Genomic DNA, 57,671 nt, shown 5'->3' with positions numbered 1-57,671 from the left:
AGCAAGTATAGTAAAACATGATAAAGCTAAAATGGTTTTAGTAGCCAAGTAAAACCATACAATATTCTCAAAAGACCCAATTAAACTAATCATAAACAAAGAAAACTAAACACATGAAGTATTTTTACTTAGTAATTATTGCATTATTTACCTTACAAGGAGGAGTTGCACAGAATTATAAATTTGGAAAAGTTTCTAAAGAAGATTTTAACAAATATAAAACACCAGCATCTCCCGATGATAATGCGACTGTAATTTATAGAAGTCAAACAATTAATTTCGAATATGCAGATTCTAAAGGATTTTTTCAACAAAACGAAATTCATGAACGTATACTTATCCATAATAAAGAAGGATTTGATTGGGCAACAAAAAAAGTAAGAATTTATAATAAATCTGCCGCAAATAGTGAGTTGTTACGTAATCTTAAAGGGTATACGTTTACATATTCAAATGGTAAGGTTGAAAAAACAAAACTAAAAAGCGAAGGAATGTTTGAGGAAATCGCTAATCAATATTGGAAGATTAACACCTTTACAATGCCTAACATTTCTGAAGGTTGTATTATAGAATATACCTATGTTGTAGAGTCACCTTATCTTTCAATAAATGATATTGATGTGCAATACACAATACCTATAGCTAAATTTGAATTAGAAATAAGAACTCCAGAATATTTTAAATACAGTAGAGTATTAAATCCAAGAGCCACTTTTATACCAAAAATTGAAGAATCTGAAAGAGAAAGAACGGTAAGTTATACAGCACGAATAGAAGAGTCTACTCTTAACGCATCCCGTAGTTTAAAAAGTGAGGTATTACAAGCAGAATTTACGTTTGCTGAAAATATTATTACTGCAGATCTAGATAATGTTCCCGCATTAAAAATTGAACCTTTAGTTAATAATTTAGATAATTATAGAGCTAAACTTGTGATGGAGCATACGTCTACCAAATACCCAAATAGCATAGCTAAGTATTATTCAACAACATGGGATGACGTTACAAAAACAATTTACGATGACAATGATTTTGGAGTTCAATTAAACCGTAAAGGTTTTTATACTGAAGATTTAGAAACCTTAGTAGGCACCCAAAAAGGAGGAGATACATTTAAAAAAGCACAAGCTATTTTAAATTTTGTAAAACGTAAAGTGAAATGGAATGGTTTTGTAGGTTATACTGCCGAAAATGGAGTAAGAAAAGCTTATATAGATGGTTCTGGTAATGTTGCAGATATTAATTTATTGCTAGTTTCTATGTTAAGAGAAGCGGGTATTAAAGCAAATCCGGTTTTAGTAAGTACTAAATCTAATGGGATTCCGTTATTCCCAACACGACAAGGTTTTAATTATGTAATCTGTTTAATTGAAGACACAGGATTTACAGCACTTTTAGATGCCACTTCTCCATATTCAACATTTAATATTTTACCAGATCATGTTATAAACTGGCAAGGACGAGTTATTAGAGAGCAAGGAAGTTCTACATGGATAAATCTTTCAGGAATGCCATCATCTAAAAAAACGGTATCATTAAATGTGAAAATGAATAACGACTTATCTGTTGAAGGAAAAGTAAGAACACATCAAACTAACTATTTTGCTTATAGTTACCGTAGTGTTTACGCTAAAGTTACAGCCGAAAGTCATGCTAAAAACTTAGAGAAAAATAAAGGAGATATCAGCATCACTAATTTAACTGTAGAAAATGATACCGATCCTTTGCAACCTCTTAAGGTTAATTACGACTATAAGTTAAACGGAGCAGTTGAAGACCTTGGCGGAAAGTTGTATTTTTCACCTTTATTATTTTTTGGAGATAATGAAAACCCTTTAAAACAAGAGGAAAGAATTTATCCTATTGATTTAGGTTTTCCAAAAACGTCAAAGTATATTGTAAATATTATGCTACCAGAAGGCTATAAAGTGGAGTCGTTACCAAAAAGTGAAGCGTCAAAATTTAATACCAACGAAGGGCTTTTTTCATATATAATAAAAGAAAACGGTAAGTATTTACAACTTACAGTTAATATAGATTTTAATACATCATTAGTACAACCAGCAGATTACGATGCTTTTAAAGCATTTTACACTTTAATAACCACTAAAGAATCTGAAAAAGTAGTACTAACAAAAATATAAAGATGAATATACAAGATGCACAAGCTGCAGTAGATAGTTGGATAAAAGAACACGGCGTTAGATATTTTAACGAATTAACTAATATGGCACAACTTACCGAAGAGGTAGGAGAGGTGGCGCGTATTATTGCACGTCGTTACGGTGAGCAAAGTGAAAAAGAAAGTGATAAAAACAAAGATTTAGGTGAAGAGTTAGCCGATGTTGTGTTTGTAGTTTTATGTTTAGCAAACCAAACGGGTATTGATCTTCAAGCAGCTTTTGATAAAAAATTAGATATCAAAACTAAAAGAGATCACGACAGACATCATAATAATGAGAAATTAAAATAATGTAATGAGTCTATTTAATTTAAAGCTTTCAGAAGTTAAAAACAATTCGGCAATTACAATCACGGGTTCTAAAAGTGAATCTAACAGATTGTTATTACTACAGGCTTTGTATCCGCAAATTAATATTAAAAATATTTCAAATTCAGACGATTCTAAAGTGATGCAAAAAGCTTTAATTTCCGAAGAAAAAATAATTGATATTCATCATGCTGGTACCGCTATGCGTTTTCTAACCGCTTTCTTTGCAACACAAGAAGGACGAACAGTTACCTTAACCGGATCGCAGCGTATGAAAGAGCGTCCTATTAAAATATTAGTAGATGCTTTAAATCAATTAGGCGCACAAATTACATTCACTGAAACTCAAGATTGCCCGCCATTACAAATTACAGGACAAAAAATCACCAAACACGAAGTGGCTTTAAAAGCCAATGTAAGTAGCCAATATATTTCGGCATTATTACTTATGGCTTCAAAATTAGATAAAGGTTTAGTACTTACATTAGAGGGGAAGATTACTTCGGTGCCCTACATTAATATGACTTTAGATTTGCTCAACCAAATAGGTGTTAAGACAGCATTTGTAGGGCAAACAATAACCGTATTTCCTGTAAAAGAAATCCTAGAAGCACATACGTTAACCGTGGAGTCAGATTGGTCATCGGCATCTTACTTTTATAGTATTATTGCTTTGAGTACTGTAGGAACAACTATTCAATTATCGGCATATAAACAACAATCACTTCAGGGAGATTCTGTTTTAGCAACAATTTATAAAGAATTTGGAGTAGAAACCACTTTTGGAGATAATACGATAACACTTACAAAAACAAGCGAAAACCTAGCGCATAAAGTTTTTAATTTAGCTGATGCGCCAGATATTGCACAAACTATTGCAGTAACTTGTTTAGGATTGGGAATTTCATGTGAACTTTCCGGACTTCATACTCTAAAAATTAAAGAAACCGATCGTTTAGTAGCTTTAAAAACCGAACTAGAAAAATTTGGTGCAACAGTAAATCTTACTGATCAATCTTTAGAGCTTATTAATATCTCAATAAATCATTCAAACCCATTGGTGTCAACGTATAACGACCATCGTATGGCTATGGCTTTTGCGCCTTTAGCTTTAAAAACACCGTTGCAAATAGAAGATGCCATGGTGGTTAGTAAGTCGTATCCAACATTTTGGGACGATTTAAAAAGTATAGGATTTCAAATAAATCAATAATAAACTGTTATTTACTTGACAACCCCTACTTTGAGATTGTATATTTGTAGCAGTAAAAAAGTACAATGGCATTTGTAATACGTCAATAATATGTAAGTCTGTAATAATTAAGATTTATAGATGGCGAATTCCATCTGGCAACTAAAAAAATAATAAAAACTCACAGATGAAATTATCACATTTTAATTTTGACCTTCCAGACGAGTTACTCGCTGAACATCCTTCAGATAACAGAGATGAGGCACGTTTGATGGTTCTTGATAGAAAAAATCAAACTATCGAACATAAATTGTTTAAAGATTTAATAGATTACTTTGATGAAGGTGATGTGATGATTTTAAACAATACCAAAGTTTTTCCTGCTCGTTTATACGGGAACAAAGAAAAAACTGGCGCAAGAATTGAAGTATTCTTATTAAGAGAATTAAATGAAGAACAACGCCTTTGGGATGTATTAGTTGATCCAGCACGTAAAATTCGTATTGGAAACAAATTATATTTTGGAGACGACGAAACTTTAGTCGCTGAGGTAATTGATAACACAACATCAAGAGGACGTACTTTACGTTTCTTATACGATGGATCTTATACAGAATTCCGTAAAAAACTTACCGAGTTAGGAGAAACACCATTGCCAAAATACATTAAACGTGATGTAGAACCAGAAGACGAAGAACGTTACCAAACCATTTTTGCAAAAAATGAAGGTGCCGTAGCTGCTCCAACTGCAGGATTACACTTCTCAAAACACTTATTAAAACGTTTAGAAATTAAAGGTGTTGAATTACCAGAAATTACACTACACGTTGGTTTAGGAACTTTTAACCCAGTTGAGGTTGAAGACTTGTCTAAACACAAAATGGATAGTGAAGAAATTATTGTAGGCCCAGAAGCGGTTGATGTAATTAATAAAGGAATAAAAGATAAGCGTCGTGTTTGTGCCATTGGTACAACAGCAATGCGAGCAATAGAAAGCTCAGTATCATCAAACGGAACACTAAACGAATTTTCAGGATGGACTAACAAATTTATCTTTCCTCCTTATGATTTTAGTATCGCTAACTGTATGGTAACAAACTTTCATACGCCAAAATCTACGCTATTAATGATGGTTTCTGCATTTGCAGGACACGATTTTATGAAACGCGCTTACGAAGAAGCTGTGAAAGAAAAATACAACTTTTACACGTACGGAGACGCTATGTTAATCATATAAGTTTTCCAACAATTATAACTAAGAGCCTTGTTTTATACAAGGCTTTTTTTATGGTATTCCCTTATGTTTAAAAAGCAACATAAGGTCGCGTTTTCCGCTATATCTTTTTTGCCATTTATTTCAATTTCATACATCTATGCAAATACTAAAGCAAAAAAGGATGCTGCTACAACCGCTAATACAACAATTTGTTACGCAACTACCAATAACTAATAGCTTTTATTTACTTTTGCATCATCTATGAAAAGCACTAAAAAAGACATACGCGCACTAACCAAAGAACAATTAAGAACTTTTTTTGAAAGTGAAGGCGATAAAGCCTTCCGAGGAAATCAAGTTTACGCATGGCTTTGGAGCAAAGGCGCACACAGTTTTGAAGATATGACAAATATCTCCAAAGACACCCGTAGCATGCTCGAAGCAAACTTTGTAATCAATCATATTAAGGTTGATCAAATGCAACGTAGTTCAGACGGAACCATAAAAAATGCCGTACAATTACATGATGGTTTAATTGTAGAGTCGGTTTTAATACCTGCAAAATCAAGAACTACAGCTTGTGTGTCATCACAAGTAGGTTGTAGTTTAGATTGTAGATTTTGTGCAACATCACGTTTAAAACGTATGCGTAATCTTAATCCAGATGAGATTTACGATCAAGTTGTAGCGATAGATAACGAAAGTAGATTATACCATAACCGTCCCTTAAGTAATATTGTATTTATGGGAATGGGAGAACCGTTAATGAATTACAATAACGTACTAAAAGCGATTGATAAAATTACTTCACCAGAAGGTTTAGCTATGTCACCGCGCCGTATTGTAGTATCTACCTCTGGAGTACCAAAGATGATTAAAAAAATGGCCGATGATGACGTAAAGTTTAAACTAGCCGTATCATTACACTCTGCTATTGATGAGGTGCGTACATCAATTATGCCCTTCAATGAAAATTTTCCTTTAAAAGATTTAAGAGAAGCTTTGGTATACTGGTATGCAAAAACTAAAAACCGCATTACTTACGAGTACGTAATTTGGGATGGTATTAATGACCGTAAAAAAGATGTAGATGCGCTAGTAGAGTTTTGTAAGTTTGCGCCAAGTAAGGTGAATCTTATTGAGTACAACCCTATTGATGATGGTGAATTTCAACAAGCAGATTCAGCTGCAATTGATATGTATGTAAATACCCTCGAAAAAAATAACATAACGGTTACTGTAAGACGTTCAAGAGGTAAAGATATTGATGCCGCTTGTGGACAATTAGCTAATAAAAAAGTATAATTAAATAAAGAATACTATTTTTTTATTTAAAATTAAGCATAAAAAAAAGCGTTGCAATTTGCAACGCTTTTTTAGTATAGTATATGTAATACTTATTGTTTTAACAATTTAACTGTTTGAGTTTTACCTCCAATAGTTACTTGTAAAATATAAATACCATCTTCTAAGTTAGACATGTTAACAGTTTCTCTAGTTTGAGAAGCAGTTTTGTTAATAACTTGTTTTCCTAAGATGTCATACATTGTAATGTTATCAAATGCAGCGTTAGCAGAAGTAACAGTTAATACATTAGTATTTTGGTTTAAGAAGTGAGTAAATACATTTTCTTGTGTAAAGTTTCCTGTAGATAACTCAGCATCTGTAGTGAAAGACCATTGAGTACCTTCAGTAATACCAATACAGTTAACAACATCTATTCTCCAGAAGTATTGTGTGCTAACAGCTAAACCAGTAAGATTAGTTCCATTTTGAAAATCTGAAAATGCTTGCATATTTAAAGGAGATGTTCCAATATTTAAAGTGTAAGTTTCATCAGCATTAATATCACCTGTCCAGTTAAGAGTAATAGAACTGTCAGGACCTGCAAGAGATACTGTAGCAACATTAGCAGGAATAGGAGCTGTAGCAATAGCTATAGGAACAGCAGTTGCGGTACAAGCTGCAGTGGTGAAAGAATAAATAGCTGAAGCAGTACTTCCTCCACAATTATTTGAAGTGATATACCAGTAATAAGTTGTGTTAGGTAATAATTGCGCAGCAGAAACTGTACCACCAGAAGAAAAACCTCCTAAAGTACCAATATCATCTCCAGTAGCAGTTAGCCCTAAGCTAATAGAGTAGCTGTCAGTAGCAGATCCCGTTGTAGCTCCAGTCCATTCAAAAGGCCCTACAGAATTATTAGTAGTTGCAGTTCCGTAGGCTATAGCCACATCTGTAGCTGCATTTGCAGGACTAACTAATGTTACAGCATCTGGTGCATCAATAGTACATTGAAAAACAGATATGTTATCAACAGCCCAGAAAAAACCCCAATTTCCAACCCATCTAAAACGAACTTGTGCATTAGATACACCAGCTAATTCAGTAGATACGTCTATTAATACAACTCCATCAGCAAGATAATTACCATTAGTGTTAGGTGCAATTGTAGCTTCTGAATATACAGCAACCTCAATCCAAGTAGTACCGTTGTATACTTCTACGTGGCCTTCCCCTCCATAGTCACCTAGAATAAGGTGATCAAATTTAAGTTCTAGGGATGTAAAAGCAGTGGCATCAAAAACAGGGCTAGTTAAAGCAGCATTTTCAGCAGTACCATTATTTCCATATACATCACTATTAAGTATAGCGTAGTTTGCAGTAAATCCAATATCTCCTAACATTGTGTTTCCTGCAGTAAAATTAGGAGCTTCTGATCCAGTGGCAAAAGTCCAAACTTCACCATTTCCGGCAATATCATCATTTGTCCATCCTGTAGGAAGCGTTAAGCCAGCATTAAAATCTTCAGACAATACAACTTGTCCAAGCATCATTGAAGAGGTTAATAAAAGTGTAAATAAAAAAGTAATTTTTTTCATATTAAAATGTATTTATTTGGTTTAATGAAGTATAAAATTATTAATAAAGTTAACATTAACCTAATATTGAAGTGTTAATTATTGAGATTAAAGACTAAAATAGTATTTCACGTGGTTTTTTAGTACGTTTGTTCTCTTAATAGATAATCATTTTCTATGAAAATAGTAGAGCAAATAAAACAACCTATCGCTTATGAGATGGAACTTTTTGAGCAAAAGTTTCAACTCTCAATGGCTTCAAAAGTCGCTTTACTAAATAGGATTACGCATTATATAGTAAACCGTAAAGGAAAACAGATGCGTCCAATGTTTGTGTTTCTAGTCGCAAAAATGGTAAATCACGGTGAAGTTAGTGAGCGTACTTATAGGGGTGCTTCGGTAATTGAGTTAATTCATACAGCTACTTTGGTGCATGATGATGTGGTGGATGATAGTAATAGACGTCGCGGTTTTTTCTCGGTAAATGCCCTTTGGAAAAATAAAATTGCAGTACTTATTGGTGATTTTTTACTTTCAAAAGGATTACTGTTATCTATTGATAATAATGATTTTGATTTATTAAAGATTATTTCGGTCGCTGTTCGTGAAATGAGTGAAGGTGAATTACTTCAAATAGAAAAAGCACGCCAACTAGATATTACAGAAGATATTTATTACGAAATTATCCGTCAGAAAACCGCTACATTAATTGCCGCTTGTTGTAGTTTGGGAGCTGCATCTGTACAGCCAAATACACCGCAAGTTGAAGAAATGCGTAAGTTTGGAGAACTTATAGGAATGGCATTTCAAATTAAAGATGATTTGTTTGATTATGGTAATGAAGCTATTGGGAAACCTACAGGAATTGATATTAAGGAACAAAAAATGACGCTTCCTTTAATTCATGTTCTTAATAAGAGTGATAAGAAGCAGAAAAAATGGTTAATCAATTCTATAAAAAACCATAATAAAGATAAGCAACGCGTTAAAGAGGTAATCACTTACGTAAAAACAAACGGAGGTTTGGAATATGCGATTGATAAGATGAAAACCTTTCAAACGGAAGCTTTACAAATTTTACAAAAATACCCAGATTCAGAATTTAAAGCATCATTAGAGTTAATGGTGAACTACGTTATAGATAGAAAAAAATAATTTTTTTATCACCTCAGGCAACCTTTTTGCCAAAAGATGCGTCTTTATAAATAGAAGACCACAATACGGCTATTTTGAAAGTAATTCAATTACATAATAATACTGCTAAACTTATTAGTAAGGCGACGAAAAACAATCGTAAGGCGCAACATGTGCTTTATGAATTGCACGCGCCTAAAATGTTAAGTGTTTGTAGATATTATATAAAAGATATTGAACATGCCGAATCTGTAATGCTAATTGGCTTTTTTAAAGCGTTTAAAAATCTTAAACAATTTGAAAACAACGGAAGTTTTGAAGGTTGGTTGCGTCGTATTATGGTACGCGAAGCTATTTCCTTTTTAAGACAAGAAAAACATGTTGAGTTTTTAATGGAACCCGAACATTTTCCGGAAACACACAGTAATAATGTAAATACCGAAATTGAGTTGGCCGAAATTCAGCAAGTTATTGATGAGCTTCCCGAAGGTTATAAAATGGTATTTGTGATGTACGCAATTGAAGGTTATAAACATGCCGAAATTGCTAGTATGTTACAGATTTCTGTAGGAACTTCTAAATCGCAATTGTTTAAAGCAAGACAGCTGCTTCAAGAAAAAATAAAGACACTAAATAATAGTAGTTATGGCGCCAATTAAATTTGAAAATACAATAAAAGAAACCCTTGAGAAGCGTGAAATTTCACCTTCGGAAGCGTCATGGGATAAATTAAACGCACAATTAGATGCCGATGAAAAACGGAGTAAACGTAAATTATTTTTATGGTTTGGTGTCGCAGCAAGTGTGGTGGGCGTAATTTTAGTAAGTTCTATATTTTTTAAGACTTCAACATTTAAAAACGAATCACCTGTAATTGTTAATTCTGAAGTAAAAATAATAAAAGAAAAGCAAACTCCAGTTGTTGTAAATGACATTGTAACTCAAGAAAAAACAGCTATAGTTACTAAAGAGTCAACTAAAAAAGCGACTGAAGATATTAATAAGATATTAATAAAAACACCATCTAAAGTTAACGCTGTGGCGGAAGTTGATGCTGTAAAAATAATTAAGTCAGCTATTACAACTTCTGAAAATATTACAGAAAAGACTGTAAATAATACAATTGCTACAGTTAAAAGACCAACAAAAATAGCACCAGTTTTAAATACTGATGATTTTGAAACTTTAAAAGTAAAAACGGTAATAGCTCAAATTGAAAGCTTACAAGGTAATAAAGGATCTGTATCTGACGCAGAGTTAGATGCACTTTTAAAATCTGCCGAAAATGAAATCTTTAAAAACCGATTATATAACGAAACCACAAAAATGGTTGATGCTAATTCATTGCTACAAGACGTTGAGGCAGAATTGCAAGACTCGTTTAGAACTCGTGTTTTTGAGAGTTTAAAATCTACTTTTAAAACAGTAAAAACAGCTGTTGCAGAACGCAATCAATAAATAATAATCAAAAAACAATCACTTATGAACACCATTACAAAACATGTAGTGCTACTAGGCCTATGCTTAATTTTAGGGCAAGTACATGCACAAGAACAAGTAAAAGATTCTATTAAAACAGAAACTAACTCTTATAAGGTAGAGAAACTTATAGGGTTAAAAAAAACGATTGAAACCGAAGAGCGCGAGTATTTAAAGTTAGAAGTTGAAGCGATTAATGAACGTTTAGAGTTAGGTAGTATTACAACAAATGATGCTGAGCAATTAAAAAGTGAAGCAGCTAAAAATCGTGCTTTAAATATTGAAAGCAGAATCGCTATTATTGATCGTAAAATAGATTTATTAAAACGTAATGAAGATTATGTATTTAGTGACGGTAGTAGCGTGTCTGTTATTGGTATTGGTAAAGACGAAAATAAAACGTTTGCTGGTGTAATGATTAATAATAAAAACACAAACAAACCTAAAAAATATGATGTGCGTACCACTAGTGATCTAGTTTTTGCACTAGGGTTTAATAATACATTATCTGAAGGTAAAGATTTAGGTGACGATTATAGTGTTATGGGATCTGGTTTTGTAGAGTTAGGTTGGGCATGGAAAACACGATTATTAAAAAACTCTAATGCTGTAAGATTAAAATATGGTCTGTCATTTCAATGGAATAAATTAAACGCTAAAAATGATAAATATTTTGAGCAAAATGGAGATGTTACCACTTTAGAAGAATTTCCGGTAGGATTAAAAGAGTCACAATTTAGAGTTACAAATTTGGTGGTGCCAGTGCATTTTGAATTTGGACCTTCAAAAAAAATAGAGAAGGATAATTATTTCCGTTATTCAACACAAAATAAATTTAAAGTAGGACTTGGTGGATATGCAGGTCTAAGATTAGCGTCACAACAAAAATTAAACTATAAAGAAGATGGTGATCGTGTAAAACAGAAAATTAAAAAGAATTATAATGCTTCAGATTTTGTATACGGTTTAAGTGCTTACGTGGGGTATGGTAGTATTGGAATTTATGCAAAATATGATTTAAACCCGTTATTTAAAGATCAATCTGTAGATCAAAATAATATATCATTAGGTTTTCGTTTTGATTTAGATTAATCATTTCAAAAAAACAATAATAAAAACGCTTTCAATTATTGGAAGCGTTTTTTTGTGCTTCAAAAAGTTTAATACTATGCGCTTCGGCAATTAAATAAAACGTATTAGTTTTCTGTTTTTCAATAGTGTTAATAACAGATTTGGGCGTTAAATAATTGGTGTAATAATTAAAAGCGTTGTTTTGTAGTATTTTAATTTCTTCGGTATTTAAAGCGTAACAGTTTTTTATTTTTTCGGTTAAATCAGGTAAATCATCAAAAAGAATAGCGTTGTTGTTATGTTCTAAAGGCGGAAAAAACAATGTAGCATAATTGGTTTGTATAATAGGAATTGTCGCTACAGATAAAGCTTCAACAATATTATGAGCATAAGGCATAATGTAACCAGGACAGGCCAAAAAGAAATTAAATTTAGTAAGCGTTGGACGTAAATGTTCCATTTTAATTGAAAAATCATCACGTTTTATCACCACACATTTTTTATCAATATCACTGTTTAAAAATGAATTAAAATCACTTTCACTCACTATTTGTGTAAGTAAATTTGAAGTTTCTAAATGTTTGTAAATTTTTGGTCTGCTTATAATATTTAAAGAGGTGTTTTCTATGTTTTTGTAACTATTCTCATCAAAATTCCCAATCATAAATATTGAATTTTTTCTAAGACTATCAGCTATTTTTGTATTCCATAATTTATGATCATACATTAACGGATGTTGTGCAATGGGAATAAATGTTGCCCTTTTTTTAGTTTCAATAAGAAAAGAAAAATAATTAGCATTTAAGTTTTCATCATTAAAAACTAAATCTGATGTTTGCGGTGTTTTATTAGAAAAATAAACATTCTCTGTTTTAGATAGTAACCCTAAATACGTACTGTCGTTTTGGTGCATCAATCTATAATGCTTAAACGTTTTTGAGAATACTACGTCATAACCTTCTATCGTGAAAAATTTAGCTAACGTATAGATGTATCTGTTGTAAATACTAGGATTTTCGATATTAAAATAGACTTGCTTTTCATTAATAAATGCTTTTTCTGAATAGCTTAAATATTTTATAAGAATAGTTAAGCGGCGTATTATTTTTGAATAAATTTGTTTCAAGATTGTTGTAGACTAAGTTTTAAATGAGCTGCTAAATTCTATTTTTCTGAAAGATAGTTAAAAATAATCTTACTACATTTACAGTCTTCTAAAACCTGAAAAATTGATATCTAGATCTACGATTGAACATGTATTTGAAACCGCCCGAGTAGAGGAGGTTATTGGTGATTTTGTGCAATTAAAAAAAGCAGGAATTAACTATAAAGGCTTGAGTCCTTTTAGTGATGAGCGTTCTCCAAGTTTTGTAGTATCACCTGTAAAGCAAATTTGGAAGGATTTTAGTAGTGGAAAAGGAGGGAATGCTGTGACATTTTTAATGGAGCACGAGCATTTTACTTATCCTGAAGCTATAAAATATTTAGCTAAAAAATACAATATTGAAATTGAAGAAACCGAGCAAACTAACGAGCAAAAGCAAGAAGCTGATGAGCGTGAAAGTTTGTACTTGGTAAATGATTTTGCGAATGAGTATTTTCAGAAAATCATACATAAAACAGATCAAGGTCAGGCAATTGGTTTAAGTTACTTTAAAGAACGTGGGTTTACCAACGAAACTATAAAAAGTTTTAATCTAGGGTATTCTCTTAATGAGTGGCAAGCATTTACCGATGCAGCTCTTAAAAAAGGATACAAGCTAGAATTTCTTGAGAAAACCGGACTTACCATTGTGAAAACGGATAAACGTTTTGATCGTTTTAAAGGTCGTGTAATGTTTCCTATTCACAGTATGAGTGGTAGGATTTTAGGTTTTGGTGGTCGTATTTTAGTGGCCGATAAAAAAGCTGCTAAATATCTTAACTCGCCAGAGAGTGAAGTATATCATAAAAGTAAAATTTTATACGGTTTATATCACGCCAAACAAACCATTGCAAAAGAAGATAATTGTTACTTGGTAGAAGGTTATACCGATGTGATTCAGTTTCATCAAACCGGAATAAAAAATGTAGTGTCATCTTCTGGAACCGCATTATCTCCAGAACAAATTAGATTAATAAACCGACTTACAAAAAATATCACCGTACTTTTTGATGGTGATGCAGCCGGAATACGAGCTTCTATTAGGGGTATCGATTTAATTTTGGAGCAAGGAATGAACGTAAAAGTATGTTCGTTTCCTGAAGGAGAAGATCCAGATAGTTTTGCAAAACAAAATACTGCTGAAGAATTAAAAGTGTTTTTAAACGAAAATGCTAAAGATTTTATTCAGTTTAAAGCCTCTTTATTAATAAAGGAAGCTAATAACGATCCTATTAAAAAAGCAGAAACTATTAGAGAAATCGTAAATAGTATTGCTAAAATTCCGGATCAAATTAAAAAAGAAATTTATATCCAAGAATGTTCTCGCATTATGGATATAAGTGAAGAAGTGTTATTTAGTACACTCGCGCAAATTAATAAAAAGGAAGTGCAAGAAGCTAGTAAATCTAGTAATATGCCGCCTCCAGAAATGCCACCTCCATTTGAGGTTATAAGAGAGCAACAACAATCTAAACAGCGTGTTGACTTACAATATGAATTAGAACGAAAAATTATTGAAATCTTATTACTTTATGGAAATGAAGTAGAATCTTTTGATGATTTAACGCTTAAGGAAAATGAAAAAACTGGTGAGCTAGAGTTAGAACCTGTTGTGCAACAAGCAAAAGTATTTGATAAAATTTTCTTGGATTTACAACAAGATGAAATGCAGTTTACTAATAACGATTTTAAAAATTTATACACTATAATTATGAATGGCTTTCACGAAAGTGAAAACTTCTCAACAAGTGATTTTATAAATAATTTAGAACCTCGTATTGCTACAGAAGTTACCAGTATTTTAATGGATGATGAGCGTTACAATTTGCATGATTGGGAACGTAATAATATCATCACAAAAGATAAAAATGAAACAGTTTCTCAATTAGTCTCACAAACCATTTTAAGTCTGCGTTGTTATTTAATTGATAAGAAAGTTAAAGAGTATCAAAACTCATTAACATCAAAAGACGTTAATCCTAGAACAGTACTAGAAGACGTAAAAGACTATTTAGGTTTAAAAATGTTACTTTCAAGAAAATTAGGTAAAGTTGTAGGAGGTTAATTTTATCAGATATTAATGTGTTTTGCTTGGTGAATTAAATCTACTAAATTAGAGACATTAAGTTTTTTATACAATCGAGATTTGTAAGTACTCACTGTTTTCTCATTAATATTTAGCTCATTAGCAATTTCTTTATTCTTTTTACCAGATGATAACAGTTTTAAAACTTCAACCTCTCTAGTTGATAAACGTTTATAAAGTTTACTCGTTTTTTCTTTCGTATCATCATGTGTAAAATGTTTAGACATGATGTCACTCAAGTAAATTTCACCACTGTTTACTTTTACAATAGCTTCTTTAAGGGTTTCTAAAGATTGTTTTTTTGAAACATAACCAGAGGCTCCAGCTTTAAGTACACTAATAGCATAAATTTCTTCTGGGTGATGACTATACATAATAACCTTTAGGTTTGCGTGTTCCTTTTTTATGGCACGCAAAGCTGTTATACCATTAAGTTCGGGGAGGTCAATTTCAGAAATAATGAGGTCAACAGTGTGTCTCCTTATAAATTCAAAAATTTCTATTCCGGTAGATACTGTTCCAACAACTTCCATATTGGGTTCAGATTGAAAGTACAATCTTAATCCTGTTGTTACTACAGGATGATTGTCAACTACTAATATTTTAATCATAATAATATTAAATTAATTAATAAAAATGTTTTTTAATAATTAAGAGGGGCGTTTAATATTAAGGTAAGTGAGGGGTTTCTTAAAGGTACTAAAAAAAAGAAAGATAAGGTAAAAATATATGCTTTATTTTATGTTATTCGGAATATTACATACCGGAATCGCATTCATTTTATGTTGATTCATAGCGTTTAAGCGTGTAAAGATTTTAAAAACATCTTGTTGTCTACCTTCAAAATGAGTTTCATTTTTACCTAAATCTTTCATTTGCATTGCCCATTCTAATTCAGGATATGAAGCGCCAATTTGGTCTTCGTCACTTCTAGTATCACCAAATAAACCGTCGCTTGGTGCGGCATTCATTATAGAATTAGAGACCTTTAAAAAGGTGCCTATTTGGTAAACTTCAGATTTCATTAAATCGGCAATCGGACTTAAATCTACACCACCATCACCGTATTTAGTATAAAAACCTACACCAAAATCCTCTACTTTATTTCCTGTTCCAGCAACTAATAAGCCTTTTAATCCAGCATAATAATATAAAGTAGTCATACGTAATCTAGCACGTGTATTAGCAAGTGCCATATCTACCGTAGCCTTTGTTCCGTCTAGAGAAACTTCAGTTTTAAACTCTTCAAAAACAGGCGTTAAATTTACTTTGGTATCGCTTACATTTGGAAACTGTTCTTTTAATTTAGCGATATGTTCTTGCGCTCTATTTACATGACTTTCTGCTTGGTGTATTGGCATTTCAATACATAATACATCTAATCCTGTTTTTGCACACAATGTTGAAGTTACAGCTGAGTCAATTCCCCCTGAAATTCCTACAACAAAACCTTTTACTTTTGCGTTAGTAGCATAATCTTTTAACCAATTTACTATGTGGTCAACAACTTTTTCAGTTTGCATTTTTATATCGCGTTTTAATTCTAAGAATAGTACCTTTGCAAACAAAAATAAACTAAACCCATTAGTTATAAAAATAAACAAGGCTTAAGTTTTTATGAAAAAAGTAATTTTATACTGTACGTTTTTAATTCTCGTTTTTTCATGTGATGAGACGTCTAAAACAGAAGAGGCAATTTCTAAAATTGATGTCAATTTTAATGTTGAGCGTTTTGATATCGCTTTCGCGGAAGCAAATTCAGGCACTTTACCACAATTAAAAGACGCATTTCCATTTCTGTTTTCAAAACAAGTTCCAGATTCTATTTGGATCAACAGAATTAATGATACCCTTCAAAAAGAATTGCATAACGAAGTTGCCATGACTTTTAAAGATTTTACAGCTGTAGAATCTGATGTTGAAGGCTTATTTCAGCATTTAAAATATTACGATAATACTTTTACAGCACCACGAGTTGTAACACTAACTTCAGATGTAGATTATCGTAACAAAGTAATCGTTACAGATACTATAATGTTAATTGCTTTAGATACTTATTTAGGTGAAAACCATAAATATTATCAAGATATTCCAAGATATATTACTCAAAATATGACTACCAAACATATTGTATCTGATTTAGCTACCGAATATTCTAAAAAATACATTTACCAGTCCAAAAAGAAAACTTTATTGGATGAGATGGTTTATTTTGGAAAACAACTTTACTTTAAAGATGCGGTAATTCCTTTTAAAACGGATGCCGAAAAAATAGGATATACACAAGAACAATTAGATTGGTCTTTAACTAACGAGCAGTATATTTGGGAATATTTTGTAGAAAATAAATTACTTTATAGTACCGATCCAGATTTACCAAATCGTTTTATTGCTGGTGCACCTTTTTCTAAATTTTACTTAGAACTAGATCGCGATTCTCCAGGACGATTAGGGCAATATATTGGATGGCAAATTGTACGTGCTTATATGGAAAATAATAACACAACTTTACAAAATATGATGCAGATGGATGCATTAGAAATTTTTAATAATTCAAGATTTAAACCAAAAAAATAATGGCAAATACATTCGAGTCAAAAATAGAACTTAGCGTACAACTGGACGAAAATAGAGTTCCAGAAAAATTAAATTGGACGGCTCCAGACGGTGGTATTAATAACGAAGAAGCAAAAGCGATGTTACTTTCTGTTTGGGATAGTAAAGCGCAAGAAACTTTACGTATTGATTTATGGACAAAAGACATGCCTGTTGATGAAATGAAATTGTTTTTTCACCAAACATTAGTTGCTATGAGTGATACATTTCAACGTGCAACTCAAGATGAAAAAATGACAGCAACCATGAAAGATTTTTGTGAGTATTTTGCTGAAAAATTAGAACTTAAAAAACAGTAAAACTTCATTTATACGTTTTAAGCTATGCGAAATATTCTCTTTGGTGTTGTTGTTACATTAGTTATTCTTTTCACGTTTAAATATTGTGATGATAAGAATGCAAACACTGTTGTACTCAAAGAGCATTCTGCACTCATACAAGAGCAACTTAAAAATGTAGGAAAATTAATAGTTACCGAAGGGCATTTTAGTGAAGTGTTTAATTATAAAGACTCCAAAGCCGTTTTTAATGATTATTTCACTTCAGAAAAAAAAGCGCTTGTTGTGGTAAATGCAGATGTATCTATTGCGTACGATTTAAGTAAAATTACTTATAAAATTGACGAAGAAAATAAGATACTTCTCATTTTAACAATCCCGGAAGAAGAATTAAAAATTTACCCAGATTTTGAATATTACGATGTGCAATCTGGGTATTTTAATACCTTTGAAGCTGAAGATTATAATAAAGTTAAAGGTTTAGTAACAGCTTCTTTATTGAAAAAAATTAATGCTTCAGAATTTAAGAAAAATGCTAAAAACAGATTGATTAGCGAATTGTCTAAATTCTATATTTTAACAAATTCATTAGGTTGGACTTTACAGTATAACGAATCTACAATTACAGCACCTAAAGATTTAGAAGGTTTAAAATTATAGCTGACTTTCAAGACTTTTCCATCCGCCACCATTAATGGCATCTATATTATTTTTATTTAAAATAGCAGTGGCTTTTGCACTTCTAACTCCACTTCTGCAACATACAATTAAAGGTGTGTTTAAAGCTTTTACAGTATCAATTTGGTTGTGTAAATCTCCAAGAGGAATATGTTTTGAGTTTTTTATGGCTCCTGCATTATATTCATCATCTGTACGAACATCTAATATAATAGCTCCTTTTTCGATATAACTTTTAATCTCATTGTTTTTGTTTCCGAATAAAAAATCTAAAAATCCCATAGCTATCTTCTTGTTTATATTGTGATAAAATTCTGTATCTTCGAATCCAAATTTACTACATTTTATCATGACAACAGCTTACGTTACTACAACAGTTAAAAATAATATTGGATATATTGAGTTTTTTAATCCATCGCATAATGCTTTACCAAGTGATTTGTTACAAAAATTGCAACAGTCAATTACTGATGCCAGTGAAAATGATGCTATAAAAGTTGTGGTATTACAAAGTGGAGGAGAACGTACATTTTGTGCAGGCGCAAGTTTTGATGAGTTAAAATCTATTACAGATGCTGTTACCGGAAAAGCTTTTTTCTCTGGTTTTGCAAACGTTATTAATGCAATGCGAAAATGTAATAAATTAATTATAGCACGAGTTCAAGGGAAAGCCGTTGGAGGAGGAGTTGGTTTAATTGCTGCTGCTGATTATTGTTTAGCTACAAAATATGCAGCTATTAAACTAAGTGAGTTAAGTATTGGTATTGGCCCTTTTGTAATTGCACCAGCTATTGAGCGTAAAATAGGAGTTGCCGCTTTATCTCAATTAACTATAGATTGTAAAACGTTTTACACACCAGATTGGAGTAAAACAAAAGGTTTGTATGCTAATGTGTTTGAAGATGTAAAAACTCTTGATACTGAAGTTGAAACGCTTGCTACGGAATTATCTACTTACAATCCTGAAGGATTAACAGCAATGAAACAAGCGCTTTGGAATGGTACCGAGCATTGGGACGAGTTACTTATTGAACGCGCCCAAATGAGTGGAAAATTAGTGTTAAGTGATTTTACAAAATCGTTTTTACAAAAATTTTAAAACGTTATTTTAAAACTTCGGTTTCATTTATAATCTCTAAACCATTATCTATAAGTAAACCAACTTCTGGTCGTATACGTTTTACGTTTTCTAAATAATTTAAAATACGTTCGCATAAAACCGTTTGGTGTTCTTTGTGTGCTAATTCGTACAATTCAATAGCTAATAACCAATCTGTATTGTGGTTAGCTTCTAATTGTTCTAATACTTTTGTGCGCGATACTGTTTGGTTTTTGCCCGATCTGTAATCGCTTATTTGCTGGTATAAAAGCTCTAATTCTTCAGCCTTTTTATTGGTCTTAATTTTTATAGTTTGTGAGGATGGCACATGGGTAATTAAATCGAAACTATTGTAATCTGCAGGTCCTGAAAATGCCGAAACAATTTTCTTTCCTACAGCTAAATCATAATTTCCCCATTCTGGTTGAAATAAAATAGTATCATTATGACTTACGGTACAATTTTTAAAGCTAATTAAAATAATTTTTCCTTTTAGGTTACGCTTTCCTGTAATAATTTCTCCAGTAACAATTACATCACCTTCAAACTCTAAAGTTACCGTTTTACCTTCATGAATATTATAAGCGGCAAGATCTCTTGGGCTCATATCTTCAATAGCTAAATTAATACCTTTTAGTTTTCCAATGGCAGATCCGTAACCTTCAGGATGCGTTTTTGTGCCATGACCAACAAGTTGTCTTCCTCTGTAAGATAATGCTGTAGGTCCGGTAGATTGCATATAAATAGGTTTATTTTTCTTTGAAATAACACTTGTAAATTGTCCAGAAATTTGAATTCCAGTGCTCAACTCAACAGTTCCTAAAGCTTTAGATGCTATTAGTTTTTCAATACCTGATAAACCTCCAGTACGTAATGCCATAGTATTTGCAAATTCTTCTAAAATAAGATTTAAATGTGCAAAACTTGGCGTAACATATAATTGAGGTTGTGGTTTGGTGATATCAAAACTTTGAAAAGTCGCTTCAATAGTATACGGACGCTTTTTAACGGCGTCTGTCATACACCAAGCGCTTTCTCCAATTGAAGATAATAATCCGGCGCCGTAAATTTTAGGGTCTTCTAGAGTACCAATTAAACCGTACTCAACTGTCCACCAATGTAGGTTTCTAATGAGTGCCATTTCACTTGGTTCTCCCATGTTATTTTGTAGGAAATCTACTTTTGCTTCAACATCTAAAATTTCTTTTTCTGTTGAATTTGGTGCTTCCTTTATAATTGATAAATGTCTTACTGCTTCGTATAATTCGTAATCTTTTGCAGACGAAATAGCTTTACAACCAATCTCTCCAAAACGTCTTAAATATTCGGCATATTCAGGGTTTGCAATAATTGGAGCATGTCCTGCGCCTTCATGAATAATATCTGGAGCAGGTGTGTATTCAATATGATCTAACTGGCGAATATCGCTAGCAATTACCAATACATTATATGCTTGAAATTCCATAAAAGCATTAGGAGGAATAAAACCATCAACCGCAACTGCAGCCCAACCAATTTCTTTTAAAATACGGTTCATCCCATACATATTTGGGATGTTATCAATAGAAATTCCGGTTTGTTTTAATCCGTCTACATACGATTTGTGCGCTACATTACTCAGGTAATCTACATTTTTTCGCATCACATAACGCCACACCGCTTGATTGATAGCTGTGTAATCCTCATAATTTTGAGGTTTAATAAACTGTTGTAAATGCTTAGGTAGCCTGTTTAATATCTCGTTAGATTCAATCGATGTAAATGCCATACTTTTAATTTCAATTTAGGTAAAATTACAAATTAAAGCAGTAACATTTATCACAAGAATGCTAAAAAATACTTAAACAGACTCAAATGCCTAAACAGTAGGGAGAGTATTACATTTGATATTCTGAAAGTGGCTTAGTGAATTTTTCAGGATTTTCGGCTAAATGATAACGTGGGTCATCAATGGCTTCAACTACAACTTCTTTAAATTTAGGATTTGCTTTGTACAGTAAAATTTTACAATCTTCACTTAAATGTTTCAATTTAATAGTTTTTCCTTCAGCTTGATATTTTTCAACTAAAATAAAAATCGCTTCAATGGCAGAATGATCTGAGATACGTGCTTCAATAAAATCGATTTCTATGTGATCTGGATCATTTTTAATGTCGAATTTCTCATTAAACGCCGTAATACTTCCAAAGAATAAAGGGCCCCAAATTTCGTAAGTTTTAGTTCCATCTTCTTTAATACGTTTTCTAGCTCTAATTTTCTTAGCATTTTCCCATGCAAATGATAATGCCGAAATAATAACACCTACAAAAACAGCTATGGCTAAATCAAAAAATACAGTCACTACCGAAACGATAACTAATACTACAGCATCAGACATTGGAATTTTTTTCATGATACGGAAACTAGACCATGCAAAGGTTTCAATAACCATCATAAACATAACACCTACTAAAGCGGCGATTGGCACTTGCTCAATATACTTATCAGCAAAAAGAATAAATGTAAGCAGCGTTACCGCCATCATTACACCCGATAAACGTCCTCTACCACCAGCATTAATATTAATTACAGTTTGTCCTATCATTCCGCAACCTCCAGTTCCTCCAAAAACACCACTAATCATGTTTCCGGCTCCTTGAGCAACACATTCTCTGTTTCCATCACCTCTTGAGTCTGTTAATTCATCAACAAGATTCATAGTCATTAAGGTTTCAATTAAACCTACTGAAGCTGCTAAAAAGGCATAAGGTGCAATAAATTTTAAAGTATCTAAGTTAAATGGTAGATTGCTCCAAAGTTCAACTAGATTAAGTTTGCTTGATAATTCGTCAAAACCATTTAATCCGGCTCCACCACCATCTCTAATAAAATCACCAACATTAATAGATTGTAATCCTCCAAAAATTGAAATTAAAGTGACTATTAAAATAGCTGTTAAAGCAGCAGGCATTTTCTTAGTTAATTTAGGTAATCCCCAAATGATGAACATTGTAAGAAGTACCAATGCAATCATAATATATAGTTTGTTACCTTCCATTAAAGATTTTACAACACCGCTATCTTTTACAGAATAGAAGCCGTTATCTTGTATGTTGAAGACTACTTTTTTAGTATTTATATCGAAAACTTGATGTTCAGACATTGTGAAAACTGCTTCACCTGTTTTAATGTTAGATACCGAATTCCCTTCTATTGAAAATATCTCGGTACCAGAAATTAAATCATTTACAGAATTATCGGTGATATTATAAACCAGTTCTTTAGATTCTGTTTTACGCATATTTTGACCGTAAATGTCCTTGGTGTTTTCTTTAAACATACCAAGTTGTGCCATAAAAATCACAATAGCTAAACCATTTACAAACCCCATCATTACTGGGTGTGGAATTAGTCTTACAAATTTCCCAAGTTTAAAAAGACCTGCAAATACTTGAATAATTCCCATTAAAACTACGGCAGCTAACAAGTAGAAATACCCCATGTTTTCAACAGGAGTATCAAAAAGTAAACCTTTAGCGTGTCCTTCTTGTATCATATGAACAAAAATAACAGCTACAGCTCCTGCTGCTCCAGATATTAATCCTGGTCTTCCTCCAAAAAGAGCAGAAATAATTCCGATTATAAACGCACCAAAAAGTGCTACAATAGGACTTATTTGTGCCACAAATGCAAATGCAACAACTTCAGGAATCATTGCTAATGATACTGTAATTCCCGAAAGGGTATCATTTTTAGGGTTATTTGTGAAGTTTTTGAAGAATGTACTACCTAGTTTCATATTTATATCTTGTAAAAGCTTGCAAAGATAAGATATTACTCGTTAAGTAGATTAAAGAATTAAAATAGCTGAAATAAAAAAAGCACTAACTAAAATTAGAAAGTGCTTTTTGGCTTGTAGTAAAATGTATTATTGTTTGATTTCTGGTGGATATGTCGCTATAATCTTGGACACAAACTCCTTTATGCGTTCTTCTTTTTTATCCATACGTTGAGATAAATACCCGGTTCCTTGACCTTGCCAAATTAATTCTTTCTTTTTAGCATCAATTAAATCAATATAAAGTACACCTTCTGTATTTGTTGATACTGTGTTGTATCCAGTTCCCCAGTAATATGGGCTCCATCCCCAACCATAACCGTAAGCGTTGTAATTGTTGTTGTAAACGTTTACTTTTTCTCTTGATTTTGTAAAAATACTAACTAAAAGATCAGGGTTTTCAGATTTTGTAAACCCTTTAGCTAGAAGTTCAGCTTCTATGGCTCTTAAGATTCTTCGTTTATCTAAATCGCTAATTTCAGCCTTGTCAACACCTGTTTTAAAAAAGGCAAAGGTTTTGTAATTATCAAAATTGGCTTGTTTATCATAATCAGAAGCGACACGTACAGATGTACAAGACGATACTGCTAAAAGTAGCGCTATCGCTGGTAAAAGTTTAAAAATTGTTTTCATACATTTTCTTTTTTAAGTGAATTATAACAAGTTTAATAAGTCCTCATCCACGATATTAGGTAGTGTCACCTTTAAGTTTGGTTCAGCTTCCATAGCGCGTTTTATGGCAAAAATAGCTTCGTCATTTCTTGCCCAACTACGACGTGATATTCCATTGTTTACGTCCCAGAAAAGCATTGATTTTAGGCGTCTTTCTGCATCATTACTACCATCAAGAACCATACCAAATCCACCATTTATAACTTCTCCCCAACCAACGCCACCACCGTTGTGAATACTCACCCAAGTTGCACCTCTAAAACTGTCTCCAATTACATTTTGTATTGCCATATCTGCTGTAAAACGAGAACCATCATATATGTTACTCGTTTCTCTGTACGGAGAATCTGTTCCAGAAACATCGTGGTGATCACGACCTAAAACAACATCTCCAATTTCTCCATTTGCAATGGCATCATTAAAAGCTTTGGCAATTTTCATGCGGCCTTCTGCATCAGCATATAAAATTCTAGCTTGTGAGCCTACTACCAATTTATTGTCTTGTGCACCTTTAATCCATTGAATATTATCGGCCATTTGTTGCTGAATTTCTTCAGGAGAATGTAATTTAATTTCTTCAAGAACACGACAGGCAATTGCATCTGTTTTTGCTAAATCTTCTGGTTTCCCTGAAGCACAAACCCAACGGAATGGTCCAAAACCATAATCAAAACACATTGGTCCCATAATATCTTGCACGTAACTTGGGTATTTAAATTCTCTACCTAAAGTTGGCGTGTCCGACATTACGTTTGCTCCTGCACGAGAAGCTTCTAGTAAGAACGCATTTCCGTAGTCAAAGAAATAAGTGCCTTTTGCAGTATGTGCATTTATAGCATCGGCATGACGACATAACGTACTTTGTACTTTTTCTTTAAATAATTGAGGATTATTGGCCATCATTTCATTCGCATCTTCAAAAGAAACATCAACAGGATAATAACCTCCAGCCCAAGGATTGTGAAGTGACGTTTGATCACTTCCTAAATCGATATGTACATTTTCTTTGTCAAATTTTTCCCAAACGTCAACAATATTTCCAAGGTAAGCGATTGAGATGGTTTCTTTATCAGCTTTCGCTTTATTTACTCTTTCAACCAACGCATCCAAATCGATGATTTTTTCATCAATCCAACCTTGATCTAATCGTACTTGTGTGATTTTAGGATTTACTTCGGCACAAACCGTAATACAACCGGCAATATTACCTGCTTTTGGTTGCGCACCAGACATTCCTCCTAATCCAGAGGTTACAAATAAATTCCCTTTTGGTGATTTTTTTATTTTTCTGAAGCCATTTAGTACCGTAATTGTTGTACCGTGCACAATACCTTGTGGGCCAATATACATGTAGCTTCCAGCAGTCATTTGTCCGTATTGTGTAACGCCAATAGCATTAAATTTCTCCCAATCATCAGGTTTTGAATAGTTAGGAATCATCATACCATTTGTGACTACAACTCTTGGGGCTTCTTTATGTGAAGGAAATAATCCCATTGGGTGACCAGAATACATGGTTAATGTTTGTTCATCGGTCATTTCAGCAAGATATTTCATGGTTAATCTGTACTGCGCCCAGTTTGAAAACACAGCACCGTTTCCACCATAAGTGATTAATTCGTGAGGATGTTGTGCCACGGCATAATCTAAATTATTTTGTATCATCAACATAATCGCAGCAGCTTGCTTTGATTGTGCTGGGTATTCATTTATTGGACGTGCATACATTTTGTAATCCGGACGAAAACGATGCATGTAAATACGACCATAAGTTTCTAGTTCATTTTTAAATTCAGGTAAAAGTGTGGCATGATGTTTAGCATCAAAATAACGTAAGGCATTCTTTAAGGCTAATTTTTTTTCTTCAGCAGTTAAAATATCCTTTCGTTTTGGTGCATGATTTATAGACGTTTCATAAGTTTTTACTTGTGGTAAACTGTCCGGAATACCTTCTAATATTTGGTCTTTAAATGTCATCTGTATTATTGTTTTTTTACTGAATTAGTGTTTTTATTATATCCGTAAGGGCAATGTCTGCAACCACTTTCGCAACAATAACCGCGTTTAAGGTGAAATTGTTCAGTAAAGCATCGGTAGCCTTCAGGAGTTAGGTAATAATCGCCGTCTTCTATAGGAATTCTCTTCTTCATCTTACAAAGATAATGTAAATTGGTATGATTTTTAAACGATAAGACTATGATTGTATGTTCTAAATATTTAGTGCCAAAAGGCTATGTTGGAATTACTGTTTTTCCGTTTATTATTCTGAAAAATAAAACACTTGAGAGTGATAAAGTTTTAATTAATCATGAACGTATCCATTTGAAACAGCAAATTGAATTATTGATTTTTCCTTTTTATATTTGGTATGTGCTAGAGTTTATAGTTCGATTTTTTCAATATAAAAATTGGAGTTTCGCTTACAGAAATATTTCTTTTGAACGGGAAGCCTATGCGCAGGAAAATAATTCTGAATATTTAAAAACGAGATCATTTTGGAACTTTTTTAAGTATCTTTAGCCACATGGATTTTAAGTTACACCTTAGCGTTAATCAACCCATACGGTTGAAAAATAACATGCAACTTTTTGTAAAACGAGAAGATGATATTCATCCCTTTATTTCTGGGAATAAATACCGAAAACTAAAATATAATTTATTAGAAGCTAAAGCTAAAAAGCATACCGTGTTACTCACTTTTGGTGGTGCGTTTTCTAATCATATTGCAGCTGTTGCAGCAGCAGGACAACGCGAAGGCTTACAAACTATAGGAATTATTAGAGGTGAAGAACTTGAAGATAAAATTGCAGATAATGCTACTTTAAGCTTTGCGAAAAGTTGTGGCATGCAATTTAAATTTGTGTCGCGAGAAGATTATAGAAAACAAGCTGATGATACATTTATTACTGATTTAAAAAAAGAATTTGGAGATTTTTATTTAATTCCAGAAGGTGGTACCAATATTTTAGCCGTTAAAGGTTGTGAAGAAATTTTAACCGATAATGATGTAGAATTTGATTATGTGTGTGTTGCCGTTGGAACTGGAGGAACAATTTCAGGGATAATTAATGCGAGTTTTCCTCATCAAAAAGTTATAGGATTTCCGGCGTTAAAAGGCGATTTTTTAAAAGAAGAAATTAGTAAATTTGCAAATAGTGCTAATTGGGAACTTATTAGCGATTATCATTTTGGTGGTTATGCAAAAATGAAAATCGATTTGGTACGCTTTATTAATGATTTTAAAATTGATTATAACATTCCGTTAGATCCTGTTTATACCGGGAAAATGATGTATGGAATTTTCGATTTAATTGAAAAAGGCTATTTTAAAAAAGATGCTAGAATATTAGCAATTCACACCGGAGGTTTACAAGGTATTGAAGGAATGAATACGGTATTGAAACGAAAAAAAATGCCGTTAATAGATTAAAAAATTATGAAAAGAATACTTATAGTTTTAGTGTTAGGAGCAGTGTTATTTAGCTGTGGATCGAAAAAGAAAGTTGTAACTAAAAAAACACGAAAAACTCCAAAAACAGAAAAAGTAACGACTAAAAAGGAGACTCCTATAGTTACAATTCCTAAAAAAGAAGCGGTTTCTGCGCCAACAAAAACTTACGCTAATGCTACTGAAGCATATATCGCGAATTATAATGCTATCGCTATGACAGAAATGAGTAGTTATAAAATTCCAGCAAGTATTACTTTGGCTCAAGGGATTTTAGAATCTGGCTCTGGAAATGGACGGTTAGCTGTAGAGGCAAATAATCATTTTGGAATTAAATGTCACGGGTGGACAGGTGGTAAAATTTATCATGATGATGATGAAGACCAAGAGTGCTTTAGAAAATACACACACGCTGATTCTTCTTTTGAAGATCATTCAGCATTTTTAACCTCAAGAAGCCGTTATTCAAAATTATTTCAACTAAAACAAGATGATTATAAAGGTTGGGCAAAAGGACTAAGAGCTGCAGGATATGCTACCGATAAAAAATATCCTGAAAAATTAATCAGCCTAATTGAACGTTATAAACTTTACGAGTATGACGATCAGGTGCTAGGAGGGAAGCGAGTAGACCCTATAGAAAAAACTATTACAAGTAATATAGTAACTCATAGAGTTGAAAAAGGGGATACATTATATTCACTTTCTAAACGTTATAATATGTCTGTTGAGACGTTAAAAACTTTAAATAATTTAAAAGGAAACGCACTAAGTATAGGGCAAGAACTTATCATAAAAAGAAATTAAAAAGATGTTATATAAAAGAAGTAGCGCATTATTTGCAGAGGCAGAACAGGTGATTCCTGGAGGTGTAAATTCTCCTGTGAGAGCTTTTAAAGGTGTTGGTGGTACTCCAATTTTTGCAAAATCTGCAAAAGGAGCTTATGTATATGATGAAGATGATAACAAATTTATTGATTATATCAATTCATGGGGGCCAATGATTTTAGGTCACGCACACCCACCAGTTGTAGAGGCTGTAATTGAAAAAGCAAAACAAGGAACTTCATTTGGTATGCCTACCGAAATTGAAACCGAAATTGCTCAATTAGCGGTAAATATGGTGCCAAATATTGATAAAATTCGTTTTGTAAATTCAGGAACTGAAGCATGTATGAGCGCTGTGCGCTTGGCTAGAGGTTATACAGGGAAATCTAAAATTATAAAATTTGCTGGTTGTTATCACGGTCATAGTGATGCGTTTTTAATTCAAGCAGGAAGTGGAGCTGTTACTTTTGGGAGTCCTAATAGCCCTGGTGTTACAGAAGGTACAGCTAAAGATACATTGTTAGCAATGTATAATGATATTGAAAATGTAAAAGCTGTTGTTGAAGCTAATAAAGGAGAAATAGCTTGTATTATTTTAGAGCCTGTTGCAGGAAATATGGGATGTATTCCTCCTAGAAATAATTTTTTACAAGACTTACGTACGCTTTGTGATGCTCATGATATTTTATTGATTTTTGATGAAGTCATGACAGGGTTTCGTTTAGCAAAAGGTGGTGCTCAAGAAGTATTTAACGTAAAAGCAGATATTGTTTGTTTTGGTAAAGTAATAGGTGGAGGATTACCTGTAGGTGCTTTTGCTTCTCGCAACGAAATTATGAATCATCTTGCGCCTTTAGGTGCAGTTTATCAAGCCGGAACTTTAAGTGGAAATCCATTAGCGATGGCTGCAGGTTTAGCAATGCTAAAAGAACTTAATGCCGATGATGATGTGTTTACGCGTTTAAATGATAAAACAGAATATCTTCATAAAGGAATTGCCGAAGTGTTAACAAAGCAAAATGTAACACATACTATTAATAGGTTAGGTTCAATGATTTCTGTGCATTTTGCAGCTGGTGAAGTTGTAGATTTTGCAACTTCTGCACATGGAAATAATGAGACATTTAAGCAGTTTTTTCACGGGATGCTTAACGAGGGTATATATATTGCGCCAAGTGCTTTTGAGACTTGGTTTATTAGTGACGCTTTATCTTATAAAGATTTAGATGCTACTATTGCAGCTGTTGAAAAAGTTGCAGAGACATTATAAAGCATAAAAAAGCGGTTTTAATTTAATAAAGCCGCTTTTTTTTATAGTATAAATCTACGTGATTAAAGTGTAGATTGGTATCTGTTGTATTCTTCTTCTGTAAGAGCTTTTTTCATGTTCTCTTGTAACGTTGTTTCAGCTTTAGTTTTATCTTCTTCTGTAACGTTAACATTAAACTTAAGCGCTTTTTTTGCATTCCCATAAGCTTTGTAAGCTTGGTAAACGTCCTCAAGAGTGTTATCGTTAAACTTAATAACTTTCTTTAGTTCGTTAGCTTTTTCGTTAGCCACTTTATTAATCTCAATTTTGGTTTGAGCATTCATGTTTGTTGCTCCAAAACATAGTGCAAAAGCAAAAAAGCAAAAAGTAATTATTTTTTTCATCATCAGGTGTGTTAATATTAGAACTACTAAATTACTGTAATTTCATATAAAAAAAAAGCATTGAGGTAAAATTCAATGCTTTTCTTGTGTATTTAACTATAAGTGATGCAATTATTGTTAGTCACGGTTGTGTTTTCTGTCTTTTTGCTTAGCAGCTTTACCTTTTCGTTTTTTATTGTTTTTCTTACGATCTTGTTTAGAAGCTTCAAATTTTTCAAATTGATCTGCAGTTAAGATTTTTTTCAAAGTTTGTTTTTGTGCAATTTGATGATCCAATCTGCTATTCATCATCTCAAAACGTTCTTCTTTAGATGGCTTTTTATGGTCGCTTTCTTTTCGCTTTTCTTTTCGACTTTCCATTTTTGTTTTACGAAAAGTAGCTTCTTCAAAATTAAAATCTTGAATCTTTTTTTGTTGTGATTCAGATAAATCTAAAGCTAAAGTCATTTGCTTTGTTTTTAATGTCGCTATTTGTTGTGGTGTAAAATCATCAATGCGTTCCATGCGGTCTTGACGTTGTCCTTTTTTTTCTTGGTCTCTTTGTGCATTAGCTTGAAATGTGATCAACGCTAAAGCTAATATTGCTAATTTTTTCATATTGTTTTTTGTTTAATGTTATACTTCTATGACCAATATGGATTACAATAGTTTAATGGCGTTTAGTGTTTTAACGACTAATTAACATTATTGAGATTTTTTAATAAGTTGTGAAGTGGCCTCGCATAAAGAGATGTTTTCCATTTTACTTTTTAACCAAGCGTAAAAACTCATTACAAAAATATCTTCTAATTTTGGATGAATCCAATGAAACGCGTTTTCAATTTTATCTTTAAATTTTTGAGTGCTTACTTGTTCTGGGTTTTTGTAATACTGCTCTACAAAACCTAAATAAGTAATGACGCGTTGTTGGTTAATTTGTTTTAAATACGGATAATAACTGCGTTTAAAACTGAGTAGACGAGATTCCGTAAGGTTAACGTCTTGAAGCTCGATATAGAATATAATTTCAATTAAATTCTTTTTAATAGTCCATTCTTGTCCTGCTTTTTCAATATACCAAGTGTCTGAATGGTAAAATTTAGAAAATAATTCTTTAGCTTTTTTTAGGTCGTTTTTCTGAATATAAAACATTACTAAACTTAAATTAATATCTAGTAAAGCTTCAGTATCGTTGTGTTTTGAGCTTTTAAAAGGTTCTAAAATTGTAATTGCGAGTTCTTGCTCATTTGTAAAATTGGCATTTAAGGCACGTATAAAATTGTACTTTGGTAAAAATGTATTGTAGTGTTTCTTTTTATTCTGCAACATGTAATTGTGCATTAATTGTAGGTAATACTGAGATTCTTTAAATTTTTTATTTCTGAATAATGTGTTTGCAATAATATATAATACCTGAATATGATAATACAATTGTTTATAGCGGTCTTTATGCTGTTTAATAATACTGTAGGTACGAATTAAAAAGGGTTCGGTTTTTAAATAATCATTAGTTACAAATGCCGAAATACTAATAATTGTCATTAATTGGTATAGGGATTTAAACGACATAGAGTCTGTTATACTTATGTTATGCGCTTTTAAGGTGTTGTTTAAAATGGTTTCAAAGTCTACTATTTCTGCCTTATTATTAATGTTATTTAAGATTTCCCGGATTTTTGCATATACAATATTTAGTTCTTCTTCTAAGATGTAGTTTTTTTGATTGGCTTTAAATTCAGTAATAAGCTGACTAATATTTATTGAAGGATTACTGTGTGCGTACTGAATTTTGGTGTGATAAATTTCATTTAACATTGGAAACAAAAAATGCTCTTGTGCCAACAGTTGCGCTTTATCTAATATTTTATAAGCAACTTTAGGTTTGTTGTGTAGTAAAAAAGTACGCGCTGCCAAAATGTACTTTATAATTTGCATGTCTACCGAGTTCTCTTCCTCTAAACTCGCATTGGCAATAAAATCTATTAATGATTGAAATAATCGTTTTCTTAACGCATGATATGCGGCTTTTTTTTGTGATTGATATAAGCTCTCACAAATAGCGCTCGTATCGTGTTCGTTTTTAACGAGGAGTTTAAATAATAAGATGTTTTTAGTATCGCTGCGTTTATTCTTTTTTTCTAAATAAGAAATGAATTTTTGTTGTTCTTCGGTAGAAAGTGTTTCAACTATGGCGTGTAAATCTATCATTTAATCGTTAGTTAATTTTGTTTAAATGTACTAAATATGTGGTTAATTTAATTTTTAATATAAATTATATCGTCAGTTTTAGTGATGATTAGTGTTTTGAGATTTTAAAAATGAACGCAAATTTGCAGTATAATCAACAAAACAAATTATTATGGATTATCACACAACAGTATCAGAAGATCAGAGTAAAAAGAAATCAAAACACAACGAGAATAATAGTTTTGATAACAAGCCAACCGGTGCATTTATTGGTGCATCTTGGGCAGCATTATGTATTGGAATTTCAGCATTTTGCATTGGGTTATGGAATGCAGAAATGTTGCTCAATGAAAAAGGATATTATTTTACCATTTTGCTTTTTGGATTGTTTTCAGTAATATCTGTACAAAAAGCAGTAAGAGACAGACTAGAAAATATTCCCGTAACCGATATGTATTATGGTATTAGTTGGTTTACAACAATTGCCTCAATTACATTGCTTGTTATTGGTTTATGGAATGCCGATTTATTATTAAGTGAAAAAGGGTTTTACGGTATGTCATTTTTATTAAGTATGTTTTCGGCCATTGCAGTACAAAAAAACACTAGAGATGTGCAATATATTTCTAGAACTGAAAATGACGATAATTAATATAGAAGAAATAAAAGTGTAAAAGGAATTTACCTTTTGTTTTGATGATTGGTTAGTTAACCAAAAAACCTCGTAGTTGTACAGCTGCGAGGTTTTAAAATATTAAAAAATGTGATGGCATAAAAAAAAGCTTCAGAACTAACTGAAGCTTTCTTTATATAATAAACTTAGCTATTATCCGTTAGGATTTAAAATAGCATCAATACGCTCTAAAGCATCTTGTAAGTGAATTTTACTCATACGGTCGCTAGTTCTGTTTGCTCCAGATTTAACAGCGCTTTGTAATGATTTTAATTCTGCTCTTACAACAGCTCTAATATCTGATTGACTTGTGTTAACAGCAGTTGCTTTTACATATCTGCTTCCTCTTGCTGATCTTTGGTTATCGGCAGTCATTAAGTAAGCTAATCTATCAATATGTGCACGTTGTAGGTTACGACGGTAAGTATCAATCTTTTTACCAGCTTTTAACTCGCTCCAGATATCGTTACGTAAATCACTCATCATATCTGTTACTTTGTAAGCCGAATTTCCGTTTAAGGTTTCATTTTCAATCATACGTGCCATTTTACCAAGGCTCATAATGTTGTTTAACGTACGTACTTGTAAGCTACGTACACGTTCAGTAGAACCTGAATATTCAATTCTATTGAAAATATTTGTATCTAATAACCATTCTGGAGTTGTAAATAAGTTGTCTGCAACAAATTGTAATGCTCTTTTTTGGTGATCTTTATCAACTTGAGTGTAAACAACACCTTCTTGATCTGATGTTTTGTAGTTTTCGTAAACTCCACCAATATTATTAGAAACGTGTCCCATATAACGGTTAAATTGAGAGATTACGTGTCCGTACATTTCTTCTAAATCATCATAACCTTCACCAGATTTAGAGGTCCATTCTACTAAGTTTGGTACAATACGTTTAAGGTTTTTAATTCCATACTCACTAGCAAGCATTGCATCGTCACCTAAATCTTCAGTTTGAGAACTTGGGTCAACTACACTTCCTGCTTGTTGGTGACCAAATCTGTAATTTGGGTCTCCTGCATGTTCTAAAATCCATCCATCTAAAGTAGATTTTTCTTCTTCAGCAGTTTTGTCAAAAATAGGACGGTATCCCCATGAGATTGAATACTTATCGTAAATTCCAATGTTTGGCATTAAAGCGACACCTTCATCTCCTGGTTGTGCGATATAGTTAAAACGTGCATAATCCATAATAGATGGTGCAGTACTATTTTTTTGTGTGAATTCTGCATTACGCAAATCTTCTACTTTATAGGCAGAACTTGATCCCATATTGTGAGGTAATCCTAAAGTGTGACCAACTTCGTGAGAAGATACAAAACGAATTAAACGTCCCATAACTTCATCTTTAAATTCTGCACTTTGAGCATCTGGATTGATGGCTGCAGTTTGTACAAAATACCATCCACGTAATAATGACATTACATTGTGGTACCAGTTAATATCACTTTCTAAAATTTCTCCTGTTCTTGGGTCACTTACGTGAGGTCCGTTTGCATTAGGAATTGGAGATGCTAAGTAACGTACTACAGAGTAGCGTACATCTTCTGGACTAAAATCTGGATCTTCTTCGGCAGTAGGTGCATCTTTTGCAATAATTGCATTTTTAAAACCTGCAGCTTCAAAAGCAACTTGCCAATCTTCAATACCTTGCTTAATATATTTTCTCCATTTTACTGGTGTAGCTCTATCTATGTAGTATACAATTTGTTTTTTAGGTTCAACAAGTTCCCCTCTTTTAAATTTTTCGATGTCTTCATCTTTAACTTCAAGTCTCCAACGGTCTAAAAATTCTACATCTTTACTTCTTTGTGCATCTAAACCGTAATCTGTTTGTCCACTTGTAAACCATCCTACACGCTCGTCAAAATAACGACGTTTCATTGGGTTTTCAGGAAGTAAAATCATTGAGTTGCTAATTTCTAAAGAAATAGAACCATTATTATAATTAGATGGTGGAGCTCCAGCACCGTAAGTTTTTACGTGTCTTACTTCAATGTTTTTTGGGTAACTTTTTACAGTTTCGATAAATGATTTATCACTTTCTAAACGTGTTACTTTATAGCGTTTTCTTGTTCTGTTAGGTAATCCTAAAGATTTTACATCCTTTTCAAATAAAGGTGTCGCATCAATTACTGTTGTTGTAGAATCTTTTCCAATGGTTTGTATTGGAAATGTGTATAAAACAGGTTCGAAATTTGAATTTACTACTGCTTCATGTACTGGTAAAGAATCGTTAGCAACTACATCATAAGATACAACTCTTACAATTACTTTTTTATCTTTCTTTTGAAATCTTAATACTTGTTCGTTTTGTTTTCCACCTCCAAAACCTAATCCGCTTGCAGTTTTAGCGATACGAGTTACCATTAACATTTCACGTTCAAAAAGTGAATCTGGAATTTCGTAAAAGTATTTCTCGTCTATTTTATGAACGGTAAATAGTCCTTTGTCTGTTTTTGCGTCTTTGGTAATAACTTTAGCATAAGGCTTAATGTCATTTTTACGAGTTTTTTTACTTGCAGCTTTGGCGCTAGAGCTTGCTGAAGCTTTTGATTTACTTGCTTTTTTTGTTGTTGAGCATGAGGATATCACTAATGCCGACGCAACAAAAAGTAATCTTACTGAGAGGTGTTTCAAAATTGTTGGTTTTAAATTAAGATTGTGAAAATAAGGATAACTTGCTCGTAAAGGAAATGCATTAGTATTTTTTTAACGATGAAACCTTAGTAAATATGCTTGATATTACTGTTTTTTTTGAGTATTTATTAATATTTAACTACCTTTTATAAGGTATCTAAATAGCTTTGGATTAAATTATAACCTTCAGTATGTATCATAGTTGTGCCAATATATGGCATGCTAAATGCAGGAATGTAATAATTTGTTCGTGCGGTAATGAGGTAGCGACGTTCAAAAATATTTGTATCTGCATAATCAGTTTCAAATCTTAGATCTAAATCAGATTCTTCATCACAGTAGCCTCCGGGAGTGTGACAATGTGCGCAATTAATATCAAAATAAGCCCTAGCACGTTGTTCTAATGGTTGTGAGGTGTCACTCCAATTTGGTAATACGCTAACATCGCTTGGTGATGTGAGTCCTGATAATAGTTGTAAATCTTTTAAGGCTTGTAATTGGTTTGTGCCATTAATTGTTAGATTTAGTGTTCTTAATTTGGGACCAATTGGTGTTACTGTATTTGCGTTGCTGTGGCATGTAAAACAGTCTGTACTTGATGGAATTTGATAACTCACATTATTAGAGTTGCCTTCGGTATCTATCCAAGTTACAGGAACAGTTGCACCTTCGGTATCTAAAGTTGCATTGGTTTGTGCATCATTCCATTTGTAATTTCCAAGCACCCAATTTCCGTTTTGTTTAATTAGTACACGCGTTTCTATTTTGTTTTTTCCTAAACTTTCATCGTTATCATTAATAAAGTAATAAAAGGTTTTTGCGATTACGGTATTGTTAGGGAATTCTGGAAAACCATCACCATTATACGTCATGCTTTCTCCATTAGGAATTGAAATAATGCGTTGTTTGTGTGCGTAATCTGTAAATAATGGTGTTGTTAAATTGTATTGAAAAGTATAAATACTAGGTTGTAATTCTGAAATATTTCCAGCAAACAGATTTAATTCTGAAAGTTGTGGTAAAAATTGAGCAACAACAGGAGGTGGTAAAGTGGTGAAATTGCTTACTTCGGAATACATACTAGTATTTGAAACGCTACAAACCGATGATATATAATAATCATAAGTAGTATTGGCAAGTAAACTGGTAAGTTGAAGTGTAGTTTGTGAAACATCTATAGTATTTCCGTTGCCGAGATTAAATCCGCTAAGACCATACTGAATAGTATAAGTGGCGTTTGTATTGGTGTCTTCCCAGTTTATTTGAGCGCTTTCAAACGAAATATTTGTAGTTGTTATGTTGTTTGGTATGTTGCATTGCACTATAGTATCATCATCATTATTGCATGATAATACAGATAAAAATAGGATTAAAAATGTTATTTTTTTCATTGATTGGCTATAAATGATAATAGCTAATGTAGTGAAAATGTTTCTGTTATATCTATTTTTATCGACAGACGGCTTTTTTATCTGACTAATATAATATTGTAGTTTATAAAAAGGTGATTATTTGTAGTTTGATAGGTTTATCCGAAATAATTAAGAATTAATTCGTACAAGCGTTCTTTACTAAAAGGTTTGGTAATGTAATTATTCATTCCGCTATCTAAAGCTTTTGCAATAGCTTGTGTGGTTACATTTGCTGATAAACCAAAAATGATAAGTTCTGTGTTTTGCTTTCTAATGAGTTTTGTAGCTTCAAATCCATCCATAATAGGCATATGAATATCCATTAATATGAGTTGGTAGTTTCCTTTTTTAACCATGTTTACGGCAGTATTTCCATTATCGGCTACATCTACATTTATGTCAATATCATGTAATAGTTTTTTAAGAACAATGATATTCATTTTGTTATCATCAACGGCTAAAACATTTAAATGTGAAAGTGATACATTTTTAAAAGAAGATTGAAATGTGTTATTGAGTCTGTTTTGGTCTTCTGCAATTTTAAATAATGTTGTGATTGTGAAATTCGAACCTTTATTAAATTCACTTTCAACTGTTATGGATCCGCCTAATAATTTTGCTAAATCCTGACTAATAGCCAGTCCTAGACCACTACCTTCATGTTGTTTTTTTACACTATCATCAACTTGTGAAAACCTATTGAAAATAGACTTTATTCTGTTTTTAGGAATTCCCGATCCGGTATCTTCAATAGATACGATAACCTTTAAATGATTGTTGAAAATATGCTCTTTATAGTTTACAGTGATTGCACCTTTATTGGTAAATTTTAATGCGTTTTTAAGAATGTTTATAATAATCTGAAGAAACTTATTCTGATCACCAATAACATAAATTCCTGTATGAGTTTTGAAATTTGAGTTTACGGTTAGGTTTTTTTCAGAAAAATGAAAGCGGTACACGTCAATAGTATCTCTCACTTTTATAGATGGGTTAAAATATATCTCTTCGAGTTTTACATTTCCAGATTCAATTTTATCAATCTCTAAAATGTCATTAATAATAGATAATAAATTAACAGAAGACTTATCCATTAAATCAATATAAACTTGATGAGCTTCATCTAATTCGCTGTCTTTTAAAACCTCTATAAAACCTAATATCGCATGAAGTGGTGTTCTGATTTCATGACTCATATTAGATAAGAAATCGGTTTTAGCTTTTGATGCTTTTTCAGCGCGATTACGTTCTGTGTTTAAAATGGCATTCGCTTTAGATAGTTTTGCATTTGATTTTTGTGCCTTCTTAGTTTGCATTTTAGCACTCATGTAGAAGTAAACTAACAAGCTGAATAGTAGGGATAGAATAGCTCCAAAAATAAAAATGTAGTTTATAACGTCAATACGTTTGTCTGAGAGTAATTCAGTTGAGGGATATAATGTGAACGACCAGTTTTGATTATCATTTTTATCTATTAAAATAGAAGTTTGATAGATGAAATTGGTGTCATTTGAACTTGTAAAGTTGTTATTATGCTCATAAAAAACAACATTTTTATGATCACTTATTTTAATTGCAAAATCAGAGAGTGTTTTGGAGAGTTTATCAAAACGAGAGGTGAAATTTACACTAGCAGAAATTGTACCTTGAAATCTATCGTCAAATGAAACAGGCACATCTACTAAAAAAGATTTACCACCTTGTACCAAACTAGTCCATTCTGTGAAATTTACCGAGTTATTAGTGCTAAGTTTTTCCCACTCATTTTTTCTGAAATCAATTTTAGAAATATCAAGATTAATGGCTTTTTCATTTCCTTCTAAAGGAAAAATGGATCTAATAACCATAGCACTGTCAATCCATTCTAAAAAGTTGAAAGATGGATTTTGCTCTATAAGCATTTCGGCATCATATTGCCAGTTTTTAAAATAATCTCCGTTGGTAAACTCAATACGTTTCTTTAAATTGATTAAACGATCAATATCGTTTTTAACAATAGATTGAAATTTTTGAGAGGCAAGAATACCCGCTTGAGTGGTTTGCTGTTTAATCCAGAGGTTATGACTTTTTATAGATTGAAACCATATTAAATATGATGCACAAATAAGAGTAACAAATGTTGCTATAGAAAATAATAGTCTTTTATTAATCTTATTTGGCATCTTAGAGGTTAAGGATGATTGTTTTAGTCCTCTAATGTATTATTTATTTAGCTAGTATTAGCTATTATGAGAAACAAATAAACCATCGTCGGTTTTATTTACTTTGGCAACCCCTTGTTTTGTAAGGCCTTTTATGGTTTTATCCCATTTTTTGTTACTCAATCCAGATTTTCCTTTTAAAGCAACTAAATCTATTGGAGATTCTGTTTTTAAAATTTCTAAAACAGCTTTTTCATCCTCACTTAATTCTACCGCTTTTTGTTCAGGCTTCATTTGTGGAAAGAATAAAACTTCCTGTATTGATTGGTTATTGGTTAGGTACATAATTAAACGGTCCATACCAATTCCCATTCCAGATGTAGGAGGCATTCCGTATTCTAAAGCACGTAAGAAATCGTGGTCAATAAATTCGGTAGCTTCATCATCTCCTTTTTGAGCTAATTTTAATTGTTCTTCAAAACGTTCGCGTTGGTCAATAGGGTCGTTTAATTCTGAATACGCATTTGCTATTTCTTTTCCACAAACCATTAATTCAAAGCGTTCTGTAAGTTCTGGGTTATCTCTGTGTTCTTTACAAAGTGGCGACATCTCTTTAGGATAATCAGTAATAAAAGTTGGTTGAATGTAGTTTCCTTCACATCTTTCACCAAAAATTTCATCAATAAGTTTTCCTTTTCCCATAGTATCGTCTACGGTAATGTTCATTCCTTTTGCTGCTTCACGAATTTCATCTTCTGTTTTACCATTAATATCAAATCCTGTAAAGTGTTTTATAGAATCTGCCATAGTAACACGAGCATACGGCGCTTTAAAGCTGATTTTATGTTCTCCAAACGTTGCTTCCGAAGTTCCGTTTACGGCAATCGCACAATGTTCTAATAGGCGTTCGCAAAAATCCATCATCCAGTTGTAATCTTTGTAAGATACATAGATTTCCATTGCTGTAAATTCTGGATTGTGAGTTCTGTCCATTCCTTCATTTCTGAAGTTTTTTGAAAACTCATATACACCATCAAAACCACCAACAATTAAACGTTTTAGGTATAACTCATTAGCAATTCTCATGTATAATGGAATGTCTAAACTATTATGGTGTGTCATAAATGGTCTTGCAGCAGCTCCTCCAGGAATTGGTTGTAATACTGGAGTTTCTACCTCAAAGTAACCAGATTCATTAAAGAAAGAACGCATGGCATTAAACAGTTTTGTGCGTTTAATAAATACTTCTTTTACTTGTGGGTTAACTACCAAATCTGCGTAACGTTGTCTGTAACGTTGCTCAGGATCTGTAAAGGCGTCAAAAATAACACCGTCTTTTTCTTTTGGAAGTGGTAATGGTTTTAATGATTTACTTAATAGTGTAAAATCATTAACACGAACTGTTTTTTCACCTACTTTGGTTAAAAATAACTCACCTTCAATTCCTATAAAATCTCCAAAGTCTAATAATTTTTTAAAGACTTCATTATATTTTGTTTTATCTTCTCCAGGACAAATTTCATCTCTGTTAAAATACACTTGTATTTTTCCATCTGCATCTTGTAATTGAGCAAAAGACGCTTTTCCTTGAACTCTCATAGACATTAATCGTCCTGCAATAACCACTTTTTTACCTTCTTCAAAAGTCTCCTTCAACTTATTTGAAGTATGGTCTACTGGGTATAAGTCTGCTGGATAAGGATTAATCCCTAATGCACGTAATTTGCCTAATTTTTCTCTTCTTACTAATTCTTGTTCTGAAAGCTGCATGCTAATATATTTAAATCGGTTTTCCTTTTGTGGAAGACAGCTACAAAATTACACTATTTACAAAAATTAGCGTACTACTTTTGGGTACATTTTGTGATTATAACTGCTATAATTTTAAATTAATGCATAAAAAAAGGGATTTCGAAAACCGAAATCCCTTTTTTACATTTAATTTCAGTGAATTAAATGTGTTTAAAAGCAAAAAAAATATAATTTAAAACCTGTTATGTTTATTTAGATTATTTTTTTAAAACTTCACCTTTAATTTTAAGTACTTTACTAGCTTCAGAAGCGTTAGATAATACTGTAATTGTTTTTTTGAATACACCTAATCTGTTAGTTGCATATTTTACTTTAATTTCACTAGTTGCTCCTGGTAAAACTGGAGTTTTAGCATATGTTGGTACGGTACATCCACAAGATGTTTTTACTCTAGAAATTATAATTGGTGCATCTCCTGTATTTGTAAATGAAAACGTACGTACACCATCAGCATTTTGTTCAATTTTTCCATAATCAATTTCTGAAGATTCAAAAGTTAACACTCCTGTTTTTACATCTGTAGCTGTTTCTTGAGAAAAATTTGTTGCGTAAACAAATAAGCAGATTAATAATAAAAATTTAGATTTCATGTTTTGCAATGTGTAAGTTGATTTCATAATAATTTCGTGTTTTGTTAATGTTGAAACAAACTTGATGAAAACTTAGCGAAAAATAAAAAAAAAGAGGGTTGAAAAGAGTACTAGTACTAAGTTTATTTTAGTTAACTACTTGTTAAATAGTTTTTTAGTTTCTTCTCTAGATTGTACGTTTAATTTTTTGTAGATGTTGTTAACGTGTGTTTTTACTGTTGAGACACTAACAAAAAGAGCTTCAGCAATCTCTTTGTTTGTCTTATTATCTAATAATAAGTTGAGAATGTTTTGCTCCTGGTTAGTTAATTGTTCAATCTGTTTTTTCCGTTGTTTACTACTGCGTTTCTTCAACTTAAAACCAAAATAGAAATTGGCTAATAACGATACTACTAATAAAATAAAAGTTATTGGTAGCCAATTAAAGCTATTATCATCTTTAAAAACTATGTATTTATCTGATGCTAATTCATTACGGTACTGAATGGTGTAAGGCGAATTAGGGTAATGTGTATTTAAACGATCTAATAAATTATCGTAATATGGGTTTGTTTTTAAGTCCTCAAGATAATATTCGTGTAAATTATTACTTCGGTCAGATACAAAAGCGTATGCATATAATTCGGCAAGTGGCTCGTTGAGTTCTTTACTATATTTATGTAGTGTTTTAAACCATTTTTTATTATTGAGTTTACGGTTGGCTTCACTTCTAAATTCACCATAAGCATACTTCATTTCTTCTTTTATAGAATCTATTTTAACAAAAGCAGCCGTTTTTACGTTAGTTGAAGAAATAGTACAAAACATTTGTGCATCGTATGACAACGGAAACATAATAGTATCGTTGGCTTTAGCTATAAAAAGAATATTTTTACTATCGTTGCAATTACCGTCAAAATGATTAGGGTTTTGGCTAAAAGTTGAGCAGTTATCTACATGAAGTTTGTAGATTTTATTTGTGGTTTCTAGCTGATTTCCGTTAAACTGAAAAAAACCAGTAGAATCTGTTACCACACGAGAGATAATTTGTTCTTCATGAATACCCGAAAGCGTACGATAATCATCAATAACCGATAAATAGACTTCGTTTTGCCAACGCTCATTATCAATATAACCTTTAAAACAATGTTGCGCTTCGCAATACAACGAACCAAAACACATAAAAAGAATAGCCACTTTTAACCTCATGCTACGAAACTACTATAAAATTTCTTAATGGCGATTTAATTTTGGTAAGAATTAAACTGTAACAAAATAGGTTTATTTACGTCTTATTTTTACATCAATCATTTAAAATCATCATCATGAGTATTTGGAGAGTTATTCTATCCATTTTTTGTCCACCATTAGCAGTTATAGATAAAGGTTGTGGTTCAATTGTAATTGTTTTCCTATTATGGATTTGCGGTTGGGTACCAGGAGTTATCGCTGCATTGATAATTTTAAACAATCCGAAGTCTTAAATTTTGTATCTTTGTAGTCTATGAATAAAGTTATAGCACTACAGGATTTAGGGACAAAAGATTACAAAGAAACTTGGGATTACCAAGAGCAATTGTTTAAAGACGTCTTAGACTTAAAAATTAAGAATAGAAGAGAGGAAACTACTCTTGAAACCCCTAATTATTTATTATTAGTCCAGCATCCTCATGTATATACTTTAGGGAAAAGTGGTGATATATCTAACCTATTATTAAGTGAGGCGCAATTGGCTGAAAAAGGCGCCACGTTTTACAAAATAAATAGAGGAGGAGATATTACTTATCATGGTCCAGGACAAATTGTAGGTTATCCAATTTTAGACTTAGATAACTTTTTTACAGACATTCATAAATACCTTCGTTTTCTAGAAGAAGTCATCATTTTAACTTTAGAAGAATATGGTCTTAAAGCCGAACGTAGTCCGGGAGAAACCGGTGTTTGGTTAGGTGTTGGTACACCGTTTCCTAGAAAAATTTGTGCTATGGGAGTTCGCGCTAGTCGTTGGGTAACTATGCACGGTTTTGCGCTCAATGTAAATGCAAATTTAGGGTATTTTGATAATATTATACCTTGCGGAATTAAAGGAAAAGCAGTAGCCTCTTTACAAGTAGAACTTGGTGTTGAGCGTGTAGATGAAGCTGAAGTGCAACAAAAAATATTAAAACATTTTGCTACACTTTTTGAAGCTGAATTTACTGTAGAAATCGTTTAGTATTCTAAGACGATTCTTCGTTAAAAAATACTTTGTAATAATGCATTTTTTTATCGTCATCATAACCGCGTTCTAAATATTCATCGGAAGCATCTGGTGCATCAACATCCAATTTAATTTGAATATTAGTATCTAGTTTTATTTCGGTTTTAATTTTTTGTTTTTGCTTTTTTACAACCACATCAGAAACATCAAATTGATTTCTGATAATAATGTTATGGTCGGTTTCAAAGTCTTTTTTGTAGTCTTCAAACAATACTTTTTGTTCTTCGTCTTCAAAAATTTCTTCTTTAAAATTTTCAACGTTAATAACTTCATTCTCCTTAAAGAAATCTACGGTTTTAGCTAAAAAGTTACTCTGTTTTTGCATTCCAGCATTTGGCTGAATCACATCTTTAGAGAAATCTCTACACATTTCAATGTAGTTTTTAGTATGTTGGTTTGAGTCGTCTGGATATTTAATATTCAAGAAGCTTTTTATCCAATATTGCGTATCATAATTGTTATGATCTACACTCAATACAATTTTACCTTCAGTATCCGAAGCATTTAAAATTAAACACCCTTTATCTACTTTTTTAGTTTGAATTCCGCTTTGTACGTAAATGTCATAACTACCATCTTCTAAATAAGTTTGAAAGAAATTGGTCTTGTTTTCAATTTTGAAAATTCCAATAGCATCGGTGATATATTGTTCGTATTGAATGTCGTGAAAAATACAAATAATAACATCTCCAGTTTTTATTTGTGCAGAATTTGATTGCTCAAACAAATGCGTTACAATGTGCTTTGAAATTTCTGTAAAATCATCAGGATTTTCAAACAATTGAGATGCATAACTGTTTATTTCGTTAAGATCAACATTAGAGTGGTGATTAAATCTGTACGTTTCGGCAACGCTTCCAAATGGTCTTAAAAGATAAGGCACAATGAGATCGTAACTAATTTCATCAAAGTCAATTGGCGCATCTGAAAACGCATTTTTTGTACTGTTGAATTTGTTACCAACTTTATGTATAATACATTTTGAAATTGATGCTTTGGTACGTTTAATCATAGTCTTAATTTAAGATTGCAATACTACTAAAATAGACTGAGCTTTAAGCTTAAAAACTAAAGAAAGTTTACCGCTAATTAAAGTGTTGCTTGCGTAATATTATTAGTTGATTTGATAAATAATAATGGCATTATCATCGCCTTTGGTTACTACCTCTAACGACGCATCTTTATCAATATTATCTAGCTCAATTGCCGAGTTTCCATAGACAGGGAAATTAGCAATAGATTTTGCCTGACTGTCGTAAAGGTGAATTTTTTTAGCTTGTAAATCGGTAGTGGTAACATAAATTTTATCGTTCACATAAAAAATTTGCGGTGCAGTATATTCACCATAATCCAACTCTACAGATTTAGATTTTATATCCAATTTGTTTTCTGATAAGGTTACCAACGTTTTGCTTGTAGTTGTAATGTTATGTTTCTCTTTTAGGTTTAAATTAGCGCTACTAATTTGTCCTTTTTGATTTACTTGTACCAAAGCTCCGTTTTGAGATGTGGTGGTAAATTTGTTGTTATATAAGTAAATATCATTTCCAGAGAAATCAATAGTACCATTAGCCTTTACGCGGGTTTTTCCGGTACGATCTAATATTTCCATGGTTTTACCTTGTGCAAAAACAATATAATCTTTTCGGCCTATTCTAAAATGTTTTGGCTGTGTGCTAATGTTATCTGTAGCTTTTTTATAAGTAAATCCACTTACTTTTTTACCTTCTTTATTATACAGTAATAATACTTTTGATTGCGTAACTAAAAGACGGTAATTTTTCTTTTTATCATAATCAAATACAGAAAGTGGTTGCGTAATTTCATCATTAAATTTTAAAGGGAAATTAGTAACGTCTTTCCCGTTTCTATCTAAAATATACACATGATTTGGCGTTGCAAAAGCAAACTGTAACCTTCCGTTTTTATAAATATCAATCTGTTCAACCTTACCTAGAAGTTTTCCTTTAAGTTGTTTTTTCCAAAGTACTTTTCCGTCGTTAGATATTAAATAAAGATTGTTTTTAATATCTTGTACAATCACTTCTTTTTGGTTGTTGGTGTGATTTTTAACCAGCTGAGGACTGGTAAGTAAATCGTTATCCAAAGTGATGGTAACTTCTTCTGAAACTGAATTAGAAACACGTTTAGATTTGTGTTTTTGAATTACAGCATTTACATGTGCAAAATTACTATCATATATAAATTGTATCGCTGAAGCTTTATAAGCACTTAAATTTAAATTTATACTGTCTTTATTGATTGAATTTAGTGTGGTATTTAAGCTTTCCGAATTATTATAAACTAGGAGGGAAGCTTCATCACTAAGATTTTTTGTTGCCGCTTGATATTCTGATTTATGAAATAATGTAGAATTATTTTGAACATTTGATATAACGCTTTTAAGGAAATCAATATCATCAGAAAATACAAAGTAATCATTAATTTGAATGTATTTTGAAGCTGTCGCTGAAGTAATAAACGGTGATAAGTTGTTCTCGAAAATTTTAGGCGTATTAAAAGTGTAAATAGCTACATTTCGGTACGATTCAATTTCAGAAGGTGATGCTAAAAACTCAAAAGTTGAAGCGGCATCAATAGAGTTTAAAAATATAGCTGGATTTTTAGGCGTATATAAAACACCTACCTCTGTAACGTTATCAAAAACAGATGTAGAATCTTGTGCTTTGAATTTTAGTAAATTAGATTTGAATACAGAAAAATTATTAAATGTGATACTTAAAAACGCGTTTGTTTCTGGAGGTGTAATCTTGCTAATTTGATTTTCTTGAGGAATTGTATTTTTAAATACATTAATCAAGCTTCTTGAAGAATCTGTGGCTTTAGTAATTCCGTTAAGGATAATATTTTCTTGAGAAATATCAATATCCAACATGCTGTAGTCGCTAAACTTAGCTGCTTTTAACGTTTTGGTGTTAAAAACGTGTTGAAAACTCTTTTTTAGTTTTGGTAATGTAAAAAGTGAAAGTGTTTTATTTTTATCTGTTGTGGTATAGATGTTTTCAAATTCTGTATCCAAGGTGTTTTTTGAAAAAGCAGATTTTACTATAGCAAGTCTGTTTGACACAAAAAAGAGACTATCTATAACCGTACTATAAAGTGTTTCTTTGTTAATTGTAATTTTAGAAATAGTTTTGGTTTCCTCTTTTAAAATTTCAATGCTATGATTTGGAATAGAATCTAGATTAAAAATTTGAGCGTTATAATTGGTAATTACCGAAAAATTTAAGCTGTCATTCTTGTCATTATTAAAACATAAAAGCACCGTATTATTGGTGTGTAAATGTTTAAGATTATCTAATTTCTTGCTAATTGCTTTGTGGTTTTTAAATTCCGAAAGCGTTTTAATAAAATCATTGTTTTTTAAGCCACTTTTTAAACCTTCAAGTCCATTTGTTTTAATAACAATTTCTGTATCTGTTGGAATTAGCGATGTTAAAGTTGTAGATGTCTTTTTGTTAGAATCACAACTCGTAAAAAGTAAGATAGAAAAAAGAGTGACAAAGATATATTTCATTTGTAGCAATTTTGAGCAAAAGTATGTTATAATAAAAAAAACAAATATACGCAACACAGGGTTAACTATGCGGATGATTGATTTGCTTTTTTAGGAGTTTATAATTTTAATTCTAGTTGGTCTGGTAATAGTTTAAATGTTTTTCGATGGTATTTTGTAGCCCCATGAATTCTTATCGCATCACGATGTGCTTTTGTGGGATACCCTTTATTTTGCTTCCAATTATACATGGGGAATTCCTTGTGAATTTTTTCCATATAAGCGTCACGTTCGGTTTTTGCAATTACTGATGCTGCAGCGATATTTTGGTATTTTCCATCACCTTTAATAATAGTTTCATGAGGAATATCCAAAAACGGTTTAAAACGGTTTCCGTCAACAGCAATAAATTCTGGAGTCACTTTTAAAAGTGCAATAGCTTTGTGCATTGCTAATATTGAAGCATTGAGAATGTTAATGTTATCAATTTCTTTTGGCCACACATGAGCATAGGCATAAGCGATAGATTCAGCTTCAATTATAGGTTTTAATAATGCTCTTTTTTTTTCGCTAAGTTTTTTTGAATCGTTAAGAATTGTATTTTTAAAATTCTTAGGTAATATTACTGCAGCAGCAGTTACAGGTCCTGATAAACAGCCTCTTCCTGCCTCATCTGTACCACATTCTAAATCAAATTCTGAAAATGAAAGGTGTAATTTCAATTGTTTTATTTTAAAAAAACAGCAATTTAATATAATTTAAAGGAAACTTAACCTTAAAATAATAAACTTACTTAATACGTGTCTTAATTGTTAAATTCTCAAAGTTTAGGGGGTTTATGTTAACATATTTTTAGTAAAAATACTTGCTTTATTAATATATTATTAAGATGTTTGCGTTAGACTAACTCAAATAATTGTTTTATGAAATTAAAGTTAACATGGTTAATGACGCTATTTATGGCGTTTGTGATGCAGTTCTCTTACGCACAAGAGAAAACAGTCACAGGAACAGTTGCGTCAGCAGCAGATGGTTTACCACTGCCTGGTGTGAATGTAATTGTAAAAGGAACAACAAGAGGTGTTCAAACTGATTTTGATGGTAATTATTCTATTAAAGCCAATCAGGGAGAGACTTTAGTGTTTTCTTTTGTGAGTATGAAAACTGCCGAAATTAAAATTGGTACTAGTAGTACCGTAAATTTATCAATGCAAGAAGATATTGCTTCGTTAGATGAAGTAGTAGTTGTAGCATATGGTACATCAAAGAAATCAGACATTATCGGTTCTGTTTCAGTGGTGAACTCAGAAAAGATTGCGCAAGTGCCAATCGCTTCTTTCGATCAAATCCTTAAAGGACAGTCTCCAGGACTTCACGTAATTTCTGGATCAGGACAACCTGGATCTGCTGCGAAAGTAAGAATTAGAGGAACACACTCTATCAACGGTGGTTCAGACCCTCTTTATATTTTAGATGGTGTGCCAATTACTGCTGGAGATTTTGCTACTTTAAATCCAAATGACTTTGAAAACGTATCTGTATTAAAAGATGCTGCTTCAACGTCTATTTATGGTTCTAGAGGTTCTAGTGGTGTAATCTTAATTACAACTAAAAGAGGTAAAGCTGGTGGAAAATCAAGAGTAAAGTATTCTACTCAATTTGGTGTGTCTGAAATAGGACAACAAAGATTTGAAATGATGACAGGTCAACAAAAAATGATCTTTGACAACTGGCAAACTCCAGGAACTCATACTGATGCTGATATTGCAAATGCAGTAAATACAGATTGGTCTGAATATTTCTTTAGACAAGGACAAACAGTAACTCACGATTTTTCTATTTCTGGAGGTTCTGAAAAAACACAATTTTACTCTTCTCTTTCTTACTACGATCAAGAAGGTATTGGTTTAAGATCTTTCTTAAAAAGATTTTCTGCTAGATTAAACTTAGATCATAAAGTATCTGATAAGTTTAAAGTTGGTACAAGTATGTCTATCGCTTACTCTAAATCTAGTTTTGTTGCTAGTGAAGGTGGTATTAACTTAAATAACCCTTTTGCTGCTGTATATTTAGCGTCTCCAAATGATGCACCTTACTTAGCAGATGGTTCTTACAATACAGGTAATGGACTTGTAGGTGGTAATGCTTTAGAAAACTTAAATGAAAATACAAGTAAAGAAGCAGATTTAAAAATTGTTGCTAGTACATTTGGTGAATTAGAATTCGCTAAAAACTTAACAGCAAGCGTAAGACTTGGTCTTGATTACATTAACAGAACTATTGAGTCTGGTACTGGTCCAAATACTTATTTAGGTCAAAATGGTGGTTTATCAGGTAACCAAGGACAATACTCTTTCAATAATCAATTTGAAGCAAATATTAATGCTGTAACAAGTATTAACTATCATAATGTTTATAATGATTTACATACTGTAGATGCTACTGCATATACTGAGTACTACAAGTACCACAGTCAATCAGGAGCTTTCACAGGTTATGGTATTGATAATAAATTAGTAGGTTATGCTACAGGTATTACAGATGGAACTGATACAAACGGATTTATTCCTACAGTTAGTGGTTCAGTTGCTGAATTAGGGTTGTTCTCTGTATTTGGTAGTGCTAAATATAACTATGATTCTAAATACTTCTTTGAAGGTACAATAAGAAGAGATGCTTCATCTCGTTTCTCTGATGCTAACAAATGGGGTACTTTTTACGCTGTTGCTGCAGGTTGGGCTATCCATAAAGAGGATTTCTTAACAGCATCATGGATTGATACATTAAAGTTAAGAGCTAGTTTTGGTACTACAGGTAACCAATCTGGTATTGGTGCTTTCCAAACTCAAGGAACTTACGGAATTACATCTTATAACGGTCTTTCAGGACAAGTAGCTGCTAGTATTGGTAACAACCAATTAAAGTGGGAAGAGTCTGAGAAATTTAACGTTGGTATTGATTATGGTTTCTTTAACGGAAGAATCAATGGTAGTGTAGATTTCTACAACGAAGACATTTCAGATTTATTTATTAATCAACAATTATCATTAACTTCTGGATTTGCTTCTATCGATTCAAATGTTGGAGGAATGAGAAATAGAGGTTTTGATGGTATCATTAATTTAGATGTTGTACGTAGTAAAGATTTCACTTGGAGTGTAAACTTTAACTTTAACTACAACAAAAATGAAATTACTGATTTAGGTCAAGAAGAAGAATATGAATTAGGAACTTCTATCGTAAGAGAAGGATTACCTTTCGGATCTCACTACATCGTAGGATGGGCTGGAGTAAATCCTGCTAATGGAGAGCCATTATATTTAGATTCAGACGGAAACGTAACAAATGTTTATAATGTAAACAATAGTACTGCTGATTGGGGAACTTATGAGCCAGTATTAACAGGAGGTTTTGGTACTCAAGTTAATTATAAAGGATTTAGTGTATCTGCAGCATTTACTTTTGCTGATGACTACTTCAGATTTAACAACCAATCTTTCTTCCAAGAAAATCCTAACTTTAGCCAGTATAACTTATCTACTGCGATGTTATCTATATGGAGAAATCCAGGAGATATTACAGATGTTCAAGGTTTTGGATATAATAGAGAGTTCTCTTCTAAAGATATTGAAGATGCATCTTATACGCGTTTGTCTAATGTGACTATCGCTTATACGTTACCAGCTAAATATTTAGAAAAAGTGAACTTTATTGAAGGTGTGAGACTTTATGCTCAAGGTACTAACTTGTACACTTGGACTAACTACTCAGGATTTGATCCAGAAGATGACAACAATATTGCATCTTATGAATATCCTACGCCGAGAACAATAACTTTTGGAGTTGATTTAAACTTTTAAAAAAAAGAATATGTTAAGAGAAAACTTAAAAATAGGAAAAATAAAATTTTTGACAGTTGCAATGATTTGTGGTGTAGCATTTACATCATGTAACGATGCAATATATATTGATCCAGCTGATGAAATTGTAGAATCAAATGCAATTACAACTGTAGATGATTTTGAATCTGCAACTATTGGTGTTTACGCAACAATGGGAGGAGCTTCATCTGTAGAATGGAATTCATTATTTACTGATGAGTTACAATTACCAGCATCAAACAATGGTAATGGTATTCAAGTACACACTTGGTCTATCAACACAAGTACTACTGAAGCTGCTACTTTATATGGATCTTACTTTTTAACTATCAATAGAGCTAATAAAGTATTAGAAGCTTTACCTGCTATTATTGCAGAAAATGCTGCTGAACAAGCAACATTAGATGGTTATGAAGGTGAATTATTAGCAATTAGAGGTTGGGCACATTTTAAAGCATTAACACTTTTTAGTGAGTCTTATACTGACGATTCTGCTTTAGCAGTACCATATTTAGATTACGCAGTTGTTTTAGAAAAACCAGCAAGAAATACTGTTGGTGAAGTATTAGCAGGTATCAATGCAGATTTAGTTGCAGCAAGAAATTTAATTCCTGCTTCAGCTTCAAATAATATCTTTATGACTAGAGATGCTATCACTGCTTTAGAAGCTAGAATGGCTTTATATACTGAAGACTATCCTACTGCAATTACTAAATCTACAGAGTTAATCAATTCTTATCCTCTTGCAACAACAGCTACTTATGCTGCTGTATGGCAAGATGCTAATGAAACTGAAAACATTTTTAAATTAGCAAGAGTACAAGGTGATGGATCTATTGGTCAAATCTATGCTACTACTGCTATCGCTGTAGATTGGTTAGCTTCTGATAAAATAGTGTCATTATATGAAACAGGAGATGTAAGAGCATCTGCATTCTTTACTGATGGAAATTTTATCAATAAATACCCTGGAGATGTATCTTCTTTTGGTTTAAATGATATTAAAGTGTTTAGAGTTTCTGAACAATATTTAATTAGAGCTGAAGCTTACGCTAACTCAAGTCAACTTGGTTTAGCTGCGGATGATTACAATACATTAAGATCAAACAGAATCACTGGAGTAACAGATGCTACTTTTGGAAATATCTTAGACGCTATGTCTATGATTCTTGAAGAAAGAGCTAGAGAGTTTGCTTTTGAAGGTCACCGTTTCTTTGATTTAAAAAGAACAGGTAGCGACGTTGAAAGAGCTGCTACTGATTGTGGGGTGCTTTCTGCTGATGCTTGTGAGTTAGATAATAGTGATTACAGATTCACTTTACCAATTCCACAAACTGAGATCTTTACAAATCCTAACGTGATTCAAAACACAGGATATAACAACTAAAAAAAAAGAATATGAAAAAAGTATATTTAATGTTATCATGTTTGGTACTTGCATTTTCATGTGAGGACGTTGAACAGATAAATGGTAAATTAACCTCTACGGAATGGTTGCAATTTGAAAATGCAACTGACCAAGTATCTGAGAACGATACAGAACCTTTATTAGTTCCTGTTATTTATGCAGCTGCAACTAATGATACTGATATTGATGTGAGTTTTACTTACACTGCTACTGATACCCAAGGTTACACGGTTGAACCAGCTAATGGTATTGTAACTATACCTGCAGGAGAATTTGTAGGATATATTACAGTAACACCTATAGATGATATAATCGTTGGAGAAAATGTTGTCTTAGATTTTACAATTGAGGCTAATACAGACTTTAATTTAGGTATTGCAGGTGATGGTGTTTACAATGTAAACTCTATTGTAACAATAATTGAAGATGATTGCCCTATTGATATTGTTGCAGATTGGGAAGGTACTTATTCAGGTACAGAAGTGTTTACTGATTCAGGTGATCCTGACGTGTCGCCTAATGCAGGATTATCAATAACTTCTGGCTTTACTGCTACTTTAACAGCTAATACCGCTGATCCAACAGGTACTAGTGCTATTTGGACTATAGGAGGAGGCTACTTAGTTAATGGTGAGCCAATGAGTTTCACTACTTGTTCAGAAGAAGTAGTATTTAGTGGTAATCCAATACAGGTTGCTGGTCAATATGACTTTACAATTGAATCAGCTAACTTTAATGCTAGTAGTTTTTCAATTACCTGTACAGGACAATTACAAACTTTTGGAGAGTATACTTTTACGCTAACTAAAAATTAAGATATATTATGAGAAAAATTTCAAATAAATTTATATTAGGTTTAGCATTAACCTTTGGTTTAGCTTTTACATCTTGTAATAGTGATGATGCATTTGTTTATGATACACCACAACAGTTTGATGTTACTCAAGTAGCTTTTTCTGCTGTACAATCATCAGACATGCAATGTGGTATTGATTTAACGATTACTTCAGATGCTAAAGCTACAGTATATTATGTAGTTGTACCTTCTACTAGTGCTGCTCTTGATTCTGAAACAATCTTTGATGATACATCATTAACTGAAGAGTTTGCTGATGCTGGTTCTTCTGTTGTTACTGTTGATGATTTAGCAGGTGGTGAAGAGTATACTATATACGGAATAACTGTTAATGCTGATGGATTAAGATCAAGTGAAGTATACACTTATAGCTTTGTTCAAGGTGCTACTGAAATTATGGTAGATTCTACTTACTCAGGAACATCTTCTGTCACTGGTACTGAAGTATCTAGTTTTACAGCTACTTTAACACTTGTATCAGGTAATACTTATGATATTGATTCTGCATGGGGAGTTAATTTTGTAGGTGACGCTTCAGGTGATGCTGCAAACAATGGAAGTTTTGTATATCCAGGAACTTTAACTATCAATGCTGATTATTCAGTAACAGTTACAGGTACTGAATTTTATACAACAGGTTCTACAGCGGGTGCTTACAACCCTTGTACTAATGAGTTAACATTTACGCTTAGTCAAGCTTTATTTGGAGACCCATTCACTGTTGATGTGGTATTAACACCAGATAATATCTAATAAAAACAAAGTTTTTATATATTAAAAGCCACCTCTTGTAGGTGGCTTTTTTGTGTATAATACTTAAGGTTAAAACTATTTTTGTTTGCATTAACAAATAATATTCAAAACAATAAACACGTTATAATTTAAAATATTTACTTTTGCCAGATACTAATTATATATGAATAAATTTTTTAGAATTATATTATTTACCTTTTTGACGGTTCAAGCTATTTCTGCACAAGATTTAATCTTGAAAGACAAAAATTCAAATAGAAGTATTCGGTCTACAGATACTTCTAGTGTTGCTAATTCGTCAGCATCTAAAATTGGTATTAAAAATGAAGATGCAACTATTGATTTATATAAAATTATATCTTTCAAAAAAGACACCACTATAGTAGATACCTCTCTTACTATTAAAAAAGAATACAAATTCAATTACCTCCGAAAAGATAATTTTGAGCTCATTAGTTTTTCTAATATAGGGCAATCCTATAATACGCTAAGTTTTAACTTTAAAAATACGAGCACACTCCCTTTGTTTGGAGCACGAGCAAAACATTTTAATTATTTTGAGTTAAACGATATCAATTATTACAGTGTGCCAACACCATTCACAGAATTGATGTTTAAAACAGCCTTCGAGCAAGGGCAATTATTAGATGCTTTTTTTACCGTTAACACCTCAAAACAGTTTAACTTTTCTATTGCGTACAAAGGGTTACGATCTTTAGGTAATTATCAAAATATTCTTACTAGTACAGGTAATTTCAGATTTACTACAAACTACCATACAAAAAATAATAAATACAATATGAGAGCACATATTGTAATGCAAGATTTATCTAATGAAGAAAATGGTGGACTTTCAGATGATGATGTTCTTAATTTTGAAAACGGTGATCCTGAATTTATAGACCGTTCAGTATTCTCTCCAAATTTTGAAAATGCCGAAAATATTCTAGAAGGAAAAAGATTTCATTTAGAACACCAATATCAATTAAGTAAAACAAACGACTCAATTAATAAAGGCAGTATTTTTGTAGGTAATATTCTAACTTTCGAAGATAAATATTACCAATTCACTCAAACTAATGTCGATGATTATTTTGGTGATGCCTTTTTAAGTAGCAATATAAAAGATAAAGTAAAATTAGAACACTTTAAAGCAAGCGGTTTTATTAATTATAATAGTAAATTATTAGGGGATCTTAAAGTTAATTTAGATTATCACAATTATAATTACGGATACGACGCACTAGTAGAGATTGAAGACAATTTAATTATAAACAGAATTAAAGGAAGTATTGTGTCCTTTGGAGGTGCTTATCAAAAGCAAATCAATAATTTTAAATTAGAAGGAGAGTTTGGCTTAAATATATCAGGAGATTTTAACGGTAACTTTCTTAACGCTTCCGCAGGATATAAAGTAAATGATGATTTGTCATTTAATGCATCGCTTAATTCAAGCTCCAAAGTGGCAAACTATAATCATTTATTGTATCAAAGTGATTATCTAAATTATAACTGGGACAACTCTTCAAGTTATAATAATATCGAAACTCAGCAATTAGCATTTAACATAGCATCCAATAAACTAATTAATCTAACTGCAGATTTTACTAGGATAGATAATTACACTTATTTTATTAAAAATGAATTAGATTTAATTAAATCTACCCAAGCAGATAATACCGTAAGTTATTTTAGGTTAAAAGCCAATCGCGAAATTAAGTTTGGTAAATTTGCATTAGATAATACAATACTATATCAAAACGTTAGTTCAGGAGAAGAACACCTTAATGTCCCAGACTTTATTACACGTAACACTATTTATTACTCCAGTAATATATTCAAAAACGCAATGTATTTACAAACAGGAATAACCCTTAATTACTTTAGTGATTATAATATGAATGGTTATGACCCTTTACTTTCTGAGTTTTATGTACAAGATGATGTTAAATTAGGAGGATCACCACGATTAGACTTCTTTTTAAACGCTAAAATAAGACAAACACGTATATATTTAAAAGCCGAACATTTTAATGCCGCATTTACAGGTTATAACTATTATTCCGCACCAAAATACCCTTACCGAGATTTCAAAATTCGCTTCGGTATCGTGTGGAATTTCTTCCTATAATTGTTGTGTAAAAATGTTTAGAGTTTACTAAAGCAATTTAAGTATATCATATACCCAAATAGGGGAGTGTTTATCACTTCCCTATTTTTTTTTTACATCGAACAACTCCATCAGTAATTCATCCAAAATATCCAATACACTATATATAGGATTGATTTTTTTTCTATTGAAAATATAAACAACGCTACTATTAAAGAATAAGAAAACCCACAATTTGTTCACACATTATATATACGTTATAAAAGCGTTAGAAGATTAACAGAAAGCAATAACCTTTGATTTGAGTATCAAAATCACTGTTAACAGGTATGTTTTCTGTAAATCAGAAAACCCTCACAGATATAAAACCCTCACCCGTAGCCATTAAGTAAATAAATAGAAATAAAGTTAAAAAAGGTTAGGATTAGGGATTAAAATAGGTGTATATTTGCAGCCGCTTAGAACGGCAACGTTTTAAGGGAAAATTCTTTCAGGAAGATGTTTATTAAATGTTAAGATAAGGTTTTAAAAACTTTATTAAAAAACTAATAAAAAACATTGTGGAAGTTAAAAAAGGGTTGTATGTTTGCAGCCGCTTAAAACGGCAACGTTTTAAGAAAAGATAAGATAAAAAGTTCATTAACATATTGAATTGACAGCGTAAGTGATTAACTGGAAACGGTTAATTACAAAAAGAGAATAAAAATTTTGAGTACACATTAATTCCTATTAATTGTTAAGACAATAGTGGAAACACTTAAAAATTTAACGATGAAGAGTTTGATCCTGGCTCAGGATGAACGCTAGCGGCAGGCTTAACACATGCAAGTCGAGGGGTAACATTGTGCTTGCACAGATGACGACCGGCGCACGGGTGCGTAACGCGTATAGAACCTACCTTTTACAGAGGGATAGCCTTTAGAAATGAAGATTAATACCTTATAGTATTTTAGATTAGCATTAATTTAGAATTAAAGATTTATCGGTAAAAGATGGCTATGCGTTCTATTAGCTAGATGGAGTGGTAACGGCACCCCATGGCTACGATAGATAGGGGCCCTGAGAGGGGGATCCCCCACACTGGTACTGAGACACGGACCAGACTCCTACGGGAGGCAGCAGTGAGGAATATTGGACAATGGAGGCAACTCTGATCCAGCCATGCCGCGTGCAGGATGACTGCCCTATGGGTTGTAAACTGCTTTTATACAGGAAGAAACACTCCCTCGTGAGGGAGCTTGACGGTACTGTAAGAATAAGGATCGGCTAACTCCGTGCCAGCAGCCGCGGTAATACGGAGGATCCAAGCGTTATCCGGAATCATTGGGTTTAAAGGGTCCGTAGGTGGATAATTAAGTCAGAGGTGAAATCCTGCAGCTCAACTGTAGAATTGCCTTTGAAACTGGTTATCTTGAATCATTATGAAGTAGTTAGAATATGTAGTGTAGCGGTGAAATGCATAGATATTACATAGAATACCAATTGCGAAGGCAGATTACTAATAATGTATTGACACTGATGGACGAAAGCGTGGGGAGCGAACAGGATTAGATACCCTGGTAGTCCACGCCGTAAACGATGGTTACTAGCTGTTCGGTTTTCGGACTGAGTGGCTAAGCGAAAGTGATAAGTAACCCACCTGGGGAGTACGTTCGCAAGAATGAAACTCAAAGGAATTGACGGGGGCCCGCACAAGCGGT

At 32.2% G+C, this 57,671-nt stretch carries 49 protein-coding genes and 1 rRNA gene (2 of these 50 running past the window's edge); 28 read left to right on the top strand and 22 right to left on the bottom strand.

All coding sequences use genetic code 11. The annotated features are described in order from the left end of the window. The 6 genes from ACU4C5_RS03160 to rlmN form a co-directional block, all read left to right on the top strand. Positions 1 to 52, top strand: partial view of a DUF3858 domain-containing protein gene (locus ACU4C5_RS03160; RefSeq protein ID WP_446845603.1) — the 3' portion only. It extends 1,853 nt beyond the left edge of the window; the window shows 52 of its 1,905 coding nt (coding positions 1,854-1,905); its start codon lies off the left edge, out of view; it ends in the stop codon at positions 50 to 52. Positions 53 to 113: 61 nt separating this feature from the next. Beyond that, entirely contained in the window at positions 114 to 2,144 is a 2,031-nt protein-coding gene (locus ACU4C5_RS03155) for a transglutaminase family protein (RefSeq protein WP_446845602.1), read from the top strand. A 2-nt stretch (positions 2,145 to 2,146) separates the two neighbouring features. After that, positions 2,147 to 2,473, top strand: a complete 327-nt coding sequence (locus ACU4C5_RS03150; protein ID WP_446845600.1) for a nucleotide pyrophosphohydrolase — start codon at positions 2,147 to 2,149, stop codon at positions 2,471 to 2,473. A 4-nt stretch (positions 2,474 to 2,477) separates the two neighbouring features. Beyond that, positions 2,478 to 3,704: a 3-phosphoshikimate 1-carboxyvinyltransferase gene (locus ACU4C5_RS03145; RefSeq protein WP_446845599.1), complete on the top strand. Its 1,227-nt coding sequence runs from the start codon at positions 2,478 to 2,480 to the stop codon at positions 3,702 to 3,704. Positions 3,705 to 3,870: 166 nt separating this feature from the next. Beyond that, positions 3,871 to 4,920, top strand: coding sequence for a tRNA preQ1(34) S-adenosylmethionine ribosyltransferase-isomerase QueA (gene queA, locus ACU4C5_RS03140; RefSeq protein ID WP_446845598.1), 1,050 nt, complete (start codon positions 3,871 to 3,873; stop codon positions 4,918 to 4,920). A 240-nt stretch (positions 4,921 to 5,160) separates the two neighbouring features. Beyond that, positions 5,161 to 6,204 carry a dual-specificity RNA methyltransferase RlmN gene (gene rlmN, locus ACU4C5_RS03135; RefSeq protein WP_446845597.1) on the top strand — a complete coding sequence of 348 codons (1,044 nt, stop codon included), beginning with the start codon at positions 5,161 to 5,163 and terminating at the stop codon, positions 6,202 to 6,204. A gap of 92 nt (positions 6,205 to 6,296) precedes the next feature. Here rlmN and ACU4C5_RS03130 read toward each other — a convergent pair whose 3' ends face one another. After that, positions 6,297 to 7,781, bottom strand: a complete 1,485-nt coding sequence (locus ACU4C5_RS03130) for a T9SS type A sorting domain-containing protein (RefSeq protein WP_446845596.1) — start codon at positions 7,779 to 7,781, stop codon at positions 6,297 to 6,299. A 156-nt stretch (positions 7,782 to 7,937) separates the two neighbouring features. Between ACU4C5_RS03130 and ACU4C5_RS03125 the strand changes: the two genes are divergently transcribed. From ACU4C5_RS03125 to ACU4C5_RS03110, 4 genes are all read left to right on the top strand, one after another. Further along, positions 7,938 to 8,915, top strand: coding sequence for a polyprenyl synthetase family protein (locus tag ACU4C5_RS03125; protein ID WP_446845595.1), 978 nt, complete (start codon positions 7,938 to 7,940; stop codon positions 8,913 to 8,915). A 74-nt stretch (positions 8,916 to 8,989) separates the two neighbouring features. Continuing rightward, positions 8,990 to 9,553: an RNA polymerase sigma factor gene (locus tag ACU4C5_RS03120; protein ID WP_446845594.1), complete on the top strand. Its 564-nt coding sequence runs from the start codon at positions 8,990 to 8,992 to the stop codon at positions 9,551 to 9,553. After that, positions 9,540 to 10,352: a hypothetical protein gene (locus tag ACU4C5_RS03115; protein ID WP_446845593.1), complete on the top strand. Its 813-nt coding sequence runs from the start codon at positions 9,540 to 9,542 to the stop codon at positions 10,350 to 10,352. The genes ACU4C5_RS03120 and ACU4C5_RS03115 overlap by 14 nt, the downstream gene beginning before the upstream one ends. Positions 10,353 to 10,376: 24 nt before the next feature. Further along, positions 10,377 to 11,465, top strand: a complete 1,089-nt coding sequence (locus ACU4C5_RS03110; protein WP_446845592.1) for a GreA/GreB family elongation factor — start codon at positions 10,377 to 10,379, stop codon at positions 11,463 to 11,465. A gap of 31 nt (positions 11,466 to 11,496) precedes the next feature. Here the strand turns inward: ACU4C5_RS03110 and ACU4C5_RS03105 are convergent, their stop codons facing one another. Further along, positions 11,497 to 12,570 (bottom strand): hypothetical protein, encoded by a 1,074-nt coding sequence (locus tag ACU4C5_RS03105; protein ID WP_446845591.1) that lies wholly within the window; start codon positions 12,568 to 12,570, stop codon positions 11,497 to 11,499. 103 nt (positions 12,571 to 12,673) lie between these two features. On the opposite strand from ACU4C5_RS03105, the gene dnaG reads away from it, so the two are divergent. Next, complete coding sequence (dnaG, locus tag ACU4C5_RS03100) at positions 12,674 to 14,653, top strand: DNA primase (protein WP_446845590.1); 1,980 nt, start codon at positions 12,674 to 12,676, stop codon at positions 14,651 to 14,653. A 5-nt stretch (positions 14,654 to 14,658) separates the two neighbouring features. On the opposite strand, the gene ACU4C5_RS03095 is transcribed toward dnaG, so the two are convergent. Together ACU4C5_RS03095 and nadE are read right to left on the bottom strand one after the other, a co-directional pair. Further along, a complete protein-coding gene (locus ACU4C5_RS03095) occupies positions 14,659 to 15,285 on the bottom strand; it encodes a response regulator (protein WP_446845589.1) in 627 nt (208 codons plus the stop codon). A gap of 123 nt (positions 15,286 to 15,408) precedes the next feature. Further along, the gene (gene nadE / locus ACU4C5_RS03090) at positions 15,409 to 16,197 is read right to left on the bottom strand and encodes an NAD(+) synthase (RefSeq protein WP_446845588.1); all 789 of its coding nucleotides are present in this window, start codon (positions 16,195 to 16,197) and stop codon (positions 15,409 to 15,411) included. Between the two features lie 94 nt (positions 16,198 to 16,291). Here nadE and gldB point away from each other — a divergent pair, with 94 nt between their 5' ends. Genes gldB through ACU4C5_RS03075 form a run of 3 tightly spaced genes read left to right on the top strand, consistent with a single transcriptional unit; the run spans position 16,292 to position 18,228 of the window. Then, positions 16,292 to 17,251, top strand: a complete 960-nt coding sequence (gene gldB / locus ACU4C5_RS03085; protein WP_446845587.1) for a gliding motility lipoprotein GldB — start codon at positions 16,292 to 16,294, stop codon at positions 17,249 to 17,251. Beyond that, positions 17,251 to 17,589 carry a gliding motility protein GldC gene (gldC, locus tag ACU4C5_RS03080; protein WP_446845586.1) on the top strand — a complete coding sequence of 113 codons (339 nt, stop codon included), beginning with the start codon at positions 17,251 to 17,253 and terminating at the stop codon, positions 17,587 to 17,589. The genes gldB and gldC overlap by 1 nt, the downstream gene beginning before the upstream one ends. Positions 17,590 to 17,613: 24 nt before the next feature. Continuing rightward, positions 17,614 to 18,228, top strand: a complete 615-nt coding sequence (locus ACU4C5_RS03075; RefSeq protein WP_446845585.1) for a DUF4230 domain-containing protein — start codon at positions 17,614 to 17,616, stop codon at positions 18,226 to 18,228. On the opposite strand, the gene ACU4C5_RS03070 is transcribed toward ACU4C5_RS03075, so the two are convergent. Next, positions 18,223 to 18,528 (bottom strand): rhodanese-like domain-containing protein, encoded by a 306-nt coding sequence (locus ACU4C5_RS03070; protein ID WP_446845584.1) that lies wholly within the window; start codon positions 18,526 to 18,528, stop codon positions 18,223 to 18,225. The genes ACU4C5_RS03075 and ACU4C5_RS03070 overlap by 6 nt on opposite strands. A 67-nt stretch (positions 18,529 to 18,595) precedes the next feature. Here ACU4C5_RS03070 and ACU4C5_RS03065 point away from each other — a divergent pair, with 67 nt between their 5' ends. After that, complete coding sequence (locus ACU4C5_RS03065; RefSeq protein ID WP_446845583.1) at positions 18,596 to 19,345, top strand: enoyl-CoA hydratase/isomerase family protein; 750 nt, start codon at positions 18,596 to 18,598, stop codon at positions 19,343 to 19,345. Between the two features lie 4 nt (positions 19,346 to 19,349). On the opposite strand, the gene ACU4C5_RS03060 is transcribed toward ACU4C5_RS03065, so the two are convergent. The 5 genes from ACU4C5_RS03060 to ACU4C5_RS03040 form a co-directional block, all read right to left on the bottom strand. Continuing rightward, entirely contained in the window at positions 19,350 to 21,113 is a 1,764-nt protein-coding gene (locus ACU4C5_RS03060) for an aromatic amino acid hydroxylase (RefSeq protein ID WP_446845582.1), read from the bottom strand. Between the two features lie 109 nt (positions 21,114 to 21,222). Beyond that, a complete protein-coding gene (locus ACU4C5_RS03055; protein ID WP_446845580.1) occupies positions 21,223 to 23,124 on the bottom strand; it encodes a SulP family inorganic anion transporter in 1,902 nt (633 codons plus the stop codon). A gap of 129 nt (positions 23,125 to 23,253) precedes the next feature. Further along, positions 23,254 to 23,796, bottom strand: a complete 543-nt coding sequence (locus ACU4C5_RS03050; protein WP_446845579.1) for a DUF4136 domain-containing protein — start codon at positions 23,794 to 23,796, stop codon at positions 23,254 to 23,256. A 21-nt stretch (positions 23,797 to 23,817) separates the two neighbouring features. Beyond that, positions 23,818 to 25,812: a urocanate hydratase gene (gene hutU / locus ACU4C5_RS03045; RefSeq protein WP_446845578.1), complete on the bottom strand. Its 1,995-nt coding sequence runs from the start codon at positions 25,810 to 25,812 to the stop codon at positions 23,818 to 23,820. A 5-nt stretch (positions 25,813 to 25,817) separates the two neighbouring features. Further along, positions 25,818 to 25,985: a C1orf53 family protein gene (locus ACU4C5_RS03040; protein ID WP_446845577.1), complete on the bottom strand. Its 168-nt coding sequence runs from the start codon at positions 25,983 to 25,985 to the stop codon at positions 25,818 to 25,820. Between the two features lie 46 nt (positions 25,986 to 26,031). Between ACU4C5_RS03040 and ACU4C5_RS03035 the strand changes: the two genes are divergently transcribed. From ACU4C5_RS03035 to hemL, 4 genes are read left to right on the top strand one after another with little or no spacing between them, the layout of a single operon-like run. Then, positions 26,032 to 26,355 (top strand): hypothetical protein, encoded by a 324-nt coding sequence (locus tag ACU4C5_RS03035; RefSeq protein ID WP_446845576.1) that lies wholly within the window; start codon positions 26,032 to 26,034, stop codon positions 26,353 to 26,355. A gap of 58 nt (positions 26,356 to 26,413) precedes the next feature. Then, positions 26,414 to 27,265: a 1-aminocyclopropane-1-carboxylate deaminase/D-cysteine desulfhydrase gene (locus tag ACU4C5_RS03030; RefSeq protein ID WP_446845575.1), complete on the top strand. Its 852-nt coding sequence runs from the start codon at positions 26,414 to 26,416 to the stop codon at positions 27,263 to 27,265. Positions 27,266 to 27,271: 6 nt separating this feature from the next. After that, positions 27,272 to 28,090 carry a glucosaminidase domain-containing protein gene (locus ACU4C5_RS03025; protein WP_446845574.1) on the top strand — a complete coding sequence of 273 codons (819 nt, stop codon included), beginning with the start codon at positions 27,272 to 27,274 and terminating at the stop codon, positions 28,088 to 28,090. Positions 28,091 to 28,094: 4 nt separating this feature from the next. After that, entirely contained in the window at positions 28,095 to 29,381 is a 1,287-nt protein-coding gene (hemL, locus tag ACU4C5_RS03020; protein WP_446845573.1) for a glutamate-1-semialdehyde 2,1-aminomutase, read from the top strand. Positions 29,382 to 29,443: 62 nt separating this feature from the next. Here the strand turns inward: hemL and ACU4C5_RS03015 are convergent, their stop codons facing one another. The 3 genes from ACU4C5_RS03015 to ACU4C5_RS03005 all read right to left on the bottom strand — a co-directional run bounded on the left by ACU4C5_RS03015 (position 29,444) and on the right by ACU4C5_RS03005 (position 31,951). Then, positions 29,444 to 29,764 (bottom strand): hypothetical protein, encoded by a 321-nt coding sequence (locus tag ACU4C5_RS03015; RefSeq protein ID WP_446845572.1) that lies wholly within the window; start codon positions 29,762 to 29,764, stop codon positions 29,444 to 29,446. A 117-nt stretch (positions 29,765 to 29,881) separates the two neighbouring features. Next, positions 29,882 to 30,361 (bottom strand): DUF4890 domain-containing protein, encoded by a 480-nt coding sequence (locus ACU4C5_RS03010; RefSeq protein WP_446845571.1) that lies wholly within the window; start codon positions 30,359 to 30,361, stop codon positions 29,882 to 29,884. Between the two features lie 87 nt (positions 30,362 to 30,448). Further along, complete coding sequence (locus ACU4C5_RS03005) at positions 30,449 to 31,951, bottom strand: hypothetical protein (RefSeq protein ID WP_446845570.1); 1,503 nt, start codon at positions 31,949 to 31,951, stop codon at positions 30,449 to 30,451. Between the two features lie 151 nt (positions 31,952 to 32,102). Here ACU4C5_RS03005 and yiaA point away from each other — a divergent pair, with 151 nt between their 5' ends. Next, positions 32,103 to 32,582, top strand: a complete 480-nt coding sequence (yiaA, locus tag ACU4C5_RS03000) for an inner membrane protein YiaA (protein ID WP_446845569.1) — start codon at positions 32,103 to 32,105, stop codon at positions 32,580 to 32,582. A gap of 174 nt (positions 32,583 to 32,756) precedes the next feature. Here yiaA and ACU4C5_RS02995 read toward each other — a convergent pair whose 3' ends face one another. The 6 genes from ACU4C5_RS02995 to ACU4C5_RS02970 form a co-directional block, all read right to left on the bottom strand. Next, entirely contained in the window at positions 32,757 to 35,255 is a 2,499-nt protein-coding gene (locus ACU4C5_RS02995) for a zinc-dependent metalloprotease (RefSeq protein WP_446846418.1), read from the bottom strand. Positions 35,256 to 35,398: 143 nt separating this feature from the next. Then, positions 35,399 to 36,643 carry a hypothetical protein gene (locus ACU4C5_RS02990; RefSeq protein ID WP_446845568.1) on the bottom strand — a complete coding sequence of 415 codons (1,245 nt, stop codon included), beginning with the start codon at positions 36,641 to 36,643 and terminating at the stop codon, positions 35,399 to 35,401. A 137-nt stretch (positions 36,644 to 36,780) separates the two neighbouring features. Then, positions 36,781 to 38,826 (bottom strand): response regulator, encoded by a 2,046-nt coding sequence (locus ACU4C5_RS02985; RefSeq protein WP_446845567.1) that lies wholly within the window; start codon positions 38,824 to 38,826, stop codon positions 36,781 to 36,783. A gap of 57 nt (positions 38,827 to 38,883) precedes the next feature. Continuing rightward, positions 38,884 to 40,575, bottom strand: coding sequence for a lysine--tRNA ligase (gene lysS, locus ACU4C5_RS02980; protein WP_446845566.1), 1,692 nt, complete (start codon positions 40,573 to 40,575; stop codon positions 38,884 to 38,886). 239 nt (positions 40,576 to 40,814) lie between these two features. Continuing rightward, positions 40,815 to 41,234: a DUF1573 domain-containing protein gene (locus tag ACU4C5_RS02975; RefSeq protein ID WP_446845565.1), complete on the bottom strand. Its 420-nt coding sequence runs from the start codon at positions 41,232 to 41,234 to the stop codon at positions 40,815 to 40,817. A 108-nt stretch (positions 41,235 to 41,342) separates the two neighbouring features. Continuing rightward, positions 41,343 to 42,395, bottom strand: a complete 1,053-nt coding sequence (locus ACU4C5_RS02970) for a helix-turn-helix domain-containing protein (protein ID WP_446845564.1) — start codon at positions 42,393 to 42,395, stop codon at positions 41,343 to 41,345. Between the two features lie 116 nt (positions 42,396 to 42,511). Between ACU4C5_RS02970 and ACU4C5_RS02965 the strand changes: the two genes are divergently transcribed. Together ACU4C5_RS02965 and lipB are read left to right on the top strand one after the other, a co-directional pair. Then, positions 42,512 to 42,670 (top strand): YqaE/Pmp3 family membrane protein, encoded by a 159-nt coding sequence (locus tag ACU4C5_RS02965; RefSeq protein WP_446845563.1) that lies wholly within the window; start codon positions 42,512 to 42,514, stop codon positions 42,668 to 42,670. A 20-nt stretch (positions 42,671 to 42,690) separates the two neighbouring features. Next, the gene (gene lipB / locus ACU4C5_RS02960; protein ID WP_446845562.1) at positions 42,691 to 43,401 is read left to right on the top strand and encodes a lipoyl(octanoyl) transferase LipB; all 711 of its coding nucleotides are present in this window, start codon (positions 42,691 to 42,693) and stop codon (positions 43,399 to 43,401) included. A gap of 4 nt (positions 43,402 to 43,405) precedes the next feature. Here lipB and ACU4C5_RS02955 read toward each other — a convergent pair whose 3' ends face one another. The 3 genes from ACU4C5_RS02955 to rnhB form a co-directional block, all read right to left on the bottom strand. Then, entirely contained in the window at positions 43,406 to 44,458 is a 1,053-nt protein-coding gene (locus ACU4C5_RS02955) for a nucleoid-associated protein (RefSeq protein WP_446845561.1), read from the bottom strand. A gap of 102 nt (positions 44,459 to 44,560) precedes the next feature. After that, a complete protein-coding gene (locus ACU4C5_RS02950) occupies positions 44,561 to 46,984 on the bottom strand; it encodes a DUF3352 domain-containing protein (protein WP_446845560.1) in 2,424 nt (807 codons plus the stop codon). A 98-nt stretch (positions 46,985 to 47,082) separates the two neighbouring features. Next, positions 47,083 to 47,685 (bottom strand): ribonuclease HII, encoded by a 603-nt coding sequence (gene rnhB, locus ACU4C5_RS02945; RefSeq protein ID WP_446845559.1) that lies wholly within the window; start codon positions 47,683 to 47,685, stop codon positions 47,083 to 47,085. A 201-nt stretch (positions 47,686 to 47,886) separates the two neighbouring features. On the opposite strand from rnhB, the gene ACU4C5_RS02940 reads away from it, so the two are divergent. The 6 genes from ACU4C5_RS02940 to ACU4C5_RS02915 form a co-directional block, all read left to right on the top strand. Beyond that, positions 47,887 to 50,823, top strand: coding sequence for a SusC/RagA family TonB-linked outer membrane protein (locus tag ACU4C5_RS02940; RefSeq protein WP_446845558.1), 2,937 nt, complete (start codon positions 47,887 to 47,889; stop codon positions 50,821 to 50,823). A gap of 10 nt (positions 50,824 to 50,833) precedes the next feature. Beyond that, complete coding sequence (locus tag ACU4C5_RS02935) at positions 50,834 to 52,231, top strand: RagB/SusD family nutrient uptake outer membrane protein (RefSeq protein ID WP_446845557.1); 1,398 nt, start codon at positions 50,834 to 50,836, stop codon at positions 52,229 to 52,231. 11 nt (positions 52,232 to 52,242) lie between these two features. Further along, positions 52,243 to 53,067, top strand: coding sequence for a hypothetical protein (locus tag ACU4C5_RS02930; RefSeq protein ID WP_446845556.1), 825 nt, complete (start codon positions 52,243 to 52,245; stop codon positions 53,065 to 53,067). Between the two features lie 8 nt (positions 53,068 to 53,075). Continuing rightward, positions 53,076 to 53,861, top strand: a complete 786-nt coding sequence (locus tag ACU4C5_RS02925; protein WP_446845555.1) for a hypothetical protein — start codon at positions 53,076 to 53,078, stop codon at positions 53,859 to 53,861. 163 nt (positions 53,862 to 54,024) lie between these two features. Next, positions 54,025 to 55,992, top strand: coding sequence for a putative porin (locus ACU4C5_RS02920; protein ID WP_446845554.1), 1,968 nt, complete (start codon positions 54,025 to 54,027; stop codon positions 55,990 to 55,992). A 747-nt stretch (positions 55,993 to 56,739) separates the two neighbouring features. Further along, a 16S ribosomal RNA gene (locus ACU4C5_RS02915) occupies positions 56,740 to 57,671 on the top strand; it runs 588 nt beyond the window's last position.

It is taken from the genome of Lacinutrix undariae, from assembly GCF_052934785.1.
The sequence above is the reverse complement of the archived record's forward strand: the minus strand, read 5'-3'. Positions and strand labels throughout refer to the sequence as shown.

Excerpts from the sequence above, each read along its gene's own strand:
- ACU4C5_RS03155 (WP_446845602.1), top strand. The coding sequence starts at position 114 with ATGAAGTATTTTTACTTAGTAATTATTGCATTATTTACCTTACAAGGA.
- ACU4C5_RS03150 (WP_446845600.1), top strand. The coding sequence starts at position 2,147 with ATGAATATACAAGATGCACAAGCTGCAGTAGATAGTTGGATAAAAGAA.
- ACU4C5_RS03145 (WP_446845599.1), top strand. The coding sequence starts at position 2,478 with ATGAGTCTATTTAATTTAAAGCTTTCAGAAGTTAAAAACAATTCGGCA.
- queA (WP_446845598.1), top strand. The coding sequence starts at position 3,871 with ATGAAATTATCACATTTTAATTTTGACCTTCCAGACGAGTTACTCGCT.
- rlmN (WP_446845597.1), top strand. The coding sequence starts at position 5,161 with ATGAAAAGCACTAAAAAAGACATACGCGCACTAACCAAAGAACAATTA.
- ACU4C5_RS03130 (WP_446845596.1), bottom strand. The coding sequence starts at position 7,781 with ATGAAAAAAATTACTTTTTTATTTACACTTTTATTAACCTCTTCAATG.
- ACU4C5_RS03125 (WP_446845595.1), top strand. The coding sequence starts at position 7,938 with ATGAAAATAGTAGAGCAAATAAAACAACCTATCGCTTATGAGATGGAA.
- ACU4C5_RS03115 (WP_446845593.1), top strand. The coding sequence starts at position 9,540 with ATGGCGCCAATTAAATTTGAAAATACAATAAAAGAAACCCTTGAGAAG.
- ACU4C5_RS03110 (WP_446845592.1), top strand. The coding sequence starts at position 10,377 with ATGAACACCATTACAAAACATGTAGTGCTACTAGGCCTATGCTTAATT.
- ACU4C5_RS03095 (WP_446845589.1), bottom strand. The coding sequence starts at position 15,285 with ATGATTAAAATATTAGTAGTTGACAATCATCCTGTAGTAACAACAGGA.
- nadE (WP_446845588.1), bottom strand. The coding sequence starts at position 16,197 with ATGCAAACTGAAAAAGTTGTTGACCACATAGTAAATTGGTTAAAAGAT.
- gldB (WP_446845587.1), top strand. The coding sequence starts at position 16,292 with ATGAAAAAAGTAATTTTATACTGTACGTTTTTAATTCTCGTTTTTTCA.
- gldC (WP_446845586.1), top strand. The coding sequence starts at position 17,251 with ATGGCAAATACATTCGAGTCAAAAATAGAACTTAGCGTACAACTGGAC.
- ACU4C5_RS03075 (WP_446845585.1), top strand. The coding sequence starts at position 17,614 with ATGCGAAATATTCTCTTTGGTGTTGTTGTTACATTAGTTATTCTTTTC.
- ACU4C5_RS03070 (WP_446845584.1), bottom strand. The coding sequence starts at position 18,528 with ATGGGATTTTTAGATTTTTTATTCGGAAACAAAAACAATGAGATTAAA.
- ACU4C5_RS03065 (WP_446845583.1), top strand. The coding sequence starts at position 18,596 with ATGACAACAGCTTACGTTACTACAACAGTTAAAAATAATATTGGATAT.
- ACU4C5_RS03060 (WP_446845582.1), bottom strand. The coding sequence starts at position 21,113 with ATGGCATTTACATCGATTGAATCTAACGAGATATTAAACAGGCTACCT.
- ACU4C5_RS03055 (WP_446845580.1), bottom strand. The coding sequence starts at position 23,124 with ATGAAACTAGGTAGTACATTCTTCAAAAACTTCACAAATAACCCTAAA.
- ACU4C5_RS03050 (WP_446845579.1), bottom strand. The coding sequence starts at position 23,796 with ATGAAAACAATTTTTAAACTTTTACCAGCGATAGCGCTACTTTTAGCA.
- hutU (WP_446845578.1), bottom strand. The coding sequence starts at position 25,812 with ATGACATTTAAAGACCAAATATTAGAAGGTATTCCGGACAGTTTACCA.
- ACU4C5_RS03040 (WP_446845577.1), bottom strand. The coding sequence starts at position 25,985 with ATGAAGAAGAGAATTCCTATAGAAGACGGCGATTATTACCTAACTCCT.
- ACU4C5_RS03035 (WP_446845576.1), top strand. The coding sequence starts at position 26,032 with ATGATTGTATGTTCTAAATATTTAGTGCCAAAAGGCTATGTTGGAATT.
- ACU4C5_RS03030 (WP_446845575.1), top strand. The coding sequence starts at position 26,414 with ATGCAACTTTTTGTAAAACGAGAAGATGATATTCATCCCTTTATTTCT.
- ACU4C5_RS03025 (WP_446845574.1), top strand. The coding sequence starts at position 27,272 with ATGAAAAGAATACTTATAGTTTTAGTGTTAGGAGCAGTGTTATTTAGC.
- hemL (WP_446845573.1), top strand. The coding sequence starts at position 28,095 with ATGTTATATAAAAGAAGTAGCGCATTATTTGCAGAGGCAGAACAGGTG.
- ACU4C5_RS03015 (WP_446845572.1), bottom strand. The coding sequence starts at position 29,764 with ATGAAAAAAATAATTACTTTTTGCTTTTTTGCTTTTGCACTATGTTTT.
- ACU4C5_RS03010 (WP_446845571.1), bottom strand. The coding sequence starts at position 30,361 with ATGAAAAAATTAGCAATATTAGCTTTAGCGTTGATCACATTTCAAGCT.
- ACU4C5_RS03005 (WP_446845570.1), bottom strand. The coding sequence starts at position 31,951 with ATGATAGATTTACACGCCATAGTTGAAACACTTTCTACCGAAGAACAA.
- yiaA (WP_446845569.1), top strand. The coding sequence starts at position 32,103 with ATGGATTATCACACAACAGTATCAGAAGATCAGAGTAAAAAGAAATCA.
- ACU4C5_RS02990 (WP_446845568.1), bottom strand. The coding sequence starts at position 36,643 with ATGAAAAAAATAACATTTTTAATCCTATTTTTATCTGTATTATCATGC.
- ACU4C5_RS02985 (WP_446845567.1), bottom strand. The coding sequence starts at position 38,826 with ATGCCAAATAAGATTAATAAAAGACTATTATTTTCTATAGCAACATTT.
- lysS (WP_446845566.1), bottom strand. The coding sequence starts at position 40,575 with ATGCAGCTTTCAGAACAAGAATTAGTAAGAAGAGAAAAATTAGGCAAA.
- ACU4C5_RS02975 (WP_446845565.1), bottom strand. The coding sequence starts at position 41,234 with ATGAAATCAACTTACACATTGCAAAACATGAAATCTAAATTTTTATTA.
- ACU4C5_RS02970 (WP_446845564.1), bottom strand. The coding sequence starts at position 42,395 with ATGAGGTTAAAAGTGGCTATTCTTTTTATGTGTTTTGGTTCGTTGTAT.
- ACU4C5_RS02965 (WP_446845563.1), top strand. The coding sequence starts at position 42,512 with ATGAGTATTTGGAGAGTTATTCTATCCATTTTTTGTCCACCATTAGCA.
- lipB (WP_446845562.1), top strand. The coding sequence starts at position 42,691 with ATGAATAAAGTTATAGCACTACAGGATTTAGGGACAAAAGATTACAAA.
- ACU4C5_RS02955 (WP_446845561.1), bottom strand. The coding sequence starts at position 44,458 with ATGATTAAACGTACCAAAGCATCAATTTCAAAATGTATTATACATAAA.
- ACU4C5_RS02950 (WP_446845560.1), bottom strand. The coding sequence starts at position 46,984 with ATGAAATATATCTTTGTCACTCTTTTTTCTATCTTACTTTTTACGAGT.
- ACU4C5_RS02940 (WP_446845558.1), top strand. The coding sequence starts at position 47,887 with ATGAAATTAAAGTTAACATGGTTAATGACGCTATTTATGGCGTTTGTG.
- ACU4C5_RS02935 (WP_446845557.1), top strand. The coding sequence starts at position 50,834 with ATGTTAAGAGAAAACTTAAAAATAGGAAAAATAAAATTTTTGACAGTT.
- ACU4C5_RS02930 (WP_446845556.1), top strand. The coding sequence starts at position 52,243 with ATGAAAAAAGTATATTTAATGTTATCATGTTTGGTACTTGCATTTTCA.
- ACU4C5_RS02925 (WP_446845555.1), top strand. The coding sequence starts at position 53,076 with ATGAGAAAAATTTCAAATAAATTTATATTAGGTTTAGCATTAACCTTT.
- ACU4C5_RS02920 (WP_446845554.1), top strand. The coding sequence starts at position 54,025 with ATGAATAAATTTTTTAGAATTATATTATTTACCTTTTTGACGGTTCAA.